44 protein-coding genes (1 of these 44 running past the window's edge) are annotated in these 57671 nt (G+C 71.1%); 16 read left to right on the top strand and 28 right to left on the bottom strand.

What is annotated here, in order from left to right:
* The 10 genes from AB0O34_RS17725 to AB0O34_RS17770 all read right to left on the bottom strand — a co-directional run.
* On the bottom strand, positions 1 to 376 hold a 376-nt coding region (locus tag AB0O34_RS17725), incomplete at its 3' end, for a DUF222 domain-containing protein (RefSeq protein ID WP_363916465.1).
* Between the two features lie 1331 nt (positions 377 to 1707).
* Entirely contained in the window at positions 1708 to 3474 is a 1767-nt protein-coding gene (locus AB0O34_RS17730) for a hypothetical protein (protein WP_363916466.1), read from the bottom strand.
* A gap of 154 nt (positions 3475 to 3628) precedes the next feature.
* The gene (locus AB0O34_RS17735; protein WP_363916467.1) at positions 3629 to 5902 is read right to left on the bottom strand and encodes a hypothetical protein; all 2274 of its coding nucleotides are present in this window, start codon (positions 5900 to 5902) and stop codon (positions 3629 to 3631) included.
* A 68-nt stretch (positions 5903 to 5970) separates the two neighbouring features.
* Positions 5971 to 7143, bottom strand: coding sequence for a hypothetical protein (locus AB0O34_RS17740; protein WP_363916468.1), 1173 nt, complete (start codon positions 7141 to 7143; stop codon positions 5971 to 5973).
* Positions 7144 to 7147: 4 nt separating this feature from the next.
* Positions 7148 to 9748: a hypothetical protein gene (locus AB0O34_RS17745; RefSeq protein ID WP_363916469.1), complete on the bottom strand. Its 2601-nt coding sequence runs from the start codon at positions 9746 to 9748 to the stop codon at positions 7148 to 7150.
* Between the two features lie 12 nt (positions 9749 to 9760).
* Positions 9761 to 11344 (bottom strand): Hsp70 family protein, encoded by a 1584-nt coding sequence (locus tag AB0O34_RS17750; protein WP_363916470.1) that lies wholly within the window; start codon positions 11342 to 11344, stop codon positions 9761 to 9763.
* A gap of 3 nt (positions 11345 to 11347) precedes the next feature.
* Positions 11348 to 12001 carry a nucleotide exchange factor GrpE gene (gene grpE, locus AB0O34_RS17755; protein WP_363916471.1) on the bottom strand — a complete coding sequence of 218 codons (654 nt, stop codon included), beginning with the start codon at positions 11999 to 12001 and terminating at the stop codon, positions 11348 to 11350.
* Between the two features lie 256 nt (positions 12002 to 12257).
* Complete coding sequence (locus tag AB0O34_RS17760; RefSeq protein ID WP_363916472.1) at positions 12258 to 17243, bottom strand: DNA repair ATPase; 4986 nt, start codon at positions 17241 to 17243, stop codon at positions 12258 to 12260.
* Positions 17244 to 17250: 7 nt separating this feature from the next.
* Positions 17251 to 19329 (bottom strand): flotillin family protein, encoded by a 2079-nt coding sequence (locus AB0O34_RS17765; protein ID WP_363916473.1) that lies wholly within the window; start codon positions 19327 to 19329, stop codon positions 17251 to 17253.
* Between the two features lie 9 nt (positions 19330 to 19338).
* Positions 19339 to 20085, bottom strand: a complete 747-nt coding sequence (locus AB0O34_RS17770) for a hypothetical protein (protein WP_363916474.1) — start codon at positions 20083 to 20085, stop codon at positions 19339 to 19341.
* Positions 20086 to 20215: 130 nt separating this feature from the next.
* Here AB0O34_RS17770 and AB0O34_RS17775 point away from each other — a divergent pair, with 130 nt between their 5' ends.
* The 5 genes from AB0O34_RS17775 (at position 20216) to AB0O34_RS17795 (ending at position 27019) form a co-directional block, all read left to right on the top strand.
* Entirely contained in the window at positions 20216 to 20977 is a 762-nt protein-coding gene (locus AB0O34_RS17775) for a type 1 glutamine amidotransferase (protein ID WP_363916475.1), read from the top strand.
* A gap of 144 nt (positions 20978 to 21121) precedes the next feature.
* Positions 21122 to 24091 carry a bifunctional [glutamine synthetase] adenylyltransferase/[glutamine synthetase]-adenylyl-L-tyrosine phosphorylase gene (locus AB0O34_RS17780; protein WP_363916476.1) on the top strand — a complete coding sequence of 990 codons (2970 nt, stop codon included), beginning with the start codon at positions 21122 to 21124 and terminating at the stop codon, positions 24089 to 24091.
* Positions 24092 to 24169: 78 nt separating this feature from the next.
* On the top strand, positions 24170 to 24667 hold the full coding sequence (locus tag AB0O34_RS17785) for an NUDIX domain-containing protein (protein WP_363916477.1): 498 nt from the start codon (positions 24170 to 24172) through the stop codon (positions 24665 to 24667).
* 105 nt (positions 24668 to 24772) lie between these two features.
* A complete protein-coding gene (locus AB0O34_RS17790; RefSeq protein WP_363916478.1) occupies positions 24773 to 25795 on the top strand; it encodes a hypothetical protein in 1023 nt (340 codons plus the stop codon).
* Positions 25796 to 25960: 165 nt separating this feature from the next.
* Positions 25961 to 27019 carry a polysaccharide deacetylase family protein gene (locus tag AB0O34_RS17795; protein WP_363916479.1) on the top strand — a complete coding sequence of 353 codons (1059 nt, stop codon included), beginning with the start codon at positions 25961 to 25963 and terminating at the stop codon, positions 27017 to 27019.
* A gap of 12 nt (positions 27020 to 27031) precedes the next feature.
* On the opposite strand, the gene AB0O34_RS17800 is transcribed toward AB0O34_RS17795, so the two are convergent.
* Complete coding sequence (locus AB0O34_RS17800; RefSeq protein WP_363916480.1) at positions 27032 to 27214, bottom strand: hypothetical protein; 183 nt, start codon at positions 27212 to 27214, stop codon at positions 27032 to 27034.
* 293 nt (positions 27215 to 27507) lie between these two features.
* Here AB0O34_RS17800 and AB0O34_RS17805 point away from each other — a divergent pair, with 293 nt between their 5' ends.
* Both AB0O34_RS17805 and AB0O34_RS17810 read left to right on the top strand, forming a co-directional pair.
* Positions 27508 to 27669, top strand: coding sequence for a hypothetical protein (locus tag AB0O34_RS17805; RefSeq protein WP_363916481.1), 162 nt, complete (start codon positions 27508 to 27510; stop codon positions 27667 to 27669).
* 117 nt (positions 27670 to 27786) lie between these two features.
* Positions 27787 to 28803 (top strand): LacI family DNA-binding transcriptional regulator, encoded by a 1017-nt coding sequence (locus AB0O34_RS17810; protein WP_363916482.1) that lies wholly within the window; start codon positions 27787 to 27789, stop codon positions 28801 to 28803.
* On the opposite strand, the gene AB0O34_RS17815 is transcribed toward AB0O34_RS17810, so the two are convergent.
* The 3 genes from AB0O34_RS17815 to glnA all read right to left on the bottom strand — a co-directional run bounded on the left by AB0O34_RS17815 (position 28800) and on the right by glnA (position 33850).
* Complete coding sequence (locus AB0O34_RS17815) at positions 28800 to 30977, bottom strand: discoidin domain-containing protein (protein WP_363916483.1); 2178 nt, start codon at positions 30975 to 30977, stop codon at positions 28800 to 28802. The two genes, AB0O34_RS17810 and AB0O34_RS17815, sit on opposite strands and share 4 nt — an antisense overlap.
* A 118-nt stretch (positions 30978 to 31095) precedes the next feature.
* Positions 31096 to 31950 (bottom strand): DUF1996 domain-containing protein, encoded by an 855-nt coding sequence (locus AB0O34_RS17820; protein WP_363916484.1) that lies wholly within the window; start codon positions 31948 to 31950, stop codon positions 31096 to 31098.
* A 475-nt stretch (positions 31951 to 32425) separates the two neighbouring features.
* Positions 32426 to 33850 (bottom strand): type I glutamate--ammonia ligase, encoded by a 1425-nt coding sequence (glnA, locus tag AB0O34_RS17825; RefSeq protein ID WP_363916485.1) that lies wholly within the window; start codon positions 33848 to 33850, stop codon positions 32426 to 32428.
* A gap of 176 nt (positions 33851 to 34026) precedes the next feature.
* On the opposite strand from glnA, the gene AB0O34_RS17830 reads away from it, so the two are divergent.
* The gene (locus tag AB0O34_RS17830) at positions 34027 to 34452 is read left to right on the top strand and encodes an RDD family protein (RefSeq protein ID WP_363916486.1); all 426 of its coding nucleotides are present in this window, start codon (positions 34027 to 34029) and stop codon (positions 34450 to 34452) included.
* Positions 34453 to 34538: 86 nt separating this feature from the next.
* Here the strand turns inward: AB0O34_RS17830 and AB0O34_RS17835 are convergent, their stop codons facing one another.
* From AB0O34_RS17835 to AB0O34_RS17890, 12 genes are all read right to left on the bottom strand, one after another.
* Positions 34539 to 35339, bottom strand: coding sequence for a class I SAM-dependent methyltransferase (locus AB0O34_RS17835; protein ID WP_363916487.1), 801 nt, complete (start codon positions 35337 to 35339; stop codon positions 34539 to 34541).
* A complete protein-coding gene (locus AB0O34_RS17840; RefSeq protein ID WP_363916488.1) occupies positions 35339 to 36016 on the bottom strand; it encodes a DUF4191 domain-containing protein in 678 nt (225 codons plus the stop codon). The genes AB0O34_RS17835 and AB0O34_RS17840 overlap by 1 nt, the downstream gene beginning before the upstream one ends.
* 55 nt (positions 36017 to 36071) lie before the next feature.
* Positions 36072 to 38474: a glycoside hydrolase family 3 C-terminal domain-containing protein gene (locus AB0O34_RS17845; protein WP_363916489.1), complete on the bottom strand. Its 2403-nt coding sequence runs from the start codon at positions 38472 to 38474 to the stop codon at positions 36072 to 36074.
* An 81-nt stretch (positions 38475 to 38555) separates the two neighbouring features.
* Complete coding sequence (gene lipA, locus AB0O34_RS17850) at positions 38556 to 39485, bottom strand: lipoyl synthase (RefSeq protein ID WP_363916490.1); 930 nt, start codon at positions 39483 to 39485, stop codon at positions 38556 to 38558.
* 74 nt (positions 39486 to 39559) lie between these two features.
* Positions 39560 to 40285 (bottom strand): lipoyl(octanoyl) transferase LipB, encoded by a 726-nt coding sequence (gene lipB, locus AB0O34_RS17855; protein WP_363916491.1) that lies wholly within the window; start codon positions 40283 to 40285, stop codon positions 39560 to 39562.
* Between the two features lie 20 nt (positions 40286 to 40305).
* On the bottom strand, positions 40306 to 41043 hold the full coding sequence (locus tag AB0O34_RS17860; protein ID WP_363916492.1) for a peptidase E: 738 nt from the start codon (positions 41041 to 41043) through the stop codon (positions 40306 to 40308).
* Between the two features lie 97 nt (positions 41044 to 41140).
* The gene (locus AB0O34_RS17865; protein ID WP_363916493.1) at positions 41141 to 42070 is read right to left on the bottom strand and encodes a TIGR01777 family oxidoreductase; all 930 of its coding nucleotides are present in this window, start codon (positions 42068 to 42070) and stop codon (positions 41141 to 41143) included.
* A 217-nt stretch (positions 42071 to 42287) separates the two neighbouring features.
* Positions 42288 to 43763 carry a 2-oxoglutarate dehydrogenase, E2 component, dihydrolipoamide succinyltransferase gene (gene sucB, locus AB0O34_RS17870; RefSeq protein ID WP_363916494.1) on the bottom strand — a complete coding sequence of 492 codons (1476 nt, stop codon included), beginning with the start codon at positions 43761 to 43763 and terminating at the stop codon, positions 42288 to 42290.
* 30 nt (positions 43764 to 43793) lie between these two features.
* Positions 43794 to 45173: a dihydrolipoyl dehydrogenase gene (lpdA, locus tag AB0O34_RS17875; RefSeq protein ID WP_363916495.1), complete on the bottom strand. Its 1380-nt coding sequence runs from the start codon at positions 45171 to 45173 to the stop codon at positions 43794 to 43796.
* A gap of 167 nt (positions 45174 to 45340) precedes the next feature.
* Positions 45341 to 46843, bottom strand: coding sequence for a leucyl aminopeptidase (locus AB0O34_RS17880; RefSeq protein ID WP_363916496.1), 1503 nt, complete (start codon positions 46841 to 46843; stop codon positions 45341 to 45343).
* A 150-nt stretch (positions 46844 to 46993) separates the two neighbouring features.
* Positions 46994 to 47764: an adenosylcobinamide-GDP ribazoletransferase gene (locus tag AB0O34_RS17885; RefSeq protein ID WP_363916497.1), complete on the bottom strand. Its 771-nt coding sequence runs from the start codon at positions 47762 to 47764 to the stop codon at positions 46994 to 46996.
* Position 47765: 1 nt separating this feature from the next.
* Complete coding sequence (locus AB0O34_RS17890) at positions 47766 to 48869, bottom strand: bifunctional adenosylcobinamide kinase/adenosylcobinamide-phosphate guanylyltransferase (protein WP_363916498.1); 1104 nt, start codon at positions 48867 to 48869, stop codon at positions 47766 to 47768.
* A 259-nt stretch (positions 48870 to 49128) separates the two neighbouring features.
* Here AB0O34_RS17890 and AB0O34_RS17895 point away from each other — a divergent pair, with 259 nt between their 5' ends.
* A complete protein-coding gene (locus AB0O34_RS17895; protein WP_363916499.1) occupies positions 49129 to 49335 on the top strand; it encodes a hypothetical protein in 207 nt (68 codons plus the stop codon).
* 111 nt (positions 49336 to 49446) lie between these two features.
* Here AB0O34_RS17895 and AB0O34_RS17900 read toward each other — a convergent pair whose 3' ends face one another.
* The gene (locus AB0O34_RS17900) at positions 49447 to 50445 is read right to left on the bottom strand and encodes an aldo/keto reductase family protein (protein WP_363916500.1); all 999 of its coding nucleotides are present in this window, start codon (positions 50443 to 50445) and stop codon (positions 49447 to 49449) included.
* A 56-nt stretch (positions 50446 to 50501) separates the two neighbouring features.
* Between AB0O34_RS17900 and AB0O34_RS17905 the strand changes: the two genes are divergently transcribed.
* Positions 50502 to 51785, top strand: a complete 1284-nt coding sequence (locus AB0O34_RS17905) for an SMI1/KNR4 family protein (protein WP_363916501.1) — start codon at positions 50502 to 50504, stop codon at positions 51783 to 51785.
* A gap of 42 nt (positions 51786 to 51827) precedes the next feature.
* Here the strand turns inward: AB0O34_RS17905 and AB0O34_RS17910 are convergent, their stop codons facing one another.
* Positions 51828 to 52379, bottom strand: a complete 552-nt coding sequence (locus AB0O34_RS17910) for a DUF3043 domain-containing protein (RefSeq protein WP_363916502.1) — start codon at positions 52377 to 52379, stop codon at positions 51828 to 51830.
* Positions 52380 to 52683: 304 nt separating this feature from the next.
* Here AB0O34_RS17910 and AB0O34_RS17915 point away from each other — a divergent pair, with 304 nt between their 5' ends.
* The 6 genes from AB0O34_RS17915 to AB0O34_RS17940 form a co-directional block, all read left to right on the top strand.
* Positions 52684 to 53505 (top strand): PspA/IM30 family protein, encoded by an 822-nt coding sequence (locus AB0O34_RS17915; RefSeq protein ID WP_363916503.1) that lies wholly within the window; start codon positions 52684 to 52686, stop codon positions 53503 to 53505.
* Complete coding sequence (locus tag AB0O34_RS17920; RefSeq protein ID WP_363916504.1) at positions 53502 to 53780, top strand: hypothetical protein; 279 nt, start codon at positions 53502 to 53504, stop codon at positions 53778 to 53780. The genes AB0O34_RS17915 and AB0O34_RS17920 overlap by 4 nt, the downstream gene beginning before the upstream one ends.
* A gap of 9 nt (positions 53781 to 53789) precedes the next feature.
* Positions 53790 to 54698, top strand: a complete 909-nt coding sequence (gene htpX / locus AB0O34_RS17925) for a zinc metalloprotease HtpX (RefSeq protein ID WP_363916505.1) — start codon at positions 53790 to 53792, stop codon at positions 54696 to 54698.
* A 4-nt stretch (positions 54699 to 54702) separates the two neighbouring features.
* Positions 54703 to 55263: a hypothetical protein gene (locus tag AB0O34_RS17930; protein WP_363916506.1), complete on the top strand. Its 561-nt coding sequence runs from the start codon at positions 54703 to 54705 to the stop codon at positions 55261 to 55263.
* Positions 55264 to 55405: 142 nt separating this feature from the next.
* Positions 55406 to 57229, top strand: coding sequence for a phosphatidylglycerol lysyltransferase domain-containing protein (locus tag AB0O34_RS17935; protein ID WP_363916507.1), 1824 nt, complete (start codon positions 55406 to 55408; stop codon positions 57227 to 57229).
* A gap of 123 nt (positions 57230 to 57352) precedes the next feature.
* Positions 57353 to 57671, top strand: part of the annotated coding region (locus tag AB0O34_RS17940; RefSeq protein ID WP_363916508.1) for a protein kinase (this coding region is incomplete at its 3' end). Its footprint extends 857 nt past the window's final position; 319 of its 1176 annotated nt are in view.

Genomic DNA, 57671 nt, shown 5'->3' on the forward strand with positions numbered 1-57671 from the left:
AAATCGGCTCCGCCACCCGCGCCTGCTCATCACTCAACACACCGGTCGCCGCACAGATCGCCGACACCATCCCCTCGGCCAACACCCCCGAGGCGAACCGCTCCCGCACCACCGGCAGGCGCGCCAACTCCACCGCCAGCCCGACCAGACGCCCCGCCCCGGCCATGCTCATCCCACAGCCCGACCGCAACCACGTCTTGGTCGAGGCATGCCCCCGGCTACGGGCCTCACCTGCCGCGTGCACCCGACCCACCCGGCCCGCTATCGCCGAGATCAATCGATCCCGCGCGAACACCAGATCCTCCACCTCGGCCAGGCAGATCGCCGGTGACTCGGGGACAGGTGCCACCGCGAGCGCCTCCGCAGCCTCCCGCACACACCCCACCAACACCCACGACGCCGGGCCGCCATCGCGACCACCCGCCCCGGCACCACCCGGCTCAGCCGACTCGCTCGGCTCACTCGGCCGGGCACCTCCCGGCTCACCCGCCCGGGCACCACCCCGTCCATCCGCCGGGTCGCCGAGCTGGTCAACCGCAGGATCACCGAGTTGGTCAGCGGCACCGAACGAACCGGCATGACCACTCCCGGTCCTCAGACCTCCAGCATCCGACGTCTGGTCAGCTGCAGCCGCCACACCCGCACTGGCACTCGGACTCGGGGTCGGGCTCGCAAGGCCACCGGCATTCGCACGGTCGCTGCCACTGGCCCAGTAACCGGCACGGGCAGACCCGGCACTCCCAGCGCCCGCGTCCAGGCCCGCGTCGGCGCCGGAAGCAGGGCAGGGGCCGGCACCGGGACGCATACCGATACCGGCTTCGGCCGAACCCAGGTCACACAGGCTCAGGCCATGCGGGGCCAGGCCATAGGGGCTCTCCGCATATAGCCCCTCCGTATTTGGCTCGTCCGCATTCGGCCTCTCCGCAATTGGGTTCTCGGCATGGGAGGTCAGATCATGGGGGCCTTTCTTGGGGTTCTTGTCATGCGGGTTCAATTCGTCCGGGTTCTCGGTATGCGGGTCACTTGGAGGGTCTGGGTCGAGCGCGGAGGAACCGTTGCAGGACCAGCGCGAGGAACGCGCCACCACCGCCGCCCACCACTCAGGGCCAAGCACGCCACCGCCACCCGACCCAGAACCCGGATGCGACGGCGGCTGGGACCGGGATCGGCTGAAGTCGTAGACATCCGCCACCCGCGATCACCCCCCGTTAATTCGAAAGCCTGTACGAATGTTTTCACATGCTCGATAACCTCGCAACCCGATTCTTGTAATTGGCAAATGTCCGAGATGATAAATTCATCCTTATTCTCTCGATAAGGTCGACTGTGGAATTTGTCCAACGTAAGTAAGCTTTGCTGGGAGGCTGGCGTGCGCTGATCTGTCGGTTATGGCGAGCGTGTGCGATACGCGCAAGGTGGCAGGTTCACCCCAAGGGAACATCGGTGGCGCCAGCGGGTACGGCTGGAAGCGGCCGAATCTTCGCCCATGGGGCGAAAACGCGTCGATTGGCTGTACGTCGCCGTCCGTGACAGTAGGAACCCCGACGTCCGCGCTACCGTCTTCCCCCATGCGATGGCAGACGTCCCTGCGGGGCTTCAAAACCACGACGTTCAACGAGTAGACGTCCCAGCCGGGATTGTGCCCACAAAGGGCTGGATGAGATCGAGACCGGACCAGCAGACGAGCCCAGTCGGACGGCACCGCCACTAGGCGCCTATGTAGCCTTTGAGCAGGGAGAAGGCGCGCAGGGTGAGTAGGGCCAGGGCGGCGGCGCTGAGAAGGGCTGAGGTGCCGAAAATCGACCATCGGAAGAGCCGGTAACTGATCGGCGCCTTGCCTTCGCCGCCCTTCCTTGCCGCCCACGGCCGCCGCAGGTCGGCCATGCTGAGATCGCTCTCCATGTCCTCGTCCCCATGCTCGATCGGGGATGAGCCGTTCGGCGACAGCCCGTTCGTCACGGGCAGGCCGGTGAGCCAGGCCAGCAGGCGGCCGATCGCGCGCTCGTCGGCGGGAAGACCGGAGGCGAGGTAGCGCACCTCGCCGGCCGTCCTGGCCAGGTCGCGGACCATGTTGCCCAGCCCCACGCCGTCGAACCAGGCGGGCAGCCGGTCGGCGTCGCGTCCCACGTCGGTGCCTCGGAGCAGGTCGGCCTTGGTGACCACCACGGCGACCCGTTTCTGCCGCCCGCCGTCCGCGCGCGCGGCAAGCTCGTTCCTGACCCGCTGGAAGGTGTCGGAGGGATCCTCGGCGGAGAGCACGACACCGGCGGCTTCGAGGGACTGGCGTTCGGCGGCCGACAGGCTCTCCTGTACGAGTGGGAGCGCGAACGGGTCCACGACGATGAGCATCGCCTCGCCGTGGGCCAGGTAGCTCATCGCCTCGACCTGCGTGGCCCCGGTGAAGCCCTCACCGGAGGGGTCGAAGAGGTACAGGATGCGGTTCCCGCTGCGGGTCCTGGAGCCGGGCAGCGTGATGTCCACCATCGTCGCGGACGGCGCCGCGGTCGTGGTCTTGGACACCCTTCCCAGCCGCAGCTCTCGGCGGAACCGGGCGAACGCCATCTCGTCGCCTTGGACCACGAAGCCGGCGCGGCCTCTGGCGTCCTTCACCACGCCGTGGAGGGCGTTGATCGCGAGCACCATGAAGGTCGTCTTGCCCGCGTCGGGACCGCCGACGAACGGCAGGGGCTCGATCCTGGCGCGTCCGATCCGATGCGGCAGGGCGCGCTCGCAGACGGGGCAGTACGCCTGGAGGCGGAAGCGGCCGAGCACGATCGCGGTGGGCAGCCGCGTGCCGCACCGGCACACGTGCCTGAACGCACCATCGCGGTTCGGCGTCAGGCGCCGGTGCCGCTCGCCGCAGGTCGGGCACGCGTACTCGGGCAGCGCGATGCGGGCGTAGCACCCGGGGTGCGGGCAGGTCTGCAGGATCCGCCGCGCCCGCATGAAGACCTGCTCCACGCCGAGCAGTAGCAGCACGCAGACGACCCACACCAGCATCCCCGCCACGACCACCAGTGCGTACGCGGAGGTGAACGCCAGCGCGACGGCCGCGAGCGGGATCACCGCCAGCCCGAGCCCGGCCACGACGGCCAGCCAGACGGGGAACAGGAAGAAGCCCTGGACGTTCGTCATCAGCCGCCGCGTCACCGTGCTCACCGCCGTTCTGGCGGCCTCGGCGATCGCGGGGACGGCGGATCGGAGGATCTGCCACCAGTCCAGCGACCCCTGACTGAAGAGGTATTGCCGGTAGGTGGGATCCCGTTTCTCGTCCCCCGTTCCCGGGACCGCGGGGGACGCTCCGCTCGCCGTCGTGGGAAACAGCACCCGCCCGGCACGCAGGAAGTAGTGTCCGGTCCCCGCCAGCGTGGCCGCGACCAACGTCAGCGCGCACACGATCGGGAACCCGTACAGGAACCCGAAATACATGCACGCGACCCATAACGCGATCAAGAACACGGCGACGAGCGGCATCAGCACCCCTCCCGCTTCACGGACGAGGCGCCGGGGAGCGGCGTGCGGGTCCCGTGCCGGTGGGGGAAAGGGAACCGACCGTGCCGGTGGGGAAGAGGGGACCGACCGTCTGGGTGAGGGAGAGGGGACCGACCGTGTGGGTGGGGGAGAGGCATCAGCGGGCCTCTCGTTTCCATGGGGGGCCGCGGCGTCCCTTGGCCATTTCCCTCAGGCCGGCCGCAAGCTCGGTGTCGTGCTTGAAGTGCGACTCCACCGACCCGAACAGCGACCAGCTGCTGAGCTGCGACCGCGCCCAGGCGTCCAGGTCAGGCACGGTCACCGCCGCCAGGTGGAGCCGGACCGCGACCTCCAGCAGGGCCAGCTGCTCGTCGCGGCCCCTGCGGCCGTCCAGCCAGGCGCGCGTCAGCCCGGCTCGCCCGGCCTGCGGCGACTCCTTGACCACCGCGGCCCTGAACCTCGGATCCCGCCGGGTCAGCGCGCGTGCGGCGGCGGCCACCGCCTCGCGGAGCAGCTCCTCGTCCGCGTCCTGGCCGAGGCCCTCCAGCCGCTGAAGCAGCGCCGCCGCGTCCCGGGGCCGGGCGGCCTCGCCGACCCCCGTCGCCAGGAGCACCACCTCGGCGTCCGTGGCGGGGTACCCGGGCACGGTGTCGCGGACCAGCTCGGCGAGCCGCACCACCTCGGGGTCCTCGAAGCCCGCCGCCAGGAACGTACGGATCGGCAGGTCGCTGAGGTGCGGCGAGACGCTCAAGGCGTTCCCGAGCCTGCCGACCAGCGCTGAGCATTCGGCGATGCCGGGCGGGGCCTCCCAGACCGACAGCAGGGCCGCGTCGCGGTCCGTCGACAGGTCGTCGTGCACGCCGGAGCCCAGCCTGATCAGCATGACCGTCGCGTCGATCCGCGAGATGCGCTCGCGCCCTACGAGGAAGAGCACCACCGCCGTCCCCGTGCGCGGCGCGTGCGACAGGTCGCGCGGCTCCAGCAACCCGCACACCGCGTCCGACAGCATGCTCTGGCGGATTCCGGCCGCCGATTCCTCGATCCCGGTGATCGCCCCGGCGAGCGCCGCTTCGCGCAGGTCCGCCGGGATCCGTTCCAGCAGTGACCCAAGGTCGCCCCTTCCGTCGCGGACCAGCGCGCGCGTGGCGGCCCCGAGGTCGGCGCCGGTCACGGGCGCTCCGACCGCGTGGGCGACGCGCGTAGCACGCGCGAGCTCGTCCAGGTCGCGTGCGGCGGCGAGCGCGCGTGCGGCCTCGCGGTGGAGCGCGTCCCTGGTGTCCGGTCGTAGCGCGGGCCGGGGCGGGGGCAGGGTGGGGTCGCGCAGGGCCAGTACGGCGCACCGCGCGGCGCAGCGTTCGGCGGTGTCGACCGGCGCGAGGTCGCGGACGGCCGAGGCGAGCTCGAAGCCCATGTGGCCGGACATCCGCCCGAGGTCGTGCCACAGCCATTCTGGAAGGTCCGCGGAGAGCGTGCGGGCGATCGCCGTCTGCTCCTCGGCGGTCACACTTGGATCCCCCCGGCAGAACGCCAGCAGCGCCGCACTCGTCTCGGGTTCGAACGCGTCGTGGTCAGGCTGTTCGTCCAGGGCTCCGAGCTCGCTTATCGCGTCGATTCCCGCCAGGTCCGACCGCCGCCAGCAGTCCGTCACCGTACGGGCGAAGCGGCCGGGAGAGGGGGGCGCGTCCGGGGGATCGTCCAGCCGTACGACGGCGGCGTCGAGGTCGGAGGGAATCCAGACGTCCGGGGTCGTGCCCACGATCACGTACGGGGCGGTGGCGGGATCGGCGCTGTAGGTCAGGAACGGCAGGCGGGCCGCCACCGGCCACGGCAGGGAGTACGAGATGACCCCGATCCACCGCACGATCTCCTCCACGTCGGCGGAGACCAGCAGGAGGCGGCCGTGCCCCCGCGAGAGCGCCGTCCCGACGATCTCAAGCAGGACGCCGAGCCGCGTGTAGGCGGCCTCGCCCCCGCGCGCGAGCCAGGCGGCGAGCGACTCGGGGTCCACACGGTCGCCGGGCAGCGGGTCGGCGAGCTCGGGCAGGGCCGTACCGGGAGGCGCGGGGACGTCCGACCACAGGGACGCCTGCCAGAACTCGACCGGCCGCAGCCCCGTCAGCTCCCCGGGGGCGGCGACGACGGCGTGGCCGAGGAAGTTGCCGTACCGGCCGGAGTAGTCCTGGCCGAGGTAGACGCAGCGGGTGAGCACGCTCAGCTCGCCCAGCGTGCCGTACGCCAGGGCGATGGGAAGCTCGGCGACCTGCGCGGGGGTCGGGGCGAGCGGGGCGTCCGGCGGGGGCTTGTAGGCGAGGTAGGCGGCGACCTTGCCCGCGAGGCCTGGAGGGAGCCCCGGCGACTCGGCGACGAACTGGAACCCGGCGCGCCCGGACGGCCCGGCCGCCTCTGAGGTGTAGTGCAACTGCCACGCCACCACCCCTCACCCCCGCCCACCGTCAAGCACCCCGAGCCCCCTAGTCCGAAGACCCAGACACGGGGCCGTCATCTGCGGGCTCCGGTGAGCATGCCGAATCTGTACAGGAGCCACAGCAGCGGGTCCTCGACCCGGTAGGGGCGGATGCCTCCGGGGCCGACCGCGTCGCGTCCGGGGACCCCGCCCAGGGCCGAGAGCCCGAACAGCGCGAAGTCGGCGAAGTGCTGACGCAGGTAACGGTCGACCATCCCCGCCTGCCACTCGTCCAGCAGGGCCCTGACCTGCTCGTGGACCGCCTCCCTGTCGTCCAGGTCGAGCGTGCCGGACGGCGTTCGCGCGCGGTGCAGCGCCGACTGCGTGTCCATGCCCTCCTGCAGCGCGTCGATCTTGCTGAGCGCCACCGCGACCGGCACCTTCAGCCGCCCGGACCCCGAACGGTCCCGCAGCAGCTCGGTCACCCGGCTGATGACGTTGATCGGGTCGCTGTCGGGGTCGCCCGCGTTGACGCCGCTCCCCGCCTGGGCCGGTCCGCTCAGCGACGCCTTGGCCCCCGGCAGCTCCACCGGGTCGACCAGGAAGATGATCGCGTCCGCCGCGTTGAGGTAGCGCAGGTGCGTCTCGGTGGACTCCCGGCTCCTGAGGTCCTCGCCGGCGGTGTCGAAGAGCACCAGGGTCAGCGACATCGTCCTCGTGCGCAGGCGCCCCGCCACCGTGCGGGTGAGCAGGTACACGAGCGGGTCGCGCGGCTCGGTCGCGGCGGGGCGCGTGGTGCTGAGCAGCCGCTGCTCGCCGTAGAGCGGGCGGGCGAAGTCCTGCTTGTAGCGGGCGATCGTGCGGTCGTCGCAGGCGACCAGCGAGGCGTCCAGCTCCGCCCCGACCCGGTTGGTCAGCTCGTGCAGCAGCACCGCGATGTAGGTGCTCTTGCCCGACCCCTTGGCCCCGACCAGCGCGACGATCCTGCCGGGGTTCGCGCAGTACTCGGCGGGCAGCCGGTTGTGGCACTCGGGGCACGCCCGCCACCCGGTGGACCGCCCGCAGTCGGGGCAGTCGGCGCGGCGCCCGGGCCTGCGCACGGAGAAGACCGGGGGCAGGGACGCGGCGGCGGGGGAGCCGAGGTACTCGGCCAGGGTCTCGTCCAGCCGTGCCTCGCAGCCGCCGCCGCGCCCGGCCCTGCCGGCGCAGCGGAACGCGATGCGGTTGCGGTCCAGCCGGGCGAAGCAGAACGGGCAGGTGATCTCCAAGGGCTCATCCCACCTTCATTCGCCGGACCGGCGGGTCGATCAGGGCCACGTCGCCGCCCGGTGCTTGAGCCCCGCCGGACGTGCCGGACGTGCCGAGCGCGCCGTCCGGTGGGCCGTCGGCGAAGGCGAAGCAGCGCAGCCAGTACGGCTTCGCCTGCCGGGGCGCTGGGACGGTCAGGCGGGCGGGCACGTCCAGGTCGGTCCATTCGTCCAGCAGCACGCCGTCGTCGGCGGATTTGGGCTGGACGAGGCCGGGCTTGAGCACCAGGACGAGGCGGCGCAGGCGTACGGGCCGGTCGGCGGTCACGTCGACCACCACCGACCGCCGCCACGCCGGCCCCTGCTGGCTGAGGTCGTAGTGGACCGGGACGTGCCCGTCCAGCCGCAGGCTGACGGCGGGGCCGCGCAGGCGCTCGCCATGAATGAGGGACGTGGGCGCGACCTCGACGGTGACGGGCTCACCCTCGGGGACCTCCAGCCGGACGCCGCCCTGCGCGCGGTAGGCGGCGGAGTTGACGATCATGCTGTGCCCGCTCCAGCGCACCTCCACCTCCGGCACGTCCGGCGGCCAGACGAAACCGACGTAGACGGTGACGCCGCGTCGCTGCGCGGTGAGGCGGGTCGGGGGCGCCAGGTTCACGTGGTCGGCGTGCGCGCCGATCGTGGCCAGCTCCCCGGCCACTGTGACCGCGAGGAGCACGCCGGGGCTGCCTCCCGGACGGATGGCCTGGCCTTCCCGGGTGGGAATGGCCGGGATCGTACGGCTGGCGGCGCGCAGCTCGGCGAGCGACAGCGTGGTGCCCACGGGCCACGGCGGCGCCGCGTCCAGCGCCACGATCTCCAGGACCCCGTCCGGCGGCTCCTCGTACCGCACGAGCAACGTGCCGGGGGCCGTGGGGTCGCGGCGGAGGGTGAACTCGCCGACCGGCCGGGGGCGTCCCCGCGGGGTCACGGTGTGCCGCACGCCGGGGGTGACCACCTCGCCGTCCGGGCCCGGGTAGGCGGCCGAGACGACGTAGGTGTGGCTCGTGCCGTTGACCACGTCCCGGTCGCGGAACCCGGTGTCGTCGGCGGCCAGCGCCCGCCCGTCGCGGGTCACCACCACCCGCGTGGCCTCGGGGGGCAGGGACCACCGGCCCGACACCACGCCGTCGCCCGCCGTCACCCGGATGTCGCGCGGCTCGGGCCGCACGATGACCGGGGCCGCCGCCGCCGGCATGGACACGGCCTCGTCCCGTCGCGCCATCACCGAGTAGGTGACCGGAGTGTTGACCGGCGGCGCCTCGTCGCGCGCGGACGGCCGCTCGGTGGTCTCCAGCGGGACGCCGTTTCTGTACACGTCGTACACGACGCGGCCGGCCCGGGAGGGCGAGGGCTGCCATACCAGGCTCACCCCCTCGTCATGGAGGTTCGCCCGCACGGCGCGCGCGGGGTGGGGCGCCAGCCGTACGAGCAGCTCGGACGCGCCGGGCAGGTCGGGCACCCGCTGGAGCGCGTCCCGCAGCGCGAGCCACGCGTCGTCGGGATCGAGGGCGGCCCGCGCGCGGTCCCTGAGCTGTACGGCTCGCGCCAGCCTGGCCCTGACCTCGGTCGCGAGCTCCGCCGCCTCGCCGGTGAGCGCGCCGGGGCCGAGCGCGTCGGCGAAGTCGGCCGCCGCGTGGATCTCCCCGGCGTCGACCAGCTCGCGCAGCCGCGCGGACGCCCCGCCGGCGACGCCGCCCTCCCCGCGAACGGCGAAGATCAAACGACGGGCGTCACCGGGGGCCAGATCGAGCTCGGTCGTCGCGTGCCGCAGGAGCGTGTCGTCGTACGGATGCTCGCGGATCCGCTCGCGCAGGCGGGAGACGATGTCGTACCGGATCAGGACGGCCGGGTCGGGGGAGTTGCGCAGGGCGGCCAGCACGGTGTCGGCGCTGATCGTCCACGGGCCTCTGGTGCGGGAGGCCCATCGCCGCTCGACCTCCCCGAGCGCGTCCCGCACCGAGCCCGCGCCCGGCACCGAGAAGCCGTCCAGCACCCTCATGTCCGCGCAGCGGTCGCCGAAGACGAAACGGCCCAGATGGCTCAGCCCCAGAGTGTCGAGCGCCTCGCGCGCCTTGCCGTACCCGGGGTACGGCGCGGCCTCGGGCAGCGCGTCGGGCTCGCGGACCTCGATCGACCGCTCGGCGGCCAGGCGCACGGCCTCCTCCTGGCTGACGCCGCTCGACCGGGCGATCGTCGCCAGCAGCGCGGGCGAGAGCATGCGCAGCCGGCCGGCCGCGTCGTCGAGCCGGCCGCGGGCGTCGGCGAGCCTGCGCGCGGCCCGGCGCTCCGACTCGCCCAGCGCCGCGCGGAACGGCGACAGGTCGCCCTCGGCGGCGGCCGAGAAGATCGGGGCGAACCGGGCGTGGTCGGCCTCCAGCCGGTCGGCCAGCCGCTTGTACTTCAGCATGCCCCGCGCGCGCCGCCAGCACTGGCGCACCTGCTTGACCGTCTCCGCCACCTCGGCCGCGGTCATCGCCTCGCGCAGCTGGTAGCGGACCCGCAGGTCCTCAGGCGGGAGCCCGCCCGCCTCGCGCGCGGGCTCCAGCACCTCGCGGGTGTACCGCTGCTCGTCGAAGGCCATGCGGCCGCCCGGCTAGCTGACCTGGACGCGGGACAGGGCGGCCCGTGACTCGGCCACCTCCTCCTCTGACATGCCGCCGATCTGGACGCGCAGCTCCAGCTCCTCGCCCGTCTCCCGCTCGCGGGAGGTCACCTGCAGCAGGCCGGAGGTGTCGAGCGCGAACGTCACCTCGATCGGCCACCCGGAGGGCTTGCCCGGCGGGATCTTCAGCACGCCCTCGGCGATCAGGCCGTTGTCGTCCGGCTCGTCGGACTCCGCCTGGCCCGCCTGCTCCATGACCTCGATGGTGACGCCGGTCTGGCCCTGGTCGATGGTGTAGAACTCCTGCGTCACCGCGGCCGGGAGCGCGTCGTTGGCGTGGACGAGATGCTCGACGCTGCGCCGCCGGGACTCCTTGTCGGTGACGATGATCCCGAAGGCGCGGGAGGCGACCGTCTTGATGGTCCGCGCGGCCATCTGTTCCTGCTGGTCGGCCGACAGGCCCGCCCGTGCGGCCATGTCCTCCGCCTGCTCGCGCTCGCCCGACAGCAGCAGCCGCCGGTAGGTCTCCTCGAACGCGTACAGCGCCGCGCCCTTGGCCACCGCGAGGTCGGGGTCCTGGAGGCGGGGGGTGAGCTGGAACTCCTTCTGCAGGACCTCGGTCACCGCGGGCATCTTGGTGGAGCCGCCCACCAGCACCAGGTGGTCGTACTCCCGCACGCCCTTGACCGCCGCCGTCTCCATCGTCCGCCGGGTGATCTCCACCGTGCGGTCGAGCAGGTCGCGGGTCAGCTCCGTGAGCGCCTCGCGGGTCAGCTCCACCTTGGCCACCCTGCCCTCGTGCACGACGCGGACGGTGTGCTGCGTGCGCGTGGACAGCGTCTTCTTGAGATCCTCGGCGTCGCGGCGCAGCTGCTGCTCGGACTGCTTGTCGAGCAGAGGGCTCCCCGCGTCGGGGTGCTCGGCCTGGAACCGCTCGGCCAGGTGCTCCACCAGCCGGTCGTCCCAGTCGGCGCCGCCCAGCTCGTGGTCGCCGTCGGTGCAGACCACCTCGATGTTCCCGCCGTGCAGGGTGATCACCGTGGTGTCGAAGGTGCCGCCGCCGAGGTCGTACACCAGGATCGTGTGGTCCTGGCCGGGGTTGAGCACGCCGTAGGTGATCGCCGCGGCGATGGGCTCGGAGACGATGTCGATGACGTTGAGCCCGGCGATGTGCCCGGCCTTCCTGGTCGCGTCGCGCTCGGCCGCGCCGAAGTAGGCCGGTACGGTGACCACCACGTCCTCGACCGTCTCGCCGGTCGCGGTCTGCGCGTCGTCGGCCAGCTTGCGCAGGATGAAGGCGGAGATCTCCTCCGGCGTGTACGGCCTGCCGTGCCTGACGCGCGGCACGTCGTGTCCCATATCTCGTTTTATCCGGCTGACGACGAGATCGGGTTCGAGCACGGCGCTGTCCTTGGCGGTGGCGCCCACCACGACGTTGTCGGGGGACTCGAAGAACACCACCGATGGAGTGGTGTCGGTGCCTTCGAGATTGCGCAGCACCGTCGGCCGTCCGACGTCGTCCACAGAGGCGATGCAGGAATACGTCGTGCCGAGGTCGATCCCGTGAACAGCCATCGCCTACTCGCTCTCCTTTTTCGTGCCGCCGTCCGTACCGTCGTCGTGCGTTTCGCCCTTTTCGCCCCCGTCGGCCTCCTCCTGCGCGCCGGCGCGCCCGACGACCACCGACGCCTTGCGCAGCACCCGATCGCCCATCGCGAAGCCCTCGGTCAGCACCTCCACGACCGTCCCGTCCGCGCCGGCGCCCACCACGGCCGTACGGGCCGGGCGGTGGACGGCGGGGTCGTACGCCTCGCCCGGCTCCACGGTGAGGAGCTCGGCGCCCGTACGGCCGAGCACCTCGGCCACCTCGTCGGCCAGCGCCGACAGCAGGGGGCCCGCCAGCTCGGGAGAGGGCGGATCGTCTGCCTGCCAGCGGGCTCCCTCGCGCACGAGCGTGTCGTAGAGCCGGTAGAGGCCCGCCCTCACCGGGGTCAGCGCCTCCTGGAGGAGCCCGTGCCGCAACTGCTGGTTCTCGGCGTGCAGCCGGTCGATGACCTGCTCCCGGTGGGCCGCCCGCTCGTGCTCGCGCCTGACCGTCTCCGTGAGCGCCGCCAGCTGCCGGGTGAGCTCCTCGGCCTGACGCGCGAGCTCCTTGGCGGTGTCGGGGTGAGGTGAGGTGGCGGCGTCAGGGAAGGGAGGCTCGTGCCGCGGCTCTTCAGGGGGAGGCGCCATCTATCTCCTTGTTCCGGAAATAAACGAATTCCTGACGCCTGCAACTCTAGCCATCAATGCCCCCGCCCGGTAGAGATTAATCTGTCCGCTAATGAGCCTTATGTCGTGGTTGGCGGGGGTTGGAGTGAGCCCGCCAACACCCATCACGACGACAACTTCTTAAACTCTATTATCGATCAGGCGCGCTCCTGGTCCCTAATAGCGAAAAGCGATCTGTGGAGAACTCCGCCGATAACCCGGCGGCGAAGACGTCGCCTCACGCCTGCGCGGCGAGCTTCCTGGCCGCCCGTTCGATGGCCGACTCCACCGCGCCGACCCGGTCGGCGAGCAGGCCGACTGCGCCGACGGCCCTGCTCATCGGGTCGTCCTCCTGGCCCCCGAGGGCGCGCGCCCGAAGGTACCCCGCCTTGACCTCGGCCCAGCGCCGCGCCTGCTCGGCGGTCATCGTGCCGCGGAGCTCGGCGAGCTTGAGCAGGTTGGCCTCGGCCCCGCCGGTGAGGGTCTGCGCCTCGCCCGCGTAGTGGTCGTCGACCAGCGCCGCGAGCTCCGTGTCGTCGGTCACGGGCAGCACGCGCTCGGCCAGCTTGTTCATGTCGCGGTAGGAGCCCTGGAGCTGGAACGGCGGCTCGGTGCGCGACGCGTCCGACTGCGCGGCCGAGGCGATGTAGGCCCGGTTGACCGCCAGCACGACCTCCTGGACGCGCAGCAGCCCGCGCAGCACGGCCACGATCTGGTCGAGCTCCACGGGGGAGTACGGGTGGGCGAGCCGGTCGGGCCGTACGGACCGGTCGCCCCTGGCCAGCCGCACCAGCAGCTCCACGTCGCCGCTCTCCCTGGCCGACAGCGGCGCGAGCACGGGGTTCGACGTCAGCGCGTTCTCGATGTAGCTCAGCGCGAACAGGTCTTCGCGGCCCGACAGGACGTCGCCCAGGTTCCACACGTCCGCGCGGTTGGCGAGCATGTCAGGGACGCGGAACCGGCTGCCGGACTCGGTGTACGGGTTGCCCGCCATGCACACCGCGAACCGCTTGCCGCGCAGGTCGTACGTGCGGGTGCCGCCGTCCCAGACGCCCTCCATCCGCCGCTGGGCGTCGCACAGGGAGATGAACTTCTGGAGCAGCTCGGGGGAGGTGTGCTGGATGTCGTCCAGGTAGAGCAGCACGTTGCTGCCCATCTCCAGCGCGAAGGAGATCTTCTCCACCTCCTGCCTGGCGGTCGCGTCCGGCGCCTCGGCCGGGTCGAGCGAGGTGACGGCGTGCCCGAGCGAGGGGCCGTTGACCTTCACGAAGACCAGCCCGAGCCTGCTCGCCACGTACTCCATCAGCGTCGTCTTGCCGTATCCGGGCGGCGAGATCAGCAGCAGGAGCCCCATCTGGTCGGTGCGCCTGCCGTCGCCGACCGTGCCGAGCTGCTTCGCCAGGTTGCCGCCGATCAGCGGCAGGTAGACCTCGTCCAGCAGCCGGTTGCGCACGAACGCGCTCATCACCTTGGGCTTGTACTCCTCCAGCCGCAGCCGGCGGCGCTCCGCTGACACCAGCTCGTCGCGCCGCCGCTGGTAGGCGCGGAAGGCCGGGACGCGCTCGTCGCGGAAGCGCCGGATGCGGGCGGTCACCTCGTCGAGGCGCAGCCGCAGGCGCCGTTCCACGATGCGCGGATGGGTGCCGAGCAGGCCTTCGACGGTGGCGGACAGGGCGGCGGAGGAGTCGTGGCGGGGGAACGCGGCGCCGCACAGCTCGATCGCCACCGCCTCCGGAAGGTCGTCCACCGTCCCGCCCGCGGCCCCTTCGTCCACCGTCCCGCCCGCGGCCTCTCCGTCCGCCGTCGCCCCGGCGAGGAGCGAGCCCAGCCACGCCTCGACGAGCTGGTGCCGGGCGGCCAGGTCGTCGCCCAGCGCGCGCAGGTCCTCCTCGAACTCCTTGTACGACGCGGAGCCGGGACCGCCGAGCGCCTCGCGGAACCTCGTGAGCAGGGCCCGGGCTCCGGCGCCCGTGACGAAGCCGGACGGCGTGCCGGACAGCTCCTCGAAGAGGTACTCGGCGGCCAGGCCGGGGTCGGCCCCGCCGCCGGCGCCGCCCGCGCCGTCCAGGAAACCGGTCATGGCGGCCGACAGCTCCGCGCACAGCTCCCCGATCGCCCCGCTCAGGCGGCCGAAGGTCGCGCGCGCCCTGGCGAGCGAGGCCGCCCGCGTCGACCACTTGGCCCTCGCCGCCTCGCCCGCGCCGAACGCCCAGAACAGCTGGGCCGCCGCGCGCTCCGCGGGCGGGTAGCGCAGCAGGGCGCCGCCCGCGTGCAGCCGCAGCAGGGCTTCGAGGATCGCCGCGGCGTCGTGGTCGTGCACCCCGCGCTCGTAGCCCTCGTCGTAACGGGCCTCGGCCACCCCGCGCACCACCGTGAGCAGGGCGCCGTCGGTGACCGCCGCCGCGTGCAGCGCTTCGAGCGACAGCCCCTCGCGGCCCTGCTCGGCCGCGGACAGGATCCAGGCGGCCAGGTGCTCGGACCGGTAGACCTCGGGCGACTCCGAGACCAGCGACTGCTTCCAGAACGGCCTGGTCGCGGCGAACGCCTCGTCCCGTACGGGGGAGCGGTAGTCGGTCCCCGTCACGGTGAAGGCCATCCGGCCGTCGTGCGGGACGAGCGTGAGGTCGAACGGCTGGGTGCTGACGGCGAAGCGGTGCTCCCCGAGCCGTATGGTGTCGCCGCCGTCGCCGTAGAGGTCCCGGCGGTCGCGCAGTGCCCGGCCCGCCTCCTGCCGGGCGGCCTTGATCCGCCCCGCCAGCTCCTCGGCGCGCACCTGGTCGCCGAGCGAGCGCAGCTCGTCCGACACGCCGCGCAGCTTCGCCACCATCGGGTCGGACGCGAAGTAGGTGTTGACGTCGTCGAGCGACCCCAGGCTCGCGACCCGCCGCCGCACACCGGAGAGGATCCGCTCCGCCGAGTCGGCCAGGCGGTCGGTCCTGCGCGCCCGCTCGTCCAGCAGCGCCTGCTTGCGGGAAGAGAACGCCTCGTAGACGTCCTCCCGCTTGGAGGTCAGCCGGGCCAGGAAGTCCTCGAACTCGCCGAACCGGTACTCCAGGTTCTCCAGTTGAAGCAGCAGCCTCCCGAGCTGTTCGTCGCACCGTTCGGGGCTGTCCGCCATGGCGAGGGCGCCGGCGACGGCCTGCCCGAGCAGCGAGAACTCCGCCGCGAACTGGGCGCGGCCCTCGACGGCGAGCAGCTCGCCCCTGCGGGCGCCGAGGATGGCCCTCGCGCGGTTCACCCCGCCCAGCACCTCGCCGATCCGCTCCAGGATCGCCGTGCGGGTCGTGGCGTCGGCGATGTCGAGGCTCCCGACGACCTCGGTGACGATCTCCAGCCCCTCGGCCTGCTCGGTGAGCCGCGCGCCGACCGGCTCGGCCTCCGCCACGGTCGCCACGGTCGCGGCGTCCTCGCCCAGCCGGTCCACCTGCTCGCGGAAGCCGCCGAAGGCGTCCTCGCCGGAGAGGAACGCGACCGCCCGCTGGGCGGCCCCGTCGAGCTCGGTTTCCAGCCCGGCGGCCAGCTCGTCCACCCGGGCGACGTCGGCGAAGCGCAGCTCCCGTACGGTCATGAGGTTGCCCTCGGCCCTGCGCAGCTCGGCCAGCCGGGTCACCCACTCGCCGGCCGTGGCCGGGGGCTCGCCGTGCAGGCGCCGCACCAGGGAGGCGACGCGCGACGCGGCCTCGTCCAGCGTGGCGGTCGCCTCGTCGGTGAGCGCCTGGACCTTCTCGAACTCGTCGAGTACCTGCTCGGCGGCCGCCCGTACGGCCGCCAGCGGGGTGCGCAGGTCGCCGAGCCGGTCGTCGCCGAGCCAGTGGTAGTGGTCGGACATCCGCTCGCAGGCGGCGATCAGGGCCTCGAACACGGCCGTGGACGGGCTCATCTCCTCGGCCATCCGGCCCACCGACAGCGCGTCCGAGATGCCGCGCACGAGGTCGCCGTTGCCGACCCGCTCCAGGGGCCCCGTGCCGGTGGGCTGCGCGGCCGCGTAGGTGTCGGACAGGTACGGCGTCTGCCAGACCTGCATCGGATGGACCCTGGTCGGCTCCTTGGACAGCTCGCGGAACACCACCAGCGTGCCGTCGTCGAACAGCGAGTACCCGTGGCAGGTGATCGGGCTCGCCACCTGCTTGCGGATCACGTTGTACGGCAGCAGCAGCGTCCGGCCCTCGGTGCGGGCGTGGAAGACGTACAGCACGTCCTCGCCGTTGGTCGAGCGCACCACCCGCTCGTACTCCAGGTCCGCGACGTCGGTGTCGAAGGTCTTGGTGACGCCCGTGGCGAGGTGGTAGCCGCCGGGGAAGATGATCCCCTGGTCCTCCGGGAGGCGGCGGCAGGCCTGCCCGATGCCGTCGAGCCGCACGACGGTCCTGGTCCTGGTGTTGAACACCAGGTGCCGCGCCTCTGTCTCCTTGTACGGCCTGACGCGCAGCAGGATCAGCGGACCGATCCTGGCGTGGTGAATCTCGGCGTCCGCCAGGCTCTGCAGCGGTTCGTCGACCGGCTCGCGGTAGATGCCCTCGCCGGTCTCGGTGTTGTTCTCGATCTTGATGGTCAGGTCGCCGCCGACGGTCTCGACGAACACCTCGCCGCCGATGGAGATGTGCGGGTGCCGGCCCAGCACGTGGTCGTCGCGCGTCGTCTCGGTCCACTCGAAGTCGTGCGACGGCGGGAACACGTGGTCGCGCTCGCCCCGGTCGTCGACGTAGGAGACCGTGCCGTCGGGGGCGGCGTTCCACCGCAGCACCCGCACGTCCTGCGTGCGCGGGCCCGTCTGGAACACCGCGAGCAGCTTGCCTTCGGCCTGCCGGAGCTGCAGCAGGCGCGTCTCCCTGTAGTACCGGTACAGCTCGCCGAAGTCGCGCTCGAAGCGGGGGTCGCGCAGCAGGCCGGGGAGCTCGCCGCCGCGCACGTCCTCGAAGCGGAACGACTCGCCCTCGCGCACGAACCGGTGCAGGGAGAAGACGTCGTCCACGGCCGTCTCCGGCTTCAGCCCGATGAAGACGTTGTAGCCGAACAGCATCAGCCCGCCCGCCGACACGATGTCGCGGGGCACGCAGTTGTTCTCCGTGCGGATCCGCTCGGTGCCGATGAGGCGCAGCTCGGCGCTGCCGAAGACCGCGAGGCGCTCGGCGTTGAGCGCCTCGGCCCGCCTGGCGAGCTCGGCGGCCTGCTCGGACAGCCGCGCTCGCAGCACGTCGTACGTGCCCTGGGGAAGATCGGTCATGAGGGCGTCAGTGATCGGCGCCGACGGTGCCCGCGGCGTTGCCCGCCGCACCCACGGGGATCGCGGCGGAGCCGTTGCCCGGGTCCAGGGCGCCGAGCGCCGAGACGGGCGCGTCCGCGACGCCGAGGCGCCGCGCCGTGTCCAGCAGCTTGGTGAGCTGCCCGGAGTCGGGCCCTCCGGCCTTGATGAGCCGCACGAGCAGCGCCGAGATCGTCAGGTTCTTCACATCGGACGAGCTGATCGAGCCGAGCAGCCGGGTGACGTCCTCGGGGAAGCTCGACGACCCGTCCAGCCACGGCCCGGCCAGCTTCTTGGCCACCTCCGAGTGCTCGACGAAGCCGTCCACGCTCTTGCCGAGCGCGATGGAGTTCATGAGCCGGTCGAAGAACATGCCGTCGCCGCCCACGATGCTGATGTCGGCCTTCTCCAGCCCTGCCGCCAGCACGACGGCCTGCGACTCGGCGATGGAGCGCTGGGCGTCGAACCCGGCGAGCCGCAGGTCCTTCTCCGCCTCCAGCCGCAGGCGGTACTCCTCGTGGGAGCGGCTGGCGTCGTCCAGCGCGGCCATGGCCGCGGCCTTCTCCGTGAGGCCCTCGGCCTCGGCCTTCAGCTTCTCGCCCACGGCGGTGGCGGCCACGAGGGTCTTCTCCCGCTCCACGGCGGCCTCGGCGCGGCCGACCTTCTCGATGGCCTCGGCGCCCCGCTCGCGCACCTGCACGTCGGCCAGGCCGGTCGCGGCCGCCTCCGCCTGGATCCCCTCGGCCAGGCGGATCTTCGCCCGCGCGTCGAACTCGGCGGCCTGCTGGCGCGCCTCGGCCAGCACGAGCTGCTCACGTGCCTTGTGGCCGGCCGCCGCCTCGGCGGCCTCCGCGGCCTTGATGTCCTTGACCAGGCCCTCCTGCGCCTCGGCCTCGGCCTGGATCACCAGGGTCTGGCGCAGCCGCTCGGCCTCCTCGACGGCGCGCAGGCGCTTGATGATCTCCTCCTGCTCGGCCACGGTCCTCTCCACCGCGATGCGCTCGCGGATGATCTCCGCCATCGTGCGCTTCTCGGTCTCCAGCTCCTTGTCCTTGGAGATCGTGGAGAGCTGCGTCTCCCGCTCGCGGGCGATGACCTCCAGCTGGCGGTCCTTCTCGATCCGTTCGGTCTCGATCGCGATGACCCGCTCGCGGTTCTTCTCGGCGACCGCGACCTCCCTCGCCTTGTTCTCCTCCTGGACGCCGAGCTGCTCGTCGGTGCGCATGTGGGCGGTCTCGGCTTTCAACCGCTCCTCGGCGCGCACCCGGGAGATCTCGGCCTCCTCGCGGGCCCGCATGGTCTCGACCTCGCGCTTCTGCTTGATCTCCGCGTCGGCTTGCCGGCGATCGAGCTCCAGAATCGCCTCCCGCGCGTCCACGTTCTGGCGGGTGATCTCCTTCTCCTCGTGGCGCTGGAACTCGTTCGTGCGTACGTGCTCGATGGAGGTGAGCTCGGTGATCTTGCGGATGCCCTGGGCGTCGAGGATGTTCGCCGGGTCGAGCTGCGACATGGGCGTCTGCTCAAGGAGGTCGATCGCGGCGTCCTCAAGGCTGTAGCCGTTCAGGTCGGTGCCGATGACCTGGATGATCTGGTCCCGGAACTCGTCGCGCTTGGTGTAGAGGTCGACGAAGTCCAGTTGCTTGCCCACGGTCTTCAGCGCTTCGGAGAACTTCGCGCTGAACAGCTCCTGGAGCGTTCCCTGGTCGCTGGCGCGTGCGGTGCCGATGGCCTGGGCCACCTTCACCACGTCCTCCACGGTCTTGTTGACGCGGACGAAGAACGTGATGCGGATGTCGGCGCGGATGTTGTCCCGGCAGATCAGGCCTTCCTGGCCGGACCGTTCGATCTCGATGGTCTTCACCGAGATGTCCATGATCTCGGCCTTGTGCAGGACGGGCAGCACCACCGCTCCCGTGAACGTCACGTCGACCGACTTGACCTTGGAGATGATCAGCGCCTTGCCCTGCTCGATCTTGCGGAACAGACGGGTGATCACTATGAGCGTGGTGATGACGATGACGAGGACGACGGCGAGGAGCACGCCGAAGCCGGTGGAGATGACGTCCAATGGGGTCCCTTACTTGGTCGGTGCGTCGGGGTCGAGTTCGGCGTCGTAGGGCGTGACCCAGAAGAACTCGCCGTCCGCGTCGTAGTCGAAGATCAGAGCGGTGTCGCCCGCGCGCAGCACTCCCTCGTGCCTCCCGTGGCTGTCGCCTGGGTGGGCACTCGGGTCGCGCGCGGCCGAAGGCTCGGGCCCGTTCCCGCCCCGGGAGGCGGGCTCGACGCCGAGCCCGTCCCGGAGCGCGTGGCCCGGCCACTGCAGCTGTCTGACCTGGATGACGGCGGACGAGCCGTCGGACGCCCTGGCCTCGGCCTGGCCGAAGTCGGCCCCCACCCGTCCCGTGCGGATGACGCACATCCTGCCCACGAAGTCGTTGCGGGACGGCGCCCGGTGGACCGCGAAGACGCGGCGCAGGGGGAGCACCAGCAGGCGGGTGACCAGCCACGCGCCGGCGAGCGCCACGACGAGCAGGACGGCTCGTGTGCCCCACGGTGGGGAGCCGAGCAGCGCCGTGCCGGCCAGGCTGCCGAACCACGCGAGGGCGATCAGCAGCGAGACCGCGATGGTCGCGGGCACCCCGCCCAGCCCGAGGACGCCCAGCGGCCCGATGTCGTGGCCCGCGTCCGTGGCGTCGTCCGCGGAAAGGACGTCGAGGCCGGCCCCACCCAGCAACACGAGCGCCCAGTATCCGATGACCACTACCAGTAAGAAACTGAAGATGACGGCGGGAAAACTCAGTGCCGTATCGACGAACTCCCCCATCGGTGTGCTAGCCCCCTGGTAACCGGTTCCCCCGAACCGATAAACGACTGTGTAGCGGGAAAGTTCCTATTTTTAAGGTGTGAGCGGAAGTTCGGTGGAACCGGGTGTTTCGGATGCCCATAATTGACACATGGGACACCGAATTCTGATCATCGAGCACGAGGCCGAGGCCGGCCCAGGGTTCCTCGCCGGATGGCTGGCGGACGCCGGGATGACCTGTGAGGTCGCCCGGCCGTACCTGGACGGGGAGATCCCGGGTCTCCGCACCGGCGACGGCGGCCGGGTGGACGGCCTGATCGTGCTCGGCGGCGCCGCCTCCGCCTGGGACGACGAGGGATATCCCTGGCTGCCCGCCACGCGCGAGCTGATCAGGCGCTCGGTGGACGCCGGGCTGCCGACCCTCGGCATCTGCCTCGGCGCCCAGCTGATGACCCTCGCCTGCGGGGGAGAGGTCGAGCGGGGCACCGCCGGCCTGGAGGTCGGCCTGCGGCCGGTGTCGCTCCTGCCCGCCGCGGCGGACGACCCCGTCTTCCTGCGGCTCCCGCCCACCGCCCGGTCGGTGCAGTACCACCAGGACGCCATGACGGTCCTGCCGCCCGGAGCGGTGCCGCTCGCGACGGCGGAGCCGTACCCCAACCAGGCCTACCGCCTCGGCTCGGCGGCGTGGGCCGTGCAGTTCCACCCCGAGGCGACGCCCGAGATCTTCCTGTCGTGGACCGGCCCGAACGCCGCGGAGCTCGCTGCGGGCGGGTTCGACGTGGAAGAACTGGACGCCACGGTGCTCGCCGCGTACGACGAGCTGGTGCGCGCGTGGCGTCCCCTCGCCGAGGGCTTCGCCGCCGTCGTCACGGGCGACCGCGCATTGGCCGGTTCCCTGGTCGTCGATGAATGATGCCCGTTTAGTGGTAATTTGCCGCAATGTCGGAGCCGGACACCCCTTTCTATTCCCGGTGACCACGCGATTACGGCGCGGAACCACTAACGACGGACCAGTGAGTGACCGGCTACTTTGGGCATTGTGAACGCCGAGTCCCGTATGCAGACGACGGCCGGGCGCCTGGCCCGGCTTGGCTTCGCCGACGGAGCCCAGGCCGAGCGCCTTCTCGACGAGCTGGGGCCCGAGGCCGTGGGCGATCTCGACCTGCTCGCGGCGCTGGTCGGCGCCGCCGACCCCGACCTCGCGCTCACCTCGCTCAACCGCCTGGCCGAGCGCGATCCGAGCGTCCTCGGCGCCCTGCGCGCCGACCCCGGGCTCAGGACACGGCTGCTCGGCGTCTTCGGCCTGTCGTCCGCGCTCGGCGAGCACGTCGTACGGCACCCCGAGCACTGGAAGCTCCTTTCGGGCGAGCAGGCGGTCCAGCGCATGCCCGAGCGCGACATGCGCACCGAGCTCCTGGAGGCCGTCGGCGCCGACCCGTCCGAGGTCGAGCCCCACGCCCCGCACGGCGGCACGGAAACGATGTCGGCCCTGCGCGTGGCCTACCGGGGCCGCCTGCTGCACCTCGCCGCGCGCGACATCACCGGCCAGGCCTCGTTCTCCCAGGTCACCGCCGAGCTCTCCGACCTCGCCGCCGCCGCGCTGGAGGCGGGTCTCGCCATCGCCCGCTCCGACCACCCCGAGAGCGCCGACGTACGGCTCGCCGTGATCGGCATGGGCAAGTGCGGCGCCCGCGAGCTCAACTACATCAGCGACGTCGACGTGATCTTCGTGGCCGAGCCGCGGGACGGGGTCGACGAGACCAAGGCGCTCCAGGCGGCGACGAGGCTCGCGCAGGGCATGATGAGGGCCTGCTCCACGAGCACTCCCGAGGGGGCCCTGTGGGAGGTCGACGCGGCCCTGCGGCCCGAGGGCAAGGCCGGCCCGCTCGTACGCAGCCTGGCGAGCCACCTGACCTACTACCGCCGCTGGGCCAAGACCTGGGAGTTCCAGGCGCTGCTCAAGGCGCGTCCCGTCGCCGGCGACCTGGAGCTCGGCGAGGAGTACGTCGCCGCGGTCAACGAGCTCGTCTGGCAGGCCGCCGCCAGGGACAATTTCGTCGAGGACGTCCAGGCGATGCGGCGCAAGGTCGAGGCGAACGTCCGCGCGAGCGAGGCCGACCGGCAGATCAAGCTCGGCCCCGGCGGCCTGCGCGACATCGAGTTCGCCGTCCAGCTGCTCCAGCTCGTGCACGGCCGCTCCGACGGCCTACTGCGCCGCCGCGCCACCCTGCCCGCGCTCGCCGCCCTCTCGCGGGGCGGCTACGTCGGCAGGGACGACGCGAAGGCCCTCGCCGAGGCCTACAGCTTCCTGCGGCAGGTCGAGCACCTGCTCCAGCTCCACCGCCTGCGCCGCACGCATGTCGTGCCAGAGAACGTCACCGACCTTCGCCGCATCGGCCGGGGCCTCGGCATGATCGTCGACCCGGTGGGGGAGTTCACCACCCGCTGGAGGCGTCACGCCATGGAGGCCCGGCGGCTGCACGAGAAGCTGTTCTACCGCCCGCTGCTCCAGGCCGTCGCCAGGCTGCCCGGAGAAGAGACCCGGCTGTCCACGGCCGCCGCCTCCGCGCGGCTGTCCGCCCTCGGCTACGCCGACCCCGACGGAGCGCTCCGGCACATCGCCGCGCTGACCAGCGGCGTCTCGCGAAGGGCGGCGATCCAGCGCACCCTGCTGCCCGTCATGCTCGGCTGGTTCGCCGACGCGCCCGACCCGGACGCGGGCCTGCTGGGGTTCCGCCAGGTCAGCGACAAGCTCGGCGCCACCCCCTGGTACCTCCGCCTGCTCCGCGACCAGACCGCGGTCGCCGAGCGCATGGCCCGGCTCCTCGGCACCAGCCGCTACGCCACCGGGCTGCTGCTCAACGCCCCCGACGCCGTGGCCATGCTCGGCTCCGACGGGGAGCTCGCGGTCCGTCCGAAGGCGTCGCTCGCCGCCGAGGCCGGCGCGTCGGTGGAGCGCCACTCCCACGACGCCGAGACCGCGGTCGCCTCCGTCCGGGCCCTGCGCCGCCGCGAGCTGTTCCGTACGGCCGTGGCGGGGCTGGTCGGCCACATCGACATCGAGGAGGTCGGCCAGGCCCTCTCGGAGCTCAACGACGTCACCATCCAGGCCGCCCTGGACGCCGCGATCCACAAGATCTCGCTGGAGCGGCGCGGCGACTTCCCCACCCGCTTCGCGGTGATCGCCATGGGGCGCCTCGGCGGCTACGAGTCCTCGTACGGCAGCGACGCCGACGTGATGTTCGTCCACTCGCCGCTTCCGGGAGCGGACGAGAAGGTCGCGACCGACGCGGCGCACGCGGTCGCCAACGAGCTGCGCCGCCTGCTCGGCAGGGCCGCCCCCGATCCGCCGCTGCAGATCGACCCCGACCTGCGCCCGGAGGGCCGCCAGGGCGCGCTGGTCCGCTCGCTGTCGTCGTACGAGGCCTACTACCGCCGGTGGTCGTCGCCGTGGGAGTCCCAGGCCCTGCTCCGCGCCCGGTTCTCGGCGGGCGATCCCGAGCTGGGGGCCGAGTTCATGGCCCTCATCGAACCGCTGCGGTACCCCGCGGACGGCATCAGCGACTCCGCGGTACGCGAGATCCGAAGGCTGAAGGCGCGCATGGAGGCCGAGCGGCTGCCCAGGGGCGCCGACCCCCTGCTGCACACCAAGCTGGGCAGGGGCGGGCTGTCGGACGTCGAGTGGCTGGCGCAGCTGATCCAGCTCAGGCACGCGTTCGACGTGCCCGAGCTGCGGACCACGCGCACGCTGGAAGCCCTGCGCGCCGCCGTCGGGGCCGGGCTGCTGGCCGCGACCGACGAGGAGGTGCTCGCCGAGGCCTGGCGGTTCGCCTCCCAGATCCGCGACGCCATCATGCTGGTGCGCGGCCGGGCCGGTGACAGCATCCCCGCCGACGTGCGCGAGCGCATGCTGATCTCGCGCGCCCTCGGCTACGCGCCCGACGGCTCGGAGGACTTCGTCGACGACTACCTCAGGACCACCCGACGCGCCCGCGCGGTGGCCGAGCGCGTGTTCTACGGCGGCTGACCATCCCGCTCCGCCCCCTTGACCCGATTCGGTATCGTTGTCGGCGTCTCGTTGACCAAGGGTCCGCAGGGAGTGGTCGTGCCCATATCGGAGTTCCTCGCCGGGGTTCGGGCCAAGGTCGGCAACGACCTGCTCATCCTGCCCTCGGCGACCGCCTGCGTCTTCGACGACCAGGGCCGCATGCTCGTCGCGCTGCACAAGGAGCAGGGCGACGTCTGGGCGCCTCCGGGCGGCATCATCGAGCCCGACGAGTCGCCCGACGACGCCGTCGTCCGCGAGGTGCGCGAGGAGATCGGCCTCGACATCCGGGTCCGCGGCCTGATCGGGGCGTACGGAGGACCGCTCTACCGCGCGTCCTACGCCAACGGCGACCAGGTCTCGTTCGTCATGTCCGTCTACGGCTGCGTGGTGGCGGGCGGGGCGCTGAGCCCCGACGGCATCGAGATCGACGAGGCGCGCTGGCTGTCCGAGCCCGAGACCGTGGGGCTGCCCATGCCCGCTTGGGCCCCCGCGATCATCCTCGAAGGCTTCGCCTGGTGGCGCGCCTCCCGGGACACCCGCAGCCCGGCCGCCTGAGTCCGCGGCCGTGTGGCTCCCGTGACAACCGATTGATCCCGATCGACGTCATTTGATTGCGGCCACCGTCGCGAAGGGTGTATCTAAAGTCGCGGGTGATCTACTTTGAACTCTGTTTACATCGACCTCGCCATCGGCTTGGTCCTGGCGTTCCTGCTGTTCTCGCTGCTGGTCAGCGGCGTGAACGAGGGTCTTGTACGGTTGCTCGGCATCCGGAGCAAGTTCCTGTGGGCCTACCTCGCCGACACGCTCGACGGGGCGCGGGGCAAGAGGTCGTGGATCCCCAGCACGATCGGCGAGGTCTTCGCGCGCCTGCCCTTCAGCAAGGACGCGCGGCCGGAGTTCAGCCCGCTTCCCGCGCCGGTGCAGAGCACGGCCACGACGTGGTCCGGGCGGCTGTACGAGCGGCTCCGCGAGATCGACCACAACAAGGACGGCAAGACCAGCATCGCCTCGATCCCGCCCGGGCGGTTCGCGGTGGCGATGATGGAGATCGTCACCAGTGAGGGCGGCGTGCCCGCCCTGCTGGCGAAGCTCAAGGAGGACGGCAGCCCCCTGTACGGGCCGCTGAAGAGCGTGTGGGACACCGCCCACGATGACCTGGACGCGTTTCGCAAGGGCGTGGAGGAGTGGTTCGACGGCGAGATGCAGCGTCTCACCATGCTGTACCGCCGCTACGTCCGCTGGGTCATCGCCGCCCTCGGCCTGGTGCTCACGCTGGTGTTCAGCATGGACTCGCTGGAGTACGGCAGGGCGATCCTCACCGACAACGCCATCCGGGCGCAGGTGGCCGCGACGGCCGACGGGGGAGCGCAGTCGCTGTCGGGCCTTCGGGACAAGTGCCCCGACCATCCCGCCGATCCGTACGCCTGCGTCACCGAGGTGCTGTCGGCTCCGGCCTTCGTCCAGATCGTGGGCAACGCCCCGGTGTCGGTGCGGATCCCCGACACCGGGAGTCCCAAGTGGACGTGGAACGGCGGGGAGTGGCTCCACCGCCTGGTGAGTCCGGGCCACTGGCCCGGCTTCCTCATCACGTTCTTCGCCCTGCTGTTCGGCGCCCCCTTCTGGTGGGACATCTTCCGCCGCCTCACCGGGATCCGGGTGCGCGCCGGCGAGACCACGAAGTGACCCGGCAAGCCCCCCAAACCATGACAAATAGCTACATATAGTGACTTGCCGATAAATGCGGAATAAGGTGCCAGGCTTGGCGTTCGTACCCTGGCGCATGTGTGGATGTCCCTGGTCAGAGGGGTAGGACACCCGTATCTCATTCCTCAGGATGGTTGGGGGGCCATGGCCATGGGGGGCTTCGGGATACGGGGTATCGGAGTTCTGTCACTGAGCGTGATCGCGCTCGCCGGGTGCACGCAGGGAGAGAGCAAGGTCGTGGCGCAGCCGGCCGCGCAGGGCAAGTCGGCGAAGCCGGCGAACGCGCAGGAGGCACGCAAGGCGGCCATGGCGAAGGCGGCCAAGGTCAAGGCGAACGAGCTCGGCCAGATACCCGTGCTCATGTACCACCGCATCGTGGCCAAACCCGCCGGCAGCGACGACCGGACACCCGAGCAGTTCCGCACCGAGCTGGAGCGGCTGGCCAAGGACGGCTACGTTCCCATCACGGCCAGGGAGCTCACCACCGGAAGGATCGGCATCCCCGCGGGGACCCACCCGGTCGTGCTCACGTTCGACGACTCCTCGCCGTCGCAGCTCACGCTGGACGGCTCGGGGGTTCCGAAGCCGGACACCGCCATCGGCATCCTGCGGGACGTCGCGCACAAGCATCCGGGCTTCCGGCCGGTCGCCACCTTCTATGTCATCAAGGACATGTTCGGGACGTTCGGGCCGGAGGCCCAGGCGCAGGCCCTCGGGTGGCTGCGGGACAACGGCTACGACATCGGCAACCACACGCGCGACCACCTCAACCTGCGCGGCCGTTCCAAGGAGCAGGTCACCGAGCAGATCACCGCGGGCCACAAGCTGATCACCTCGCTGATCAAGGACGCGCCCGCCACGCTCGCCCTGCCGTACGGCAACCAGCCGAGCACCAAGGACTGGGCGATCCGCGGCTCGGCCGGGGACGTCCGCTACAACTACACCGGGGTCTTCCTGGCGGGCTACACGCCGGCGCCCTCGCCCTTCAGCAAGGACTTCGACCCGCTCGGGATACCGCGCATTAGGGCCATGGACAAGGTCGGCGACTGCGCCCGCTTCTGCTCCACGGCGTGGCTCGACTGGCTGAACGCCCACCCCGAGGACCGCTACACCTCCGACGGCGACATCAGCACCGTGGCGTACCCGAAGTTCAAGAACCCGTACGCGGCGCCGCGCTTCGCCCGCTACTCGCTGCCCTACTGACGGGGCACGTCGTCAGTGCAGGTCGAGCACCATGAGGACGACCAGGCCGATGAGGTGGGCCACCACGAGGAACACGATCAGGAAGACGAACACGAACTTCGCCGGCCCGTGCTCGAAGTGCTGCCCCTCTTTGAGGGGAGGCAGCTGAGCGCGGCGCTCGGCCAGCCGCTCCTCGATGGGCTTGCGACCAAACAATGAACTGCCTCTCGATCGGGGCAGCCGGTGACTTCGCCTGCCCACAAGAACCATAACGTCGGAGGCCCGTGGAGGCTTCCTGAACCCAGAGCCACCGGTCCACCGGGCACGCTATTGAGCGTATATCCCGCCATGTCCGATCCCCCATCCGCCCGGCGGCGTTCGCCCGTGGGCCCGGCGGCCGGGTGTTCGGCCCAATGGGACGGGCTCGGTGGACGCGCCCGTCGTTCACGACATATCGTGAGGATAATGATATGTAGCACGATGACGTCCGTCCTCAAGGAGAATTCACCATGACGCCCAAGAGCAACAGGTCGCTCGTGCGGGAGCTCCTCCAGGCGTTGGCCAAGGTGACCTCGGCCGTCTCCTCGGGCGTCGTCGGCAACCCCATAAACCCGGGCCCGGTCGTGGACCCCAAGACCCACCGGCCCACCACCCCACCCCGCCGCCGCTGACGCCAATCACGCCGCCTCGTCTCCGTCGACCGGCGCTCACCGCCACCGTCGTGAGCGCCTGATAATCAAGGCAGGCAAGCGGTTGCCATTCCTGACATGCCGTGTTTTGGTCCGTGCATGGACAATCGCGACAGCGTACAGCGACCACGACGTGTCACGATAAATGACATCGCGGAGGCTACGGGCTTCGCCGCGTCCACCGTGTCTCGCGCGCTGTCGCGGCCCGGCCGGGTGAACGCGGCCACCCGCGAGCGCATCGTGGCGGTGGCCCGCGAGCTGTCCTATGTGCCCAACACCCACGCCCGCGCGTTGACCTCGGGACGCACCGAAACCGTCGCGGTCCTGGTGTCCGACGTGACCAACCCGTTCTACTTCGGGCTGATCCGGGGCACACAGCACCAGCTCAAAGCCGCGGGCTACGCCCACCTGCTCATCGACACCGAGAATTCCGGCGAACTGGAGTCGCACGTGCTGTCGAAGATGCGGCAGTCGATCGACGGGGCGATCCTGGCCACCTCGCGGCTGTCCCGTCGTCTGCTCGCGGCGTTGGCCACTGAGCTGCCATTGGTGGCGGTCAACCGCATGGTGCGCGGTGTCGAAAGCGTGGTGCTCGACTCCCCATCCGGTGTGGCACAGGCGGCCGAGCACCTGATCTCGCTCGGGCACAGCGAGATCGTCTACATGTCCGGTCCAGAGAACTCCTGGGCCAACGAGGCCCGATGGCGCTCGCTGGTCGCGGCGGCGGCCCGGCATGGGTTGCCGGTACGCCGCCTCGGTCCCTTCCCGGCCGGTCGGATGTCCGGATCGGCCGCCGCCGACGCGCTGATCAACACCCGCGCCACGGCGTGTATCGCCTTCAACGACCTTCTTGCCATCGGGATGCTCACGCGGCTGCGTGAGCGCGGGCTCGGCGTGCCCGGTGAGATCAGCGTCGTCGGCTGTGACGACATGTTCGGGGCGGATTTCTGCCACCCCACCCTCACCACGCTCGCCGCTCCGATCGAGCAGGCCGGGCGGGTGGCGGTGTCGATGCTGCTGGCACGCCTTCATGACAGTGCGCCGGCGACACGGCAGTCGGCCGTGTTGCCGACGCACCTGATCGTGCGTGAGTCGACGGGTCCCGCCCCGCGCTAGGGGTAGCTGACGATGTTCACCGGCTTGACGTCGGTACCGGTCGACGCGCCGGTGTCGTTGATGACGTGTTCGATCGAGCCCTTGCCCAGCGAGATGGTCAGGATGTCATGGAACTTGACGTTCGGGCTGGTGGGCGCCTCGAAGCCGCGTTCGGACACGATGCTCGGATCGGCGGTGAACACGCAGTAGCTGCCCATGCCCCACGCCTCGTGTGACGTCACCGAATCGGCCACCTTGTACGCGGCGTACCCGCGCCCGTCACTGCGCCACGCGGCCTGGCTCGGCGGGTCGTAGGGCATCTCGTTCTGGAAGAAGATCGTGCGCCCGCCTTGGCCGTTCCAGATCACCTCGTACTTGTTGAAGTGCTCGACGAACAGCCCGTATGCGGAGACGTCGGCGCCGTTGACGATCAGGCCCGTGTCGGCTGGATTGACCGTCCACCCGACCCCGCTGCCGTGATCAGCGCGCCACGCCCAGATGTGATCGATGATCGTGTTGGCGCTGTTGACGATCAGCGCCGTGGTGACCTTGCCCGGCCCGGCTCCGCCGACGCGGAAGAACACGTCCTGGAGCGTGGTCGGGTTCGCGGCATGGCCGGTGGTCGCGCCGGCCGGTCCGACCTGCAACAGGGACGGCGAGTTCACCGGGCCCGCGTCGAACAGCAGCCCGGCGAGCTTGACGCCGTCGACGTCGGCGACGGTCATCGCGCTGATGCCGTTGTCCGGGATCAGCGTCGGGTAGCCGATGCCCAGCACGATGGTGTCCGGCCGGGTCACCTTCAGCGTCTGGCCCAGATGGTAGACACCCGGTGTGAACAGCAGGTTCATGCCGCAGGACAGGGCATTGTTGAGGGTCGCCGCCGAGTCGGCCGGTTGTGCGAGGTAGAACTGGGTCAGCGGCACGGAAGTGCCCGGTGTCGACCCGCCGGACCAGGTCGTACCGGAGGCGTTGGTTCGCAGGTTGGGCACGAACACGTGAGGGTTGCCGCCGTTGAGGTACAGGTAGGGCTTGTCCCGCACGACCGGGGTGGTCGGCAGGGTCGTGTACGGCGGGCTGGGGAAGCTGTTGGCCGGGGCGCCCTTCACGCCGGAGAACACCATGTTCCACACGCCGTTGACCCATCCGCCGATCTGACTGTCACGGGTGTACCACTGCTGCTGGGAGTAGGGGCCGACCTTCCCGTCGATCTTGCTGTCGGCGATGTAACCACCGCTGGCCCAGCCGTACCCGTTGGGGGCCAGGTTGAGGTCACCGCGGATGTGCACCCGGCGCATCGGCGCGGCCTGCGCCACCGCCCATCGATCGGCGGTGTGGCTGGGCACGATCGCCAGGTTGTCGACGGAGCGCCAGAAGTTCTGGGTGGCGTTGCCGCCGAACCAGCCGGCGTCCACCGTCACGTCGCCGTTGATCGTGACGTCGTCCGGGTTGCGGCCCAGGCCCAACACGGAGGTGTAGAAGCCGGTGTTGACGTTGATGCCGCTGTAGGTGCCCGGCTTGAACATCACCGCGTAGCGGTAGTTACCGAACTGGGCGCTCTCGGTCTGGGCGAAGATGGCGTCCAGCGTGCTCTGGATGGTCGTACTGGACATCGACGGATCGAACACGACCACGTTGGGCCCGAAGTCCTGGGACACCGGTGGCGGCGTCTGACAGTCGCCGCCACCCGTGCTCCCACCGTGGACGGTCAGCTCCTTGATGGAGTAGCCGTATCCGGTAGCGCGCTGCGTGCCGTACACGCGCAGGTAGCGACCGGTGCCGGTGGCGTCGATGGTCTGTACGCCGCCGGTGTTGGCGGTGGTGGAGTAGAGCGTCGTCCACTGGTTGCCGTCGCCGGACAGCTCGAGGCGGAAGGCTTTGGCGTACGACGTCTGCCAGTCGATGACCACCTGGCAGACCGCGGTGTCCGGCCCGAGGTCGACCTGTATCCACTGCGGATCGCTGAACTGGCTCGACCATCGGGTGGCGGCGTCGCCGTCGACGGCCTTGGCGGGCAGATAGCCGTTGCCCTGGACCGAGGAGGCGGTCGCGGGCTTGTTGAGAGCGATGTTCGTGGCGGTCTCGCACGCGGCCGCGCTCGCGGGCGTGGCGCCCGGCGTGACGACCATGCCGGTGACGGCCAGCGCCATGGTGGCGATGCCGGTCAGCAGCCGGCGGCGGAGGGGTAAGGCACGCATGGTCTCTCCCTGGCGGGGGGCCGCCGCGGGCAACGGCGGCGTGCTTGTGCGGGCGGCGCCCGGGATGGGCGCCGCCGACGAATCACATGCGAGGTGAGGGTGGCGGTGTCGCCGGGCGTTACGGCTTCTTCGGGTCCTGCCCGTAGCCGTTGCACTGGCGTCCGCCGTTGATGCAGTAGTCCACGAGGTAGGCCTGGCGCGGCGCGTTCCACCCGTTCATGAAGTCGTAGTGGAAGGTGTACGCGGCGCCCGAGGACAGGGCCAGACCGCTGGTGTTCCCGCCGGCCAGCGGATACGGGACCTTGGCTTCGAGCATGGGCAGAGGTACGGGATGGTCCGCCGGGCAGACTCCGCTGACCGGCCATGCCATGTGGGACTTGTGATCGGCGCTGTCCAGGTGCACGCCGTCCCAGCAGCTCGGCGCCTTCAGCCGGGCGACCAGGGATGTGCCGCTCGGGCACGATGTCGGGAAGTCGGTGCCCTCGTAACCGGGGCACTTCCAGGTGCCTTGGTACGCGGCGGCGTTCGGCGTGCGGGCATCGCCGACGACGAGCCGGAACCCGGGCGGGAACGGCTGGACGGTGCGGTAGTCCTTGACGCCGGACTTGTAGTAGATCGTTGGCTTGTCCGGCAGCCGTACGGCGCCGTTCTGCAACAACGTCGGGAACCAGTATCCCGACGCGTCGAGCGTGTCCTCGCAGGACGTCGCCCCACCGACCAGCGCCTGCGGGGTGGAGTTCGCGTTGGTGGCGGGGTTGCCGACGAAAGTGTGGTTGTGCGACGCGCCTGGCAGACCCGGGAACACGATCGGGTCGTCGCTGAGCCGATGGGTGACGGTGCAGTTCGCGTGCATCTCCTGGTACTGCGCGAACGGCGGATCGTCGGCCACTTGCACAGCACCGGCCGCTTGCGTGGCGCCTGCCGCTGTGAGGACGAGCGCGGCCGTCACGACCGTGAGGGTGCGAATACTCATGACGCCTCCTTGGCGATTTGAGTATCGAAGTGGGGTGGAATCCGGACTTTATTACGGCAATGTTGCAGCGGAAAGCGCTTGCCAAAATTTGCCACCGGGCACCCGGCCACCGCCGGATGATCATTTCCAGGCAGGTCAGAGGCGTGTGTGTGACGTTCCGCGATAGACCGTCACACCGGGAGAGTGGTGCCGAAGAAACAGATGTGAAATACGCCGTGGGCGTCTGGTCGTGCTTTCGCAGGTCTGTGCGGCAGGTGCGGATCGTGGGTGCGAGGCGCTTTCGCCCCGCCCAGGGCGGAGAGCCGTGGGCGGGGGGAAGTCATCCCGGCTCACGGGATTGGAGCGCATGCGAAAGGCCGTCGAGCGTGCCCTCAACGGAGGGACGACCGACGGCCTTTCGCGGGATGCCTGAGTGCCCTGGATGTGCCCTGACGGGTCAACCGTCAGCGTGTCCCCAAGTCAGAAGCTCGATAACTCAGACGTCGTAGTAGAGCTCGAACTCGTGAGGGTGGGGGCGGAGGCGGATCGGGTCGATCTCGTTCTCGCGCTTGTAGGAGATCCAGGTCTCGATGAGGTCGGGCGTGAACACGCCGCCTTCGAGGAGGAACTCGTGGTCGGCCTCCAGCGCGGCGAGGACCTCGGGCAGCGACCCGGGGACCTGCGGGACCGCGCCGGCCTCCTCGGGAGGAAGCTCGTAGAGGTCCTTGTCGACCGGCTGCGCGGGCTCGATCTTGTTGCGGATGCCGTCGAGACCCGCCATGAGCTGCGCGGCGAACGCGAAGTACGGGTTGCAGGACGGGTCCGGCACGCGGAACTCGATGCGCTTGGCCTTGGGGTTCGACCCCGTGATCGGGATGCGAATGCAGGCCGAGCGGTTGCGCTGGGAGTAGACCAGGTTGACCGGCGCCTCGTACCCCGGCACCAGGCGGTGGTAGGAGTTGACCGTCGGGTTGGTGAAGGCCAGCAGCGCGGGCGCGTGCTTGAGCAGGCCGCCGATGTAGTAGCGGGCCATGTCCGACAGGCCGGCGTAGCCCACCTCGTCGTAGAAGAGCGGCTCGCCGTCCTTCCAGAGCGACTGGTGGCAGTGCATGCCCGAGCCGTTGTCCCCGAAGAGCGGCTTGGGCATGAAGGTGACCGTGTGGCCGTACTCGACCGCGGTGTTCTTGATGATGTACTTGTACAGCATCAGGTTGTCGGCGGTCTTGAGCAGCGTGCCGAATCTGAAGTCGATCTCGGCCTGGCCGGCGGTGCCCACCTCGTGGTGCTGCATCTCGGTCTCGATGCCCGAGTCGATCAGGCGGCGGACCATCTCGGAGCGCAGGTCGGTGAAGTGGTCCATCGGCGGGACCGGGAAGTAGCCGCCCTTGTAGCGCGGCTTGTAACCGAGGTTGCCGCCCTCCTGGGCCTTGCCGGTGTTCCAGGCGCCCTCGATCGAGTCGATGTGGTAAAAGCTCTCGCTCGCGCTGCTGGCGAAGCGCACATCGTCGAAGATGTAGAACTCGGCCTCGGGCCCGAAGAACACGGTGTCCGCGATGCCGGTGCCCTTGAGGTACTCCTCAGCCTTGCGGGCGACGTTGCGCGGGTCGCGGCTGTAGGCCTCGCCGGTCAGCGGGTCGTGGACGAAGAAGTTCATGATGAGGGTCTTGTGCTGGCGGAACGGGTCCAGCACGGCGGTCGACGGGTCGGGCAGCAACAACATGTCCGACTCGTGGATGGCCTGGAACCCGCGGATCGACGATCCGTCGAACATGAGACCGTCGGTGAAGACGTTGGCGCCAAAGTTTTCCACGGGGAAGGTGAAGTGGTGCGTCGTGCCGGGCAGGTCGGTAAACCTGACGTCGACGAACTGCACCCCTTCGTCCCTGATGAACTTCAGGACGTCGTCGGCGGAGCTGAACATCCAACCTCCCAGGGGCACGGGCTTGCAGACTCGAAGGTAGGCCTGTGCCGTTTCCACCCCATGTCTCGTTTGTTTCACGGATGTTAAGCGGAGGGGGGTGTGCCGCTGAAAGGACTAGTGCGGTCTCTCGGTATCTTACCTGCATGAACAAGGAACCGAGATGGACTCAGACGTGGATGAGCGGCACCCGCGCCGCGGGCGTCGATCTCGGCTATCCGGGCGAGCGGCTGGGCCTTCCGAAGGAGGGCGCCGGGTCGGTGTCCCGGTTCGGCAGGCGGCTCGGCGCCATCACCGTCGACTGGCTGATCTGCACCTGGGCGATCACCCGTGGCCTGCTGGGCGCCGACCCCCGCAGCGCCGGCTGGATCGGCCTCGGGGTCTTCGCCCTGGAGTACATCCTCCTGGTCGGCACCCTGGGCTCGACGTTGGGCATGAAGCTGTTCGGCATCAGGGTCGCCGCGCTCGACGGCGGCAGGCCGCCGTTCGGCTCGGTCCTGCTGCGCACGCTGCTGCTCTGCCTCGCCGTGCCCGCCCTGATCTGGGACCGCGACCAGCGCGGCCTCCACGACAGGGCCGCCGGCACCGTCGTCGTCCGCGGCTAGCCGTACGGCGTACGGCCTGAGCGGTTCCGGCCGTACGGGCCGGAGTGGCCGGGGCCGGTCGTACGGTCTGATCGGTCGCGGGGAGGCTACCCGTTCACGCAGGAGAACAGGGCCGTGCCCGGGATGTGCCGGCCGCGCAGCGGGCTCCAGCCGCCCCACTCACGGTCGTGACCGGAGGGCCACTCGGGCTCGACCAGCGACGTGAGCCTCAGGCCCGACGCCACGATGAGCCCAACCCAGTCGCCCAGCGTGCGGTGGTGCTCCACGTACGAGGGCTCGCCGTCCTCATCCTGCTCGACGTACGGCGAGCGGTCGAAGTACGAGCGGTCGGAGGTCAGACCGCGCGGCCCGGGATCGTCGGGGAACGCCCAGCGGATCGGATGGCTGACGGAGAACACGAACAGGCCGCCCGGCCGCAGGACCCTGCGGGTCTCGGCGAGGACGGCCCCGGCGTCGGCGACGAACGGCAGCGCGCCGAACGCCGAGCAGGCCAGATCGAACGACCCGCCGGCGAAGGGGATGCGCCCCGCGTCGGCCTGCACGACGGGCAACCGCGTGCCGAGCTCCTCGTCGATGCGCCGCGAGTGCTGCAGCTGCCGGTGGGACAGGTCGAACGCGGCCACCTCGGCCCCCTGGCCGGTGAGCCACCGCCCGCACTGCCCGGCTCCGCAGCCGATCTCCAGCACCCGCCGGCCGCGCACGTCGCCCAGCAGGTGGGCGGCGGCCTCGTCGAGCCCCTCAGGGCACCAGATGAAGCCCGAGTCGCGCAGGAACCCCCCGTGCTCGGCCTGGTACTCGTCCGCCGCGGAATCCCACCAGCGGCGGTTGGCGCGCACGGTCGGCTCCTCGGCCACCGCGCGCCGGTCGACTCCGGAGGAGGCCTGCATCACCGCATCTTGCCGCGGGGCATGCGAGCGCCCTTCGGCATCGGGCCCTTCGGCACCGGAATCGACTGCGGCAGCGCCTTGAGCCGGTAGTTGACCTCGGAGACCGCGGGCTTCTTCAGGTTGCGGGGGAGCTTCATCAGGTGGCGCTGGAGCTTCTTGAGAGGGATCTGGCCCTCGCCGTCGCCGCACTGGATGTCGTACACCGGGACGTCGATGGCGACCCGCTGCACGCGCTTCTTCTCGGCCACGAGCATCTTCTGCACCCGGGCGCCCGGGCCCTCGGAGACCAGGACGACGCCGGGGTAGCCCACGGCACGGTGCACCAGGTCTTGGTCACGGGTGACCGCGACGGCGGGGGTGACCTCCCAGTTGCCGCGCATGCTCTGCAGGATCGCCGCGGCGGCGCCCGGCTGCCCGCCGAGCATGGAGTACTGCGCGCGCTGGGCGAGCTGCCCGAAGATCACCATGCCGATCGTGATGCCGACCATGACGCCGAGGACGGCCAGTTGCCACACCAGGCCCGTCACGAGCCCGAGGACGACGAAGACGGCCAGCGTGGCGACCGCCGACGCGTAGACGATCGGCATCCCCTTGGGGTTGGCCTTCATGATGATCTGAGCGATCATCCGGAGTTGCTTGATGCGCCCCGGGCGCTCTGGGTCTGCGGGCTTGGCCATGGTTAAAGGATACAAATGCGGAGCTGAAGAAAGGAAAACGTGACCTGAAGACCGGTCAGACCGTGACCGTAAGCGTCGCGGTCAGTCGCCGGTCGGCCACGCTGCGTCCGACCTCGACCGTATAGTCCCCGGCAACCGTGCGCCAGCCCGCTTCGGTCCACTCCTGGAAGGCCCGCTCAGGCAGGGTCACCGTCGTCAGAACGGTCGTGCCGGGCTCCGCCCTGACCACGTCGAATCCCGCGAGCCACCGCGAGGGGCGCTGCTGAGAGACCGTCTCGGATCCGGACGGCACGCGCGACAGGTAGACCTGCACGACCTCGCGACCGGCCCGGTCACCGGTGTTGGTCACCCCGGCCGTCACCGAGGCGCCACCGGCCACAGGGGTCGCCGCGACGCTGTCGTAGGACCAGGTGGTGTAGCCGAGCCCGTGCCCGAACCAGAAGGCCGGGACGCGGCCCGCGCGCTCCCACGCCCGGTAGCCGACGAACAGCCCCTCGTCGTAGCGGACCTCCCCCTCCACGGGTGTGACGTCCAGCACCGGAACGTCTTCCACGCGCGAGGGCCAGGTGGTGGGCAACCGCCCGCCCGGCTCGGCGTCGCCGAACAGCACGTCGGCCAGCGCGTCCCCTGCCTCCTGCCCGGGGAACCAGGTCAGCAGGACGGCGGCGACCTCGCCGAGCCAGGGCATCTCGACCGGTGATCCGGCGTTCACCACGACGATCGTGCGCGGGTTGGCCGCGGCCACCCGGGCGATCAGCTCGTCCTGCCTGCCGGGGAGGGCGAGGCTCGTGCGGTCGAACCCCTCGCTCTCGACCTCGGTGGTCGTGGCGGCCACCACCACCGCCACGTCGGCTCCGGCGGCGATGGCCGCGGCCTCGGCGATGAGCGTCTCGTCGTCGGCGCAGGGGTCGGCGTGGCCGAGGGCGAAGGCGATGAACCCCATGCCGTTGAGCTCGGAGGTCGCGTGGCGCACGGCGAGCTCGACGGGGGCGCCCTCCGCGAGCTCGACGACGATGCGGCGCTCCGGAGGGGCGAGGAAGGCCGACACCGGGTCCCCGCCGGGGGGCAGGATCGTCTCGTCCAGGACGACGTGGCCGTCCACGGACAGCGTGAACACGCCGGCGCCCGAGATGGAGAACTGGTGAGGGCCGCACACCTCGGGGGTGAAGGCCGTGCGGACCTCCACGGCGGCCATCTTGGCGGCGTCGACATCGGGCGGGAGCTCGCCGATCCAGCGGGCCTCGGCGGTGCGCAGAGGATGCTCGGCCAGCGTCCCGCCCTCGGCGTCCAGGAAGAGCGCGCGGCCGGGCGCGGAGAGCGGCGCGAGGCGTATGCGCGGGTCGTTGCCCAGCGCGTGGCGTACGTCGACCCCTTCACGGCGGCGCAGCCCCCCCAGCGGGGAGACGATCTCGTCGGGGAAGACCTGCGCGCTGCCGCCGCCCATGACCCGGGCCTCGGCGGCGGCCGACCCGATCAGCGCGACGCTGCGTACGCCCCTCAGCGGCAGCAGGCCGCCCTCGTTGCGCAGGAGGGTGAACGACCGGGCGGCCACCTCGCGGGCCAGGGCCCTGCCGTCGACCGGGCCGGGCAGAACCCGTGGCGGGGCGTCGCCGAGGGCGCCGACCCGCTCGGCCAGCCGCAGCACGCGCCTGACCTTGTCGTCCACGACGCTCTCGGGCACCCGCCCCTGCCGGACGGCCTCGGCGAGGCTGTCACCCCACGGGCCGTACGGGCCGGGCATCGCGACGTCGAGCCCGCCCAGGGCCGCCGCCTCGGTGGAGCGCGTGGCGGTCCAGTCGGAGACGACGAACCCGTCGAAGCCCCACTCGTCCTTCAGCACGCCCCGCAGGAGCGCGGCGTGCTCGGTCATGGTGGTGCCGTTGGTGGAGTTGTAGGCGGCCATGACGCCCCAGGCGCCCGCCTGGACCACCCGCTCGAACGGCGCCAGATAGATCTCGCGCAGCGCCCGGTCGCCGGCCACGACGTTCACGGTGAACCGCTCGGTCTCGAAGTCGTTGGCGACGAAGTGCTTGGGCGTCGTGGCGACCCCGCCCTCCTGGACACCCTCGACGTACGCCGCGCCGATCTCCCCGGTGAGCAGGGGGTCCTCGGAGAAGCACTCGAAGTGGCGACCGGCGAGCGGGCTGCGGTGGATATTGATCGTCGGGGCGAGCAGCACGTGCACGCCCTTGCGGCGGGCCTCCTGGGCGAGCAGGCGCCCGGCCCGCCGGACCAGCTCGATGTCCCAGGTGGCCGCCAGCGCGGTGGGGCTCGGCAGGGCGATCGACGGGTCGGACGAGGACCACTGCTCGCCGCGCACCCCGATCGGCCCGTCGCTCATCACCAGGCGGCGCAGGCCGATCTCGGGCATCGCGGGCAGCGACCACATGCCCGCACCACTGAGCAGCCGGACCTTGGAGGGCAGGTCGAGCTCGCCGATGAGTTCCTCGATGTCCACGACGCTCCCGGAGAGGGGGAACCGGGCGCGGTACGCGGACCCCGCGCCCGGATCGATCAGGGCGACCGGCTCAGGCCGTCCTCAGGCCGTCTGCCGCGCCTCGACGGCCTGCCGGTAGAGACGGCCGGCGCGGTAGGAGGAGCGGACCAGCGGCCCGGACATGACCCCGGCGAACCCGATCTCCTCGGCGGCCTTCTGGAGCTCGACGAACTCCTCGGGCTTGACCCAGCGGTCCACGGGGTGGTGGCGCGGCGTCGGGCGGAGATACTGCGTGATGGTCAGCAGGTCGCACCCGGCGTCGTGCAGGTCGCGCATCGCCTGGATGATCTCCTCGCGCTCCTCGCCCATGCCGAGGATGAGGTTGGACTTGGTGACCAGCCCCGCCTCCTGCGCCATCGTGATGACCTGGAGGGAGCGGTCGTAGCGGAAGGCCGGGCGGATGCGCTTGAAGATGCGCGGCACGGTCTCGATGTTGTGGGCGAACACCTCGGGACGGCTGGAGAAGACCTCTTCGAGCTGGTCGCGGTGGCCGTTGAAGTCGGGCACCAGCAGCTCGACGCCACACCCGGGAACCTGGGCGTGGATCTGCCGCGCGGTCTCGGCGTACAGCCAGGAGCCGCCGTCGGGGAGGTCGTCACGGGCGACGCCGGTGACGGTGGCGTAGCGCAGGCCCATCCGCACGACGGACTCGGCGACCCTGCGCGGCTCGTCCATGTCGTACTCGGCGGGCTTGCCGGTGTCGATCTGGCAGAAGTCGCAGCGGCGCGTGCACTGGTCACCGCCGATGAGGAAGGTGGCCTCGCGGTCCTCCCAGCACTCGGAGATGTTGGGACAGCCGGCCTCCTGGCACACCGTGTGCAGGCCCTGGTCCTTCACGAGCGATCTGATCTCGTTGAAGTTCGGCCCGTTCCTGAGCCGGGTCTTGATCCACGGGGGCTTGCGCTCAATGGGGGTCTGGCTGTTGCGCACCTCCAGGCGGAGGAGCTTACGGCCTTCAGGAGCAACGGTCACGCGCTCAAGCTTACGTCTCCGCGCCCGCTGACCCGGCCCGGGGTCCGCCGAGCCTCGGACGCCGGATCGGGCGGTCACATCCGGCCGGAGAGCAGGTCCTCCTCCTGGACGTCGTGGCCTTCGGCGCCGAGCGCCTCGGCCAGCCGCTTCTCGGCGAAGGGCAGGACCTCGTCGACCGTGATGCGCCGCCCGGTCTCGGCCGACAGCGAGGTGACGCCCGCGTCGCTGATGCCACACGGGATGATGCGGTTGAACCAGCTCGGGTCGTTGGCGCAGTTGAGCGCGTAGCCGTGCATCGTGACCCCCCGGGCCACCCGGATGCCGATCGCCCCCAGCTTGCGGTCGGGCAGGCCGCTGGCGGGGTCGCCCGCGACCCAGACGCCGCTGCGCCCCGCGACGCGGCCGGCCGCCACGCCGAAGTCGGCGCACACCTGGATCAGCGACTCCTCCAGCAGGCGGACGTAGGCGATCACGTCGATCGTCTCGGTCAGCCTGACGATGGGATAGGCCACGAGCTGGCCGGGACCGTGCCAAGTGATCTTCCCGCCGCGGTCGACGTCGATGACGGGGGTGCCGTCGGCGGGCCGCTCCTCGGCGCGCGTGCGCTTGCCCGCGGTGTAGACCGGGGCGTGCTCCAGCATGAGGCACGTGTCGGGGATCGCACCCGCGACCCGGCGGGCGTGGACCTCACGCTGGAGCTCCCACGCCTGCTCGTAGGGGACGTCGACTCCGAGACGGACGAGCGCGAGCCTGCCAGCCCCGCTGCCCGTGGTGCTTTCGTGCCTGGCGCGCTCAATCACGGGGCCAGCCTAACGCGAGGTCACGTGGTCAGCAGGCGGGGTTCGACGCGGAACTCCTTCACGCGACCCTCGTCATCGCGCTCGATCTTGTAGGCGTACCCCTTGGGGTCCACCGTGACGGCCTGGATGAACTCGCGCCCGACGTAGTGCAGGGCGACGCCCTCGTCGGCGGCGTACCCCTCGGGGAGCTCGCCCGAGGCGATCGACTCGTGCAGCAGGGCGCGGCGCTGCGGGTCGGAGTTGTAGTGCACCCCGCAGGAGTAGGGCAGCAGGCCGAGGCCCTCGGCCCACGGGCGCAGGGTGGGGCCGAAGGAGTCGGTGTTGCCGCCGACGTGCCAGCACAGCGCCCCGGCGCTCTGCCCCGACAGCACCACACCGGACCGCCACGCCTCCTCGAACGCGTCGTCGAGGCCGTGCAGCCGCCACAGGGCCGCCAGGTTGGCGACGCTCCCGCCGCTGACGTAGATGACGTCCTGCTCCAGGATCCACTCGCGCGGGCTTTCGACATTGGGCATCGGGAACAGGGTGAGATGGCTCACCTCGACGTCCCACGTGCGGAAGGAGCCGTACATCTTCAGCAGCCAGTCGGCGTCGTCACCGGTCGCGGTGGCGAGCAGCCCGAGTTTGGGCCGATCTTGCCCGCTCAGGTCGAGTGCGTAACGGAGCAGCCCCGAAGCCTCCAGGAAGCCATGACGTGCGGTCGGGCGGAACGAGCCGCCGCCGATGGCGAGAATGTGGGACTGGCCGAGCCTGCTCATGATCTCTCCTGCTGCCTCTTGGGGGGGGCGTGCGCCTCGCTCCCAAGACCACGGGGCCGAGTCGCGGCTTCCTCTCCCATTTCACCGGAACGGCCCCCTAGAGTATGGCGGCCAGTGCCTTGTCGAGACGCGGATGCCTGAACCGGTACCCCATCTCCAGCAGGCGGCGGGGCAGCACCCGCTGGCCGATGAGCACTCCCTCGTCCGCGAGGTCGCCCACCCCGGCCCGCAGGGCGAAGCCGGGCACCGCCACGGGCATGGTGGGGCGCCGCAGCGCGCGGCCGAGCGCCCTGGTGAACTCGGCGTTGGTGACCGGCGTCGGGGCCGTGAGGTTCACCGGCCCCGAGACCTCGGGCTCCGCCAGGAGGTGGGTCACCGCGCCGAGCCAGTCGGGCAGGGATATCCACGAGGTGTACTGCCGGCCGGAGCCCAGTGGCGCGCCGAGGCCCAGCTTGAAGATCGGCAGCATCTTGCCGAGGAAACCGCCCGTGCCGGTGAGGACGTGGCCGGTGCGCATCCGTACGACCCGGACGCCGGCCTCCTCGGCGGGCGTGACCTCGGCCTCCCAGGCCCGTACCAGCTCGGCGAGCCACTGCCCGTGCGCGGGCGGGCCGCCCCGGCCGCGCGGGCGCGCCGGGGGCTCCCAGGACTCCTCCACGGGATGCTCGCCGGTGTCGCCGTAGAAGCCGATGGCGGATCCGGACAGAAGGACGCCCGGCTTGCGCTCCAGCGCGGCGATCGTGGTGGCCAGCGTGCGGGTGCCCTCGACGCGGCTGTCGACCAGCTCGCGCCGGTAGTCGTCGGTCCACCGCTTGTCGGCGATGCCCGCCCCGGCCAGGTGGACGACGGCCTCGGCCCCCTCCAGGACCGTGGGGTCGAGGAGGCCCTCGCGCGGGTCCCAGAAGGCCTCGTCGGGCGCCTCCGGCGTGCGGCGTACGAGCCTGATGACGGAGCGGTCCTGGTCACGCAGGGCGCGGACCAGGGCCGAACCGAGAAGCCCTGAAGAACCGGTGACGACGACTGCCATGTGATCACCCTACGTCGGCGACCCTTCACCGGTCAGGCCGGGCGCGCACCGCGTGTCAGCGGGACCAGCCGTACGTGCACGGCCGTACCGCCCGGCCATGCACGTACGTGCACGGGCCGCCGTACGCGCGTGGCGTACGGCGGCCCCGTGCGGGCGCGTGCGGCCGGGCCCCGCCGCCTCACAGGATGTCAGGCAGGGCCCCGCCGCGAGCGCGGTGTCAGCTCAGGCCGAGCTGGTTCTCGAACAGGCCGTCCTCCAGGCGACGCTTGATCGTCGTCAGGAAGCGGGCGGCGTCGGCGCCGTCGACCAGGCGGTGGTCGTAGGTCAGCGCCAGGTACACCATCGAGCGGACCGCGATGACCTCGCCCTCGGGCGTGTCGAGCACGACCGGGCGCTTGACGACCGCGCCGGTGCCGAGGATCGCGACCTGCGGCTGGTTGATGATCGGCGTGTCGAACAGCGCGCCGCGGCTGCCGGTGTTGGTCAGCGTGAACGTGCCGCCGGACAGCTCGTCGGGGCTGACCTTGTTGGTGCGCGTGCGCTCGGCCAGGTCGGCGATCTTGCGGGCGAGACCGGCCATGTTGAGGTCGCCGGCGTCCTTGATGACCGCCGAGGCGAGGCCGCGCTCGGCGTCGACGGCGAAGGCCAGGTGCTCGTGGTCGAAGTACGTGACCTCGTTGGTCTCGCTGTTGATCACCGCGTTGAGCTTCGGGTGCTGCTTGAGCGCCTCGACCGTCGCCAGCGCGAAGAACGGCATGAAGCTGAGCTTCACGCCCTCACGGCGCTGGAAGTCGGCCTTGGCCCTGTCGCGAAGCCGCGCGATCTTGGTGACGTCGACCTCGACGACCGAGGTGAGCTGCGCGGACGACTGCAGCGACTCCATGGTCCTCTTGGCGATGGTCTGCCGCATGCGCGACATCTTCTCGGTGCGACCGCGCAGCGTGGTGTCCGCCTTGACCGGCTCGGGAGCCGGGGCCGCGGCCGGAGCGGCCTGCGCGGGCTGGGCGGGGGCGGACTGCGCGGCCTGGGCCTCGGCGGCCTGCGCCTGCGCCGCCTGCTCGCGCTGGATGCGCGCGGCCTCGAGCACATCTTGCTTGCGGATGCGGCCACCGACGCCGGTGCCGCTCAGCGAGTCGAGGTCGACGCCGTGCTCGCCCGCGAGCTTGCGGACCAGCGGCGTGACGTACGGGCTGTCACCGCCGGCGGCGGCGGGCGCGATCGGTGACGGGGCCGCGGTCTGTGCCTGCTGCGCGGGCTGCTGCTGCGGGGCCTGCGGGCGTGCCTGCTGCTGGGCGGGCTGCGGCGCGGGCGGCTGCGGGATGGAGGAGGCCGGGGCGGGCGCGGGCTCGGGAGCCTTGGCCTGCTCAGGCTCGGGCTCGGGCTGCGGCTCGGGCTCCGGCTCGGCCTGGGCCTCGGGCTCGGCCTGCGCGGGAGCGGCGGCCCCGCCCGCGGAGCCTTCCTGGTCGATGACGGCGAGCTCGGCGCCGACCTCGACGGTCTCGTCCTCGGCAACGACGATCTTGGTCAGAACGCCCGCGGACGGGGAGGGGATCTCGGTGTCGACCTTGTCGGTGGAGACTTCGAGCAAGGGCTCGTCGGTCTCGACCTGGTCGCCCTCCTTCTTCAACCAGCGGGTGACGGTGCCCTCGGTCACGCTCTCGCCGAGCTGGGGCATGGTTACGGAGACCGGCATGGTGTCTTCTCTCGCGTTTCCTGTGAGGGCTTAGTTGTGTACGTGAAGGGGCTTGCCGGCAAGGGCGAGCATCGCCTCGCCGACAGCCTCGGACTGGGTCGGGTGCGCGTGGATCAGCTGGGCCACCTCGGAGGGCAGCGCCTCCCAGTTGTAGATCAGCTGCCCCTCGGTGACGAGCTCACCCATGCGCTTGCCGACCATGTGGACCCCGAGCACCGGGCCGTCCTTCTGGGAAATGATCTTGACGGCGCCCTGGGTGCCGATGATCTGGCTCTTCGGGTTGCCGCCGAGGTCGTAGACCAGCTCGGTGATCTCGTGGCCCCGCTCCTTGGCGACGGCCGACGTGATGCCCACCGAGGCGACCTCGGGGTCGGAGTAGGTGATGCGGGGCACGCCGGCGTAGTCGATCGGGACGGGGGCGAGCCCCGCGATGTGCTCGGCGACGAGGATGCCCTCGGCGAAGCCGGCGTGCGCCAGCTGGAGCGTCGGGATCAGGTCGCCGACCGCGTAGACGCCGGGCACGCTCGTCTGGCAGAACTCGTCGACCACGACGGTGCCGCGCTCGACCGAGATGCCGGTCTCCTCGAAACCCATGCCGGAGGCGACGGCACCCCGGCCGACGGCCACGAGGAGCAGCTCGGCGTCGAAGGTCTTGCCGCCTTCCAGCGTCACGACGACGCCGGTGTCGGTGGTCTTGACGCTCTCGAAGCGCGTGCCCAGCTCGTACTTGATGCCCCGGCGGCGGAAGGCGCGCTCCAGGAGCTTGGAGCTGGACTCCTCCTCCAGCGGGAGCAGGTGGGGGAGGGCCTCGATGATCGTGACCTCGGAGCCGAACGACTTCCAGACGGAGGCGAACTCGACGCCGATGACGCCGCCCCCGAGAACGATCACCGAGGACGGGACGCGGTCGAGCTTCAGCGCGTGGTCGCTGGTGATGACACGCTCGCCGTCGATGTCGAGACCGGGAAGCGACTTCGGCACCGAGCCGGTCGCCAGCACGATGTTGTGCCCCTCGACGGCCTGGTCGCCCACGATGACGCGGTTCGGGCCCGCCAGCCTGCCGGAGCCCTCGATGATCGTGACGCCCCTGCTCTTGAGGAGGCCCTGGACGCCCTTCCAGGCGCGGTTCACGATCTTGTCCTTGAAGGCGTGGACGCCGCTCATCTCGATGCCCTCGAAGCGGGCCTTGACGCCGACGCTCGTGGCCTCGCGTGTCTCGTCGGCGACCTCGGCCGCGTGCAGAAGCGCCTTTGTGGGGATGCATCCCCGGTGCAGGCACGTGCCGCCGATCTTGTCCTTCTCGATCAGCGCGACGGACTTGCCTAGCTCGGCCGCTCGCAGGGCGCAGGCGTAGCCACCGCTACCGCCGCCCAGGACAACGATGTCGAAGGGGCCGCTGCCATCAGCCACTGGAAAGCTCCTTGTCGGATCGGTGGGCCCTCACGGCCGGGTCATGCCCGCTCTCGCGGGGGGCACGGCCTGCCCAACAGCATCTTTTCACTTGTCTCGCGTGTATGTGACGCGCTTGGCCGCCGGTCGGCGCCTCGGGCCTCGCGGCCGTTCGCGTCCTGCGCACATCATGCCTCGCGGCCCGCCTGGTAGCGCTCGGCGAGCGCGATCAGGGTGCGCGTGATCATGCCGGTGCCGCCCTTGGGGGTGTACCCGTGCGGCGCGTCCTTGTTGAAGGCCGGCCCCGCGATGTCGACGTGGGCCCAGCGAACGCCCTCGGGGACGAACTCGCGCAGGAAGATGCCCGCGGCCAGCATGCTGCCGGAGCGCTCCGGGTTGAGGTTGGCGATGTCGGCGATCGGGGAGTCGAGGCCCTTGCGGAGCTCCTCGGGAAGCGGCATGCCCCAGGCGGCCTCGCCCTGCGCCACCGCGAGGTCGACGACCTCCTCACGCAGCTCGTCGTCGGTGGACATGACGCCGCAGGTGCGCCATCCGAGGGCGACGATCTGCCCGCCGGTGAGGGTGGCGACGTCGACGATGATGTCGGGGTCGTCCTCGCTGGCGCGGGCGATGCCGTCCACCAGGACCAGCCGGCCCTCGGCGTCGGTGTCGAGCACCTCGACGGTCTTGCCCGCGTAGGTGGTGAGCACGTCGGAGGGACGCTGGGCGGTGCCGCTCGGCATGTTCTCGGCCAGGCAGAGGTAGCCGACGGCGTTGACGCGAAGGCCCAGCCTGGCGATGGCCAGCAGCGCGCCGAAGACCGCGCCGGCGCCGCCCATGTCGGACTTCATCCAGGCCATGGACGCGGAGGGCTTGAGCGACAGGCCGCCGGAGTCGAAGGTGATGCCCTTGCCGACGAACGCCACGGTGGTCTCGGCCTCGGGGTGGGTGTAGCCGAGGCGCACGAGCCGCGGCGGGTTCGCCGAGCCCTGCCCGACCCCGACGATGCCGCCGTAGCCGCCGTCCTTCAGTGCCACCTCGTCGAGGACCTCGACCGACAGGCCGGCCTTGGTGCCGCTCTCCTCGGCGATCTCCGCGAAGCGGGCCGGCGGGAGGTCGGACGGCGGCGTGTTCACAAGGTCGCGGACGAGCGTGACGGACTCGGCCAGCGTCGCCGCCCGGCTCACGGACTCCTCGGCGCCGGAGGCGTCGCTCAGCACGACGATCTCGGCGAGCGCCGGCTTCACATCGCCGCCCGTGCGGTACCTCGTGAAGTCGTAGGCGCCGAGCAGGCCGCCCAGGGCCACGGCCTCGGCCTGCTCCCGCGTCGCCGCGGGCAGTGCGAGGGCGGCGCGGGCGGTGCCCGCCAGGGACCGGGTGGCGACACCGGCCGCGCGGCGCAGGACCTCCAGGTCGTACGCGCCGCCCTGCTCGGGAGCGTTTCCGAGGCCCACGGCGACGACCACGGGCGCGGGGACCGCGCCGAAGGTCGGGATCTTGGCGATCTCGCCGGCCTTGCCGGAGAAGCCGAGCGCGCTCAGCGTCGCGGAGAGCCCGCCGGTGAGCGCGGTGTCGAGGGCTTCCGCACCGGGCGCGGGACGGGGGCCGTCGGGGGAGGCGTTGATGCCGACTACGAGGGCGTCGGCTTCCACCGACCCCGAGTCAAAGGCGTTAAGTCGCACTGTCGTCACGTAGGCCGATGCTAGCCCTGCTTCCCCCGTACGCATAAACGAGGGTTCGTCCTACGAATTCCTCCGAGGTTCCTCCTGCTGCCCTTCGCCGGCGCGGTGCTCGCGGGCGCGGCCGGCCGGCCGCCTCACCCGGGCCGTCAGAGGCCCGGCTCAGGGGACCGCGGCGCAGACGACCAGGGCTGTGGCGGTGGCGACCTCGACCAGGGCGCCGAGCACGTCACCGGTGATCCCGCCGAGCCGCCTGATGGCGTGGGCCCTGAGTGCCCACGCCGCGCCGAGCCCCGCCGCGACCGCCAGGGGATAGTTCACGGGGCCGCCCGACAGCAGGCCGAGGGCCAGGGCCGCCACGACGGCGACGGCCGTCGCGGCGATCGCGGCGCTCTGGCGCACCGTCCCCGCCACCATGGCGCCGAGGCCGCCCGGCCGCGCGGAGGGCACGCCCGCCAGGCAGGCCCACGTCAGGGCCAGGCGCCCGGTGACGCACGCGAGCACGATCGCCGCCGGCCCCGCCTCGGCCGCGGCGGCGGCCTGGACCAGAACCGTGAAGACCAGCGTCACCACGCCGAACGGCCCGATGTCGGAGCGCTTCATGATCTCCAGCGCCCGCTCGGCCGGCTTGCCGCTGCCGAGGCCGTCCGCCAGGTCGGCGACGCCGTCCAGGTGCAGGCCCCGGGTCAGCACGGCGAGCGAGCCGAGGGCCAGGGCCGCCGCGAGCAGCGGTGAGACCAGGAACGCGGCGACGGCCATGACGGCCGCGGCCGCCAGGCCGAGCGGCAGGCCGACCAGCGGCGCCAGCGTCATGGCCCAGCCGGCCGTCGTGCGGTCGACGCGGGGCACGCCCACGGGCCAGACGCTGAGCGTGCCCACGGCCAGACGCAGTCCCGCCGCGACCGGCTCTTCCGGGGCTTGTGATGCGGCCATGTCAGAGGGGGAGGGGGACGACGCGGCCGGCGATGACGAGGACGGCCTCTTCCGACTCGGCGGCGAGACGCTGGTTGAGGCGGCCGAGCGCGTCGCGGAAAACGCGCCCGCTGGCCGTCGCGGGCACCACGCTGAGCCCCACCTCGTCGCTGACCGCCACCACCTGGGCCCTGGTCTGCCGCCAGGCCGCCACCAGGTCGTCGCAGCGCGCCGCGACCGCGTCCAGCGCCGTGCCGAACCTGCCGGGCTTGCGTCCCCGGGGCCGGTCGTGCGCTGGGTCGCCCCAGGCTCCGCACCCGTCGAACACCGCCGCCAGCCAGGTGCCTACGCCGTCGACGAGCAGGGGGCCCGTCTCCGACCTGAGCAGCGCCTCGAGCTCGGTGGTCTCGATGGTCGTCCAGTACGGGGGGCGGCGCCGCTGGTGGGCGCGGACCCTGGCCAGCCAGTCAGCGTCCCTGCCGCCGGTCGGCCCGGTCGCGACGTAGGTGACGTCGGGCTCGGCGATCAGCCGCATCTCGGCCTCGGTGGACTTGCCCGAGCGGGCGCCCCCGAGGACCAGGACCCGTCTCGGCGGGAGCGCCCGTGCGGGCGCGGGCCTGCGCGTGTCGAGGATGGTGCCGTCGTCGACCACCTGGGCTCCCCAGTACGCAAGGCGCCTGCCGAGCTCGGCCTCGGAGGGCATGCGGTGGTCGAGGTGGATCGCGACCACGTGCGTCCGGGGGGTGACGAGCCCGCGCCGCCGCAGGTCGCCCAGGCGCTCGGGATGGTCCAGAAGGTCGATGAGCACGAGGTCGTAGGCCTCCTCGGCCCAGCTCGGCGAGGGGGACCCGCAGTGGTCGTCCGGCGAGACCGCATGCAGGACCCGGCCGCGATCGGGGCCGCTCACCGCGTAGCCGTCCGGCGTGACGATCATCCGGTAGCCCTTGGGGAGCGCGGCCGGAGGCGCGAGCGGGAGGCCGGCGGGCGGCGAGAGCCGCACCACGTCGTCGAGCACGATCGCGGTCGGCAGCCGGTGGCCGGGGGACAGCCTGCCGCAGGAGGCGCAGCCGCACGCGGGCTCGGGCCACCCATATGGGCCGGCCGTGCCGGAGAGCAGAACCTTCACTACGCCCTGACCGGGGGGAGGGGCACGGCCGCCGTCGCGACTCCGGGTCCGGCGGCGGGCGCCGGGAGACGGAACGTGGGCGGCATGAGTCGGCCTCCATCCTCGGTGGGTCTCGCGGTTCGGCTCGTCCCGTGGTTCTCCTGGCACGTCTGGCCTGTCCCGACGGGCTCACGGCAAGATCTGCGGCACACTCCAGGAGATAGGGTCTGCACAGCCTGTTGAAGGCATTGGGCAAACCCCACGAAAAGGAGCGTATGGCATGACTTGGCGCTGGCGATATGAAAATGCTAATGGTGGTGAGGTTACGGACGGCCCGCTTCCGCGCGAGATCTTTCCAAGTCAGGCCGACGCGGAGTCATGGCTCGGCGAAAACTGGCGCACCCTTCTGAATTCCGGAGTCGAGCAGGTCTCGCTGCTGGAAGACGACAAGGTCGAGTACGGCGGGATGTCCTTGCGTGCCGAGTGATGGCAGGGCCCCTTGGCTATTCCTGTGGCCAATGTGACGAATGTTGTCAAGTGACCGGGAACGCAAGGGGCCCATGACGCCTTTACGGTCGCGCCTTTAAGCCCAGTACGACTACGGCCGCGCCGCCGGGCTCTCGGTCCGGGCGGGGTCCCGCTCCACGACCGGGCCGAGCACGTCGTCGATCCTGGCCATGACCTCGTCGTCGAGCTTCACCCCGGACGCCTTGACGTTGTCACGCACCTGCTCCGGCCGCGTGGCCCCGACAATGGCCGACGAGACGTTGGGGTTGCGCAGCACCCACGCCACCGCCAGCTGCGCCATGGTCAGCCCGAGGTCGGCCGCGATGGGCTTGAGGTTCTGCACCCGGGTGAGCACGTCGTCGTCGAGCATGCGGGAGATGAAGTTCGACCCGGTGGGGTCGGTGGCCCGCGATCCCGAGGGCGGGGCCTGCCCCGGCAGGTACTTCCCGGTGAGCACGCCCTGCGCGATGGGGGACCACACGATCTGCCCGACCCCCTCCTTCTCGCACAGCGGCACGACCTCGGACTCGATGACGCGCCACAGCATGGAGTACTGCGGCTGGTTGGAGACCAGGCGGTCGAAGCCCATCTGGTCGGCGATCCTGAGCGCGTCGGCGATCTGCGAGGCGTTCCACTCGCTGACGCCGACGTAGAGGACCTTGCCCTGGCGCACGAGGTCGTCGAAGGTCTTCAGCGTCTCCTCGAGCGGCGTCTCGTGGTCGTACCGGTGCGCCTGGTAGAGGTCGACGTAGTCGGTCTGCAGGCGGCGCAGCGAGCCGTTGATGCTCTCGGTGACGTGCTTGCGCGAAAGGCCCCGGTCGTTCTGCCCGGCGCCGGTCGGCCAGTAGACCTTCGTGAAGATCTCCAGGGACTCGCGGCGGACGCCCTTCAGCGCGCGGCCGAGAACCTCCTCGGCGCGGGTGCCGGCGTAGACGTCGGCGGTGTCGAAGGTGGTGATCCCCTCGTCCAGGGCCGCGCTCACGCACTCCTTGGCGGCGTCTTCCTCGACCTGGGAACCATGGGTGATCCAGTTGCCGTAGCTGATTTCGCTGACCTTGAGACCGCTGCGGCCAAGATGACGGAATTGCATGCGATCGACCCTAGCCGTCGCCTTTCGGTGATCTGATTCGGGATAGTCTGCCCGGCGTGCGGCGGCTGATCACTTCGAGATTCGTACGGCTCGCGCTCGCGGTGACCGCCGTGGGCGCCGTCATCGGTGCGGCGGTGTGGGCCCGGCGGTCCCTGCCGCGGCGCGGTGGCCCGCCCTCGCCGCGAAATCCCGTACGGGACCCTGCGCTCGTGCTTGACCGGGAGGGGCGACCCGTCGCGGAGCCCGAGCCGGCGGCACCCGTCCTCGGCCGTCCCTCGGCGACGGACCTGAAGCGCTACGACAGGCCGGAGGGCGGAGCCGCCGTCGCCCGGCTCCTCAAGGGCGAGCCGATCCGGTGGAGGCCATCGGGCCGCCGGGCCCGCCTGGCCGCCGCGCTGTGCGGCGTCGTCATCGCCGGCCAGTTGTTCGAGCAGGCGGTCTTCGGCCCGTCGGATCAAGCGTCGGCGGGCGACGACTTCTGGTCCTGCGGGGTGATCTGCTCGCTGTGGACCGAGGGCCGGACGACGGGCTTTGATCGCCGGTATGCCGATATGGCCCACGAGGATCCGAGCCAGGGCAGCCAACTGCGGGAGCTGGGCTCGGTCTATGCCGGGGAGTGGCCCCAGGCATCGGGGGATCCCGCCTTCACCCAGCCGGCGACGGCACCCGAGCAAACGGTCCAGCCGGCCGATCCGCCGCGGCGGGATCCCCCGCACGGGCGGTCGCCGGAGTCGCTGCCGGACCCTGCCTGCACACCGGCCACGCAGGCGGTGGTCCCGCGTCCGGTGGACCCGCGCGTGGCCAAGGCGGTCGATCACCAGTGGCGGCGGATCGAGAAGTGGCTCAAGGCCCACGCTCCGCTGACGTACGCGGAGCTGAGCCCTCCGGCGAAGGCGCGGACCATCGCGATCGCCGAGTCGCAGATGGGAATGCGGTTTCCCGACAGCCTGCGCGCGTCGCTGCTCCGCCATGACGGTGCCCGTTCCGCAGACTCGGGGCTGCTGGGCCGGCGAACCCTCGGGGTGCGCGAGATACGCGACGCCTGGCGCGGCTTGTGCGTGAACAGCCGTTACGTGGCCACCGCCCCGCGGTCGGTGCCGTGGAACGGGCGAATGATCCCCTTCGCGGTGATCGCGGGAGGCGGGCACGTCGTCGTGGACTCGCGGCTCGGGGACGCGGGGGAGTCCGGCAGGGACGGCCTGTCCTTCGGCCCGCAGGTGCGCTGGACGTCGTACTACGCGTTGCTCAAGGCGACGGCCGGCTCGCTGGAGACGGGACGCCCCACGCGGGGCCGGCGGCGGGAGGTCGTCGGGCGCCGCCTTCGATGGAACCACGGCTGAGGTGCGGTACGGCTCGCGCGGCGCGGGCCGTACCGGCGGGGATCATCTCTTCGGCGGGACCGGCTTGCCGCCCGGAAGCAGCGTGGGGGGCGGGAAGCGCAGGCGGCGGATCTGCATCGCCCGCATGGCGCCGTAGAAGCCGACGCCCTTGAGGCTCTCGTCGGGGAACCGCCGCGCCGCCTCCTTCTTCACCCGCTGGGCCACGAAGAACGAGCTGCCCGCCACCGCGACGATCATCAGCGGCCACAGGATCGTGATCGCGTAGGAGTAGAGCAGCATGCCGGTCTGGCCGCCGAACATGGGGATCGTCCACAGCACGACCAGCAGGACCAGCGAGACGGGAAGGAAGAACTGGCTGATCGTCCGCCGGGAGTCGACCCAGTCGCGGGCGAGCTTGCGCGCCGGCCCGCGGTCGCGGGCGGGAAGGTAACGCTCCTCGCCCTTCAGCATGCCCTCGCGCGCGCGGATCCGCTCGGCGGCCTGGCGTTCGCGAGCCTGCTTGTAGGCCTCTTTGCGGTTGGTGGGGGCGGTCACCGGCTGGCGGCGGCGGCCTTGGGCCTCGCGGCGCTTGGGAGTAGGGCGCCCCTTTCCCATGCTTTTGGCCTGCGTCTCGGAAGACGAGGAGGGGGAGTCATCCACGGGGGCCTGCGTACGACGTCGGAACACGACGTCAGCCTACCGGCGGTGCAACTTAATGACGCCCTCGTGCGTTATGCGTAGGGTGGACCTAGGCGACTTTGCCGCGATAATCGGGGGCTGACGATGAGTGAGCAGCCTATGGAGTTGCGAGTCGGCGCAAGGGAGCATGGATGCCAGCGCAGCGAGCATACGGCCAGCGAGCGTCGCAGCCAGCGGGAGCATAGGCACAGCACTACCAAGAAGGGGACGGCCAACGCGCATGAGCGTGATGAAGAGACTTTCCTTGATCTTCAAGTCCAAGGCCAACAAGGCCTTGGACAAGATGGAAGATCCGCGCGAGACCCTCGACTATTCCTATCAGCGGCAGCTTGAGCTACTGCAGAAGGTTCGCCGGGGCGTGGCCGATGTCGCCACCTCGCGCAAGCGGGTTGAGCTGCAGATCAACCAGATCCAGCAGAAGGCCGCCACGCTGGAGGACCAGGGTCGCAAGGCCCTCAGCGTGGGGCGCGAGGACCTCGCCCGCGAGGCTCTGAGCCGCCGCTCCTCGCTGCAGACCCAGATCGCCGACCTGCAGGTGCAGCACAACAACCTGCAGGGCGAGGAGGAGAAGCTCACCCTCGCGAGCCAGCGCCTCCAGGCCAAGGTCGACTCCTTCCGCCACAAGAAGGAGACCATCAAGGCCACCTACACCGCGGCCGAGGCGCAGACGCGCATCAACGAGGCGTTCTCCGGCATCTCCGAGGAGATGGGCGACGTGGGTCTCGCGATACAGCGCGCCGAGGACAAGACCGCCCAGATGCAGGCGCGCGCGGGTGCGATCGACGAGCTGCTCGCCAGCGGCGCGCTCGACGACTTCAGCGGCTCGCGTCCCGACGACATCCAGGCCGAGCTCGACCGCATAGGCGGCGGCAGCGACGTGGAGCTGGAGCTCGCCCGCATGAAGGCCGAGCTGGGCCAGGGCCCCGCGCCGCGCGACGCGATCGAGGCCGGCCAGCCGGGGCAGCAGTCCGCTCCGCCGCCCGCTCCCCAGCAGCAGGCGCAGCCGACCCAGCAGTACCGCCAGCCGGGGGAGGGCCTGTGATCGTCCGCATCATGGGTGAGGGCCAGTGCGAGATCGCCGAGGGCGACATCGACGTGCTCAACACCCTCGACAGCGAGCTGGAGGCCGCGATCGAGACCGGTGATGAGGCTCAGTTCCGCTCGAAGCTCCACGCGCTGCTCGACAAGGTGCGGCAGATCGGCAAGCCGCTGCCCGACGAGGCCCTGGAGCCCTCGGAGCTGATTTTGCCCCCGGCCGACGCTTCGATCGATGAAGTCAGGGGAATGCTTGGCGATTCCGGCCTTATACCGGGCTAGTTTGGATATATGACACAAACCCGGTATGCCCCCGACCGGGGTCTCACCGTGCGCATGGTCGTGACCATGTTCCTGCTCGGCTTGCTTTACGTCGTCTTTGTGGGCGTCCTGATCGCCATGGGTGTCCAGGCGATCGTCGTGCTCGTCCTCGCCGGGGGCCTCCTGCTGGTGCAGTACTTCTTCTCCGACAAGATCGCGCTGTTCGCGATGCACGGGAAGGAGGTCTCTCCGCAGGAGGCGCCGGAGCTCCATGGCCTGGTCGACAGGCTGAGCGTCCTGGCCGACTCGCCGAAGCCCCGCGTGGCCATCGCCGACAGCGACGTCCCCAACGCCTTCGCCACCGGCCGCAACCAGAAGAACTCCGTGGTCTGCGTGACCACCGGCCTGCTGCGGAGGCTCGACCCACTGGAGCTCGAAGGCGTCGTCGCCCACGAGATGTCCCACGTCGCGCACCGCGACGTCGCCGTGATGACCATCGCGTCCTTCCTCGGCATCGTCGCCGGCCTGATGACCCGCTTCGCGCTGTACTCCGGGCTCGGCCGCGACCGTGGCAACAACAACGGCCCTCCCATCGGGCTCATCATCATGCTGGTCTCGCTGGTGGTGTACGCGATCAGCTTCCTGCTCACCCGCGCGCTGTCGCGCTACCGCGAGCTGTCGGCCGACCGGGCCGGCGCCCTGCTCACCCAGCGGCCCTCCGCCCTCGCGAGCGCACTGGTCAAGGTGACGGGCGAGATGTCCCGCATCCCCACGCGCGACCTGCGCGAGGCGCAGCCGTTCAACGCCTTCTTCTTCGCCCCCGCGCTCTCCAGCCGCAGCGGGCCGAGCCTGGCGACCCTGTTCGCCACCCACCCGCCGCTGGAGCGCAGGCTGGAGCAGCTCAACCAGATCGCCCGCCAGCTCGGCCGGGGGGCCTGAGCCGATGGGATGGCTCGACGCGCTGCTCGGGCGCAGCAAGCCCGCCAAGCCGAACCTCGACACGCTGTTCGCGCTGCCCTCGGCGGCGGTGACACTCCAGGCGGCGACCGGCTTCGTGCCGACCGGGGTCGGCTCGGTCTGCTTCCGCGCCGCCGAGGGAGGCGCCTTCGCCACCCTGGAGCAGGACATCAAGGCGCTGCTCGGCGACGCCCAGATCGAGCAGTCGAACGACTCCTACGGCTACACCTGGCTGCTCGCGCGCAGGCCGCCCGACGATCTCAGCAGCCTGGTCACCGACCTGCACGGCGTCAACTCCTCGCTGGAGACGGCGGGCTTCGGACCGTCGCTGCTGTGCTCGCTGGTGACGTTCAAGGACCGGTCGGACCGGCGCCTGGCCGTCGTCTACCTCTACAAGCAGGGCACTTTCTACCCCTTCGCCCCGCTTCCCGGGCAGCGCCGTGACAACGCGCTGGAGCTACAGGTCCGCGGGGTCCTCGGTGGCGAGCTGCCGATCGAGCCCGACCTGTCCCGCTGGTTCCCCCTTTGGGGAGCCCCCGGCCTCTGACCGGCGTTCCGCCGCCATCCTCGTCCCGCCCACCGCCACCGCAGGCCGTACGAAGACGATCACTCAGGTCGTTCTCGCCCTTAGGTATGCGAATGGACGGGTATACCACCCGGAAGATCAGCCATCTCCGGGGGGAAACAGGGTGGCAGTGACCGAGCACGGCCGTGTCAGAGTGGCCGCAGAAGTCGAGGGCGGGGGCCGTTTCCGGGCCGTCGTGCCGCGGGTGATGTCGGTGTGCATGGCGGTGGCCGCCGTGTACTCGGCGGTGATCGCCGTGGTCCCGCCCATACGGCACCTGCTCAGGCCGGTCACCGCCTTCATCGAGATGGCGGTCTTCCCGGTCGAGCCGAACCTCGGCTACGCGGTGTTCCTCGGGATCCTCGCCGGTGCGCTCGCGCGCCACAAACGGGCGGCGTACTGGGTCCTCATGACCATCTTCGTACTGCTGGTCCTAGGGAACCTGGCGGTCGTCCTGTCGTCGTCTCTGATGCCCGACCTGGTCGAGGAGTTCGCCCTGACCCGCCAGGTGGTCGCCTCCGAGGTCAACCTCGTGGTGTCGGCCGTCGTCCTCGGGATCCTCGCCGCGGCGCACGACGAGTTCTTCGCCCCCACCCGGCGCGCGTCGTTCAGGAAGGCGCTGGTCACGCTCGGATCGCTGCTCGCCGTCTCCTTCGCGGTGGGATACGTCCTGGTGACGATCTTCCCCGACACCCTGAAGACGCGCGACCACCTGCCCTGGGCCCTGGAAAGGGCGCTCGGCGGGGCGGCGACGCTCGACCTCTACCGCTCGGGGCGCCCGCCGTCCTGGGTGAACTTCGTCATCGGCCTGCTCAGCGCCATCGCGGTCCTGGTCGCGTTCGCCGTGCTGTTCCGCTCCCAGCGGGCCAAGGCGGAGTTGCCCCCGGAGAGCGAGGAGCGGATCAGGGCGCTGGTCGAGGCGTACGGCTCGCGCGACTCGCTCGGGTACTTCACCACCCGCCGCGACCGCGCCGCCATCTTCTCGCCCAGCGGCAAGGCGGCGGTCTCGTACCGGGTGGTGGCGGGGGTCTGCCTGGCCGGGGGAGACCCCATCGGCGATGTGGAGGCCTGGGCGCCGGCGATCCGGGCGTGGATGGACGAGGCCCGCCGTTACGGCTGGGCGCCCGCGGCCATCGGCCCGAGTGAGGCGGCGGCCCACGCCTACGCGCGCGCGGGCCTGCGCGTCCTCGAACTCGGGGACGAGGCGGTCATCGAGGTCGGGTCGTTCGGCCTTGAGGGCAGGGAGATGCGCGGGGTCCGCCAGGCGGTCAACCGCGTGAAGCGCGCCGGGTTCACCCTGCGGATCCGCAGGCACGCCGACCTGTCGCAGGAGGAGATGCGCCACATCATCGAGCGCGCCGCCGCCTGGCGCGACACCGAGACCGAGCGGGGGTTCTCGATGGCGCTCGGCCGGCTCGGCGACCCGGCGGACGGGTCCTGCGTCCTGGTGGAGGCCAGGGACGCCGACGGGAAGCTGACCGCCCTGCTGTCGTTCGTGCCGTGGGGCGACGACGGCCTGTCGCTCGACCTCATGCGGCGCGACCGCGACTCCGACAACGGGTTGATGGAGTTCATGGTCGCCGGGCTGGTCGCCCAGGCGGGGGAGCTCGGGGTGAAGGAGATCTCGCTCAACTTCGCCATGTTCCGGTCGGTCTTCGAAGGGGGCGCGAGGCTCGGCGCGGGACCCGTGCTGCGCCTGTGGCGGTGCACGCTGCTGTTCTTCTCCCGGTGGTGGCAGCTGGAGTCCCTGTACCGGGCGAACGCGAAGTACCACCCCCGGTGGGTGCCGCGCTTCCTCGCCTTCGACGACACGCGCGACCTGCCCAAGGTGGGCCTCGCCTCCGTGATCGCCGAGGGCTTCCTGACCGTGCCGAGCCTGTCGACCCTGTTCCGCCGGGGCGTCCGCGGCGGAGGGGCGCGCTGCGCCGGCGCCCGCGAGGACGGGTGAGCGCTCCGCCGCGGGCGTGGGTCACGCTACGGGTACGGCTTGGACCCGAAAGCGATGTGTTCCCCATGAGCACGCCACAATGGGTTGAAATAAGTCCATAAGTGGGGGGACGGAGGGGGAGCCATGTCGAACCCGGTGCCGTTACGGCCGGGCGACCCGGTACGAGTGGGGGACTACGAACTCACCGCTCGGCTCGGGGAGGGGGGGCAGGGGGTCGTCTACCTCGGCCGCTCGCCGGCGGGCGTCACCGTCGCCGTCAAGCTGCTCCGCTCCGACCTCGCCCAGAACGAGGAGGCGCTCGCCAGGTTCGTCAGGGAGGTGTCCACCGCCGAGCGGGTCGCGACGTTCTGCACCGCGCAGGTGATCGAGACGGGGGTGGCCGACCAGCGGCCGTTCATCGTCAGCGAGTACATCGACGGCCCGACCCTCGACGCGGTCGTCC

This window comes from Sphaerisporangium sp. NPDC088356, from assembly GCF_040685555.1.
GTDB lineage: Bacteria > Actinomycetota > Actinomycetes > Streptosporangiales > Streptosporangiaceae > Sphaerisporangium.

What these genes read in the sequence shown, in the direction of transcription:
- AB0O34_RS17830 (WP_363916486.1), top strand. Translation starts at nt 34,027, where the DNA reads ATGAGCGGCACCCGCGCCGCGGGCGTCGATCTCGGCTATCCGGGCGAG.
- AB0O34_RS17840 (WP_363916488.1), bottom strand. Translation starts at nt 36,016, where the DNA reads ATGGCCAAGCCCGCAGACCCAGAGCGCCCGGGGCGCATCAAGCAACTC.
- AB0O34_RS17815 (WP_363916483.1), bottom strand. Translation starts at nt 30,977, where the DNA reads ATGCGTGCCTTACCCCTCCGCCGCCGGCTGCTGACCGGCATCGCCACC.
- sucB (WP_363916494.1), bottom strand. Translation starts at nt 43,763, where the DNA reads ATGCCGGTCTCCGTAACCATGCCCCAGCTCGGCGAGAGCGTGACCGAG.
- AB0O34_RS17750 (WP_363916470.1), bottom strand. Translation starts at nt 11,344, where the DNA reads ATGGCTGTTCACGGGATCGACCTCGGCACGACGTATTCCTGCATCGCC.
- glnA (WP_363916485.1), bottom strand. Translation starts at nt 33,850, where the DNA reads ATGTTCAGCTCCGCCGACGACGTCCTGAAGTTCATCAGGGACGAAGGG.
- AB0O34_RS17865 (WP_363916493.1), bottom strand. Translation starts at nt 42,070, where the DNA reads ATGGCAGTCGTCGTCACCGGTTCTTCAGGGCTTCTCGGTTCGGCCCTG.
- AB0O34_RS17885 (WP_363916497.1), bottom strand. Translation starts at nt 47,764, where the DNA reads ATGGCCGCATCACAAGCCCCGGAAGAGCCGGTCGCGGCGGGACTGCGT.
- AB0O34_RS17745 (WP_363916469.1), bottom strand. Translation starts at nt 9,748, where the DNA reads ATGGCCTTCGACGAGCAGCGGTACACCCGCGAGGTGCTGGAGCCCGCG.
- AB0O34_RS17780 (WP_363916476.1), top strand. Translation starts at nt 21,122, where the DNA reads ATGCAGACGACGGCCGGGCGCCTGGCCCGGCTTGGCTTCGCCGACGGA.
- AB0O34_RS17910 (WP_363916502.1), bottom strand. Translation starts at nt 52,379, where the DNA reads ATGGGAAAGGGGCGCCCTACTCCCAAGCGCCGCGAGGCCCAAGGCCGC.
- AB0O34_RS17930 (WP_363916506.1), top strand. Translation starts at nt 54,703, where the DNA reads ATGGGATGGCTCGACGCGCTGCTCGGGCGCAGCAAGCCCGCCAAGCCG.
- htpX (WP_363916505.1), top strand. Translation starts at nt 53,790, where the DNA reads ATGACACAAACCCGGTATGCCCCCGACCGGGGTCTCACCGTGCGCATG.
- grpE (WP_363916471.1), bottom strand. Translation starts at nt 12,001, where the DNA reads ATGGCGCCTCCCCCTGAAGAGCCGCGGCACGAGCCTCCCTTCCCTGAC.
- AB0O34_RS17795 (WP_363916479.1), top strand. Translation starts at nt 25,961, where the DNA reads ATGGCCATGGGGGGCTTCGGGATACGGGGTATCGGAGTTCTGTCACTG.
- AB0O34_RS17775 (WP_363916475.1), top strand. Translation starts at nt 20,216, where the DNA reads ATGGGACACCGAATTCTGATCATCGAGCACGAGGCCGAGGCCGGCCCA.
- AB0O34_RS17900 (WP_363916500.1), bottom strand. Translation starts at nt 50,445, where the DNA reads ATGCAATTCCGTCATCTTGGCCGCAGCGGTCTCAAGGTCAGCGAAATC.
- AB0O34_RS17860 (WP_363916492.1), bottom strand. Translation starts at nt 41,043, where the DNA reads ATGAGCAGGCTCGGCCAGTCCCACATTCTCGCCATCGGCGGCGGCTCG.
- AB0O34_RS17770 (WP_363916474.1), bottom strand. Translation starts at nt 20,085, where the DNA reads ATGGGGGAGTTCGTCGATACGGCACTGAGTTTTCCCGCCGTCATCTTC.
- AB0O34_RS17810 (WP_363916482.1), top strand. Translation starts at nt 27,787, where the DNA reads ATGGACAATCGCGACAGCGTACAGCGACCACGACGTGTCACGATAAAT.
- AB0O34_RS17820 (WP_363916484.1), bottom strand. Translation starts at nt 31,950, where the DNA reads ATGAGTATTCGCACCCTCACGGTCGTGACGGCCGCGCTCGTCCTCACA.
- AB0O34_RS17915 (WP_363916503.1), top strand. Translation starts at nt 52,684, where the DNA reads ATGAGCGTGATGAAGAGACTTTCCTTGATCTTCAAGTCCAAGGCCAAC.
- AB0O34_RS17895 (WP_363916499.1), top strand. Translation starts at nt 49,129, where the DNA reads ATGACTTGGCGCTGGCGATATGAAAATGCTAATGGTGGTGAGGTTACG.
- AB0O34_RS17805 (WP_363916481.1), top strand. Translation starts at nt 27,508, where the DNA reads ATGACGCCCAAGAGCAACAGGTCGCTCGTGCGGGAGCTCCTCCAGGCG.
- AB0O34_RS17835 (WP_363916487.1), bottom strand. Translation starts at nt 35,339, where the DNA reads ATGCAGGCCTCCTCCGGAGTCGACCGGCGCGCGGTGGCCGAGGAGCCG.
- AB0O34_RS17760 (WP_363916472.1), bottom strand. Translation starts at nt 17,243, where the DNA reads ATGACCGATCTTCCCCAGGGCACGTACGACGTGCTGCGAGCGCGGCTG.
- AB0O34_RS17730 (WP_363916466.1), bottom strand. Translation starts at nt 3,474, where the DNA reads ATGCCGCTCGTCGCCGTGTTCTTGATCGCGTTATGGGTCGCGTGCATG.